The organism is Parasedimentitalea nitratireducens (assembly GCF_057444295.1).
In genome coordinates this window covers 626,886-683,480 of sequence record NZ_JBYAXC010000002.1, presented here as the reverse complement: position 1 = coordinate 683,480, position 56,595 = coordinate 626,886, and the positions used below count along the sequence as shown (strand labels likewise).

The 56,595-nt window shown below is 55.2% G+C and carries 58 protein-coding genes and 1 pseudogene (1 of these 59 cut by a window edge); 31 read left to right on the top strand and 28 right to left on the bottom strand.

The window, feature by feature from the left end; genetic code table 11:
- A protein-coding gene (locus AC2T28_RS09010; protein WP_486748640.1) for an ATP-binding protein crosses the window boundary here: on the top strand, positions 1-509 show its end. Its footprint begins 2,170 nt before the window's first position; only the last 509 of its 2,679 coding nucleotides appear in the window; the start codon falls outside the window, past its left edge; the stop codon is at positions 507-509.
- An 82-nt stretch (positions 510-591) separates the two neighbouring features.
- Positions 592-1,881, top strand: a complete 1,290-nt coding sequence (locus AC2T28_RS09005) for a FliM/FliN family flagellar motor switch protein (protein WP_486748639.1) — start codon at positions 592-594, stop codon at positions 1,879-1,881.
- Positions 1,882-1,961: 80 nt separating this feature from the next.
- Here the strand turns inward: AC2T28_RS09005 and AC2T28_RS09000 are convergent, their stop codons facing one another.
- The 5 genes from AC2T28_RS09000 to AC2T28_RS08980 all read right to left on the bottom strand — a co-directional run bounded on the left by AC2T28_RS09000 (position 1,962) and on the right by AC2T28_RS08980 (position 4,594).
- A complete protein-coding gene (locus AC2T28_RS09000; protein WP_486748638.1) occupies positions 1,962-2,387 on the bottom strand; it encodes a protein tyrosine phosphatase family protein in 426 nt (141 codons plus the stop codon).
- A 9-nt stretch (positions 2,388-2,396) separates the two neighbouring features.
- Positions 2,397-2,828, bottom strand: coding sequence for a DUF6691 family protein (locus tag AC2T28_RS08995; RefSeq protein ID WP_486748637.1), 432 nt, complete (start codon positions 2,826-2,828; stop codon positions 2,397-2,399).
- Positions 2,828-3,256 (bottom strand): YeeE/YedE family protein, encoded by a 429-nt coding sequence (locus AC2T28_RS08990; RefSeq protein ID WP_486748636.1) that lies wholly within the window; start codon positions 3,254-3,256, stop codon positions 2,828-2,830. Before AC2T28_RS08990 ends, AC2T28_RS08995 begins: the two co-directional genes overlap by 1 nt.
- Before the next feature lie 58 nt (positions 3,257-3,314).
- Positions 3,315-4,178 carry an MBL fold metallo-hydrolase gene (locus tag AC2T28_RS08985; protein WP_486748635.1) on the bottom strand — a complete coding sequence of 288 codons (864 nt, stop codon included), beginning with the start codon at positions 4,176-4,178 and terminating at the stop codon, positions 3,315-3,317.
- Between the two features lie 197 nt (positions 4,179-4,375).
- Complete coding sequence (locus tag AC2T28_RS08980; protein ID WP_486748634.1) at positions 4,376-4,594, bottom strand: hypothetical protein; 219 nt, start codon at positions 4,592-4,594, stop codon at positions 4,376-4,378.
- Between the two features lie 144 nt (positions 4,595-4,738).
- Here AC2T28_RS08980 and AC2T28_RS08975 point away from each other — a divergent pair, with 144 nt between their 5' ends.
- From AC2T28_RS08975 to preA, 5 genes are all read left to right on the top strand, one after another.
- Positions 4,739-5,002: a DUF2312 domain-containing protein gene (locus AC2T28_RS08975; RefSeq protein WP_486748633.1), complete on the top strand. Its 264-nt coding sequence runs from the start codon at positions 4,739-4,741 to the stop codon at positions 5,000-5,002.
- 169 nt (positions 5,003-5,171) lie between these two features.
- Complete coding sequence (locus AC2T28_RS08970) at positions 5,172-5,570, top strand: RidA family protein (protein ID WP_486748632.1); 399 nt, start codon at positions 5,172-5,174, stop codon at positions 5,568-5,570.
- A gap of 74 nt (positions 5,571-5,644) precedes the next feature.
- Entirely contained in the window at positions 5,645-6,289 is a 645-nt protein-coding gene (locus tag AC2T28_RS08965; protein ID WP_486748631.1) for a cupin domain-containing protein, read from the top strand.
- A 148-nt stretch (positions 6,290-6,437) separates the two neighbouring features.
- Complete coding sequence (locus AC2T28_RS08960) at positions 6,438-7,772, top strand: NAD(P)-dependent oxidoreductase (protein WP_486748630.1); 1,335 nt, start codon at positions 6,438-6,440, stop codon at positions 7,770-7,772.
- Between the two features lie 55 nt (positions 7,773-7,827).
- Complete coding sequence (preA, locus tag AC2T28_RS08955; protein ID WP_486748629.1) at positions 7,828-9,132, top strand: NAD-dependent dihydropyrimidine dehydrogenase subunit PreA; 1,305 nt, start codon at positions 7,828-7,830, stop codon at positions 9,130-9,132.
- Positions 9,133-9,225: 93 nt separating this feature from the next.
- Here preA and AC2T28_RS08950 read toward each other — a convergent pair whose 3' ends face one another.
- Positions 9,226-9,840, bottom strand: a complete 615-nt coding sequence (locus tag AC2T28_RS08950; RefSeq protein WP_486748628.1) for a TetR family transcriptional regulator C-terminal domain-containing protein — start codon at positions 9,838-9,840, stop codon at positions 9,226-9,228.
- A gap of 229 nt (positions 9,841-10,069) precedes the next feature.
- On the opposite strand from AC2T28_RS08950, the gene AC2T28_RS08945 reads away from it, so the two are divergent.
- From AC2T28_RS08945 to AC2T28_RS08900, 10 genes are all read left to right on the top strand, one after another.
- On the top strand, positions 10,070-11,320 hold the full coding sequence (locus AC2T28_RS08945) for a Zn-dependent hydrolase (protein ID WP_486748627.1): 1,251 nt from the start codon (positions 10,070-10,072) through the stop codon (positions 11,318-11,320).
- On the top strand, positions 11,317-11,943 hold the full coding sequence (locus tag AC2T28_RS08940; RefSeq protein WP_486748626.1) for a contact-dependent growth inhibition system immunity protein: 627 nt from the start codon (positions 11,317-11,319) through the stop codon (positions 11,941-11,943). The genes AC2T28_RS08945 and AC2T28_RS08940 overlap by 4 nt, the downstream gene beginning before the upstream one ends.
- Before the next feature lie 49 nt (positions 11,944-11,992).
- Entirely contained in the window at positions 11,993-12,238 is a 246-nt protein-coding gene (locus AC2T28_RS08935) for a hypothetical protein (protein ID WP_486748625.1), read from the top strand.
- 45 nt (positions 12,239-12,283) lie between these two features.
- Positions 12,284-13,738 carry a dihydropyrimidinase gene (hydA, locus tag AC2T28_RS08930; RefSeq protein ID WP_486748624.1) on the top strand — a complete coding sequence of 485 codons (1,455 nt, stop codon included), beginning with the start codon at positions 12,284-12,286 and terminating at the stop codon, positions 13,736-13,738.
- Between the two features lie 57 nt (positions 13,739-13,795).
- Positions 13,796-14,605: an ABC transporter ATP-binding protein gene (locus AC2T28_RS08925; RefSeq protein WP_486748623.1), complete on the top strand. Its 810-nt coding sequence runs from the start codon at positions 13,796-13,798 to the stop codon at positions 14,603-14,605.
- Positions 14,598-15,056, top strand: a complete 459-nt coding sequence (locus AC2T28_RS08920) for a GNAT family N-acetyltransferase (RefSeq protein WP_486748622.1) — start codon at positions 14,598-14,600, stop codon at positions 15,054-15,056. Before AC2T28_RS08925 ends, AC2T28_RS08920 begins: the two co-directional genes overlap by 8 nt.
- Positions 15,053-15,982 (top strand): ABC transporter permease, encoded by a 930-nt coding sequence (locus AC2T28_RS08915; protein WP_486748621.1) that lies wholly within the window; start codon positions 15,053-15,055, stop codon positions 15,980-15,982. Before AC2T28_RS08920 ends, AC2T28_RS08915 begins: the two co-directional genes overlap by 4 nt.
- On the top strand, positions 15,979-16,824 hold the full coding sequence (locus tag AC2T28_RS08910) for an ABC transporter permease (RefSeq protein WP_486748620.1): 846 nt from the start codon (positions 15,979-15,981) through the stop codon (positions 16,822-16,824). Before AC2T28_RS08915 ends, AC2T28_RS08910 begins: the two co-directional genes overlap by 4 nt.
- Before the next feature lie 192 nt (positions 16,825-17,016).
- Positions 17,017-18,000 (top strand): ABC transporter substrate-binding protein, encoded by a 984-nt coding sequence (locus AC2T28_RS08905; protein WP_486748619.1) that lies wholly within the window; start codon positions 17,017-17,019, stop codon positions 17,998-18,000.
- 325 nt (positions 18,001-18,325) lie between these two features.
- On the top strand, positions 18,326-19,171 hold the full coding sequence (locus AC2T28_RS08900; RefSeq protein WP_486748618.1) for a 4Fe-4S dicluster domain-containing protein: 846 nt from the start codon (positions 18,326-18,328) through the stop codon (positions 19,169-19,171).
- Between the two features lie 43 nt (positions 19,172-19,214).
- Here AC2T28_RS08900 and AC2T28_RS08895 read toward each other — a convergent pair whose 3' ends face one another.
- The 3 genes from AC2T28_RS08895 to acs form a co-directional block, all read right to left on the bottom strand.
- Positions 19,215-19,715 carry a flavin reductase family protein gene (locus tag AC2T28_RS08895; protein WP_486748617.1) on the bottom strand — a complete coding sequence of 167 codons (501 nt, stop codon included), beginning with the start codon at positions 19,713-19,715 and terminating at the stop codon, positions 19,215-19,217.
- 111 nt (positions 19,716-19,826) lie between these two features.
- Positions 19,827-20,510, bottom strand: coding sequence for an adenylate kinase (locus AC2T28_RS08890; protein WP_486748616.1), 684 nt, complete (start codon positions 20,508-20,510; stop codon positions 19,827-19,829).
- Positions 20,511-20,520: 10 nt separating this feature from the next.
- Positions 20,521-22,479 carry an acetate--CoA ligase gene (gene acs / locus AC2T28_RS08885; RefSeq protein ID WP_486748615.1) on the bottom strand — a complete coding sequence of 653 codons (1,959 nt, stop codon included), beginning with the start codon at positions 22,477-22,479 and terminating at the stop codon, positions 20,521-20,523.
- Positions 22,480-22,987: 508 nt separating this feature from the next.
- Here acs and AC2T28_RS08880 point away from each other — a divergent pair.
- From AC2T28_RS08880 to AC2T28_RS08855, 6 genes are all read left to right on the top strand, one after another.
- On the top strand, positions 22,988-23,998 hold the full coding sequence (locus AC2T28_RS08880; RefSeq protein ID WP_486748614.1) for a C4-dicarboxylate TRAP transporter substrate-binding protein: 1,011 nt from the start codon (positions 22,988-22,990) through the stop codon (positions 23,996-23,998).
- A 197-nt stretch (positions 23,999-24,195) separates the two neighbouring features.
- On the top strand, positions 24,196-24,846 hold the full coding sequence (locus AC2T28_RS08875; RefSeq protein WP_486748613.1) for a TRAP transporter small permease subunit: 651 nt from the start codon (positions 24,196-24,198) through the stop codon (positions 24,844-24,846).
- A gap of 11 nt (positions 24,847-24,857) precedes the next feature.
- Entirely contained in the window at positions 24,858-26,258 is a 1,401-nt protein-coding gene (locus AC2T28_RS08870) for a TRAP transporter large permease (RefSeq protein ID WP_486748612.1), read from the top strand.
- Positions 26,259-26,394: 136 nt separating this feature from the next.
- Entirely contained in the window at positions 26,395-26,739 is a 345-nt protein-coding gene (locus tag AC2T28_RS08865; RefSeq protein ID WP_486748611.1) for an ATP-binding cassette domain-containing protein, read from the top strand.
- A 130-nt stretch (positions 26,740-26,869) separates the two neighbouring features.
- Positions 26,870-27,325, top strand: coding sequence for a DrrA family ABC transporter ATP-binding protein (locus AC2T28_RS08860; protein WP_486748610.1), 456 nt, complete (start codon positions 26,870-26,872; stop codon positions 27,323-27,325).
- Entirely contained in the window at positions 27,285-28,295 is a 1,011-nt protein-coding gene (locus AC2T28_RS08855; protein WP_486748609.1) for a hypothetical protein, read from the top strand. Before AC2T28_RS08860 ends, AC2T28_RS08855 begins: the two co-directional genes overlap by 41 nt.
- Before the next feature lie 121 nt (positions 28,296-28,416).
- Here the strand turns inward: AC2T28_RS08855 and AC2T28_RS08850 are convergent, their stop codons facing one another.
- From AC2T28_RS08850 to AC2T28_RS08810, 9 genes and pseudogenes are all read right to left on the bottom strand, one after another.
- Complete coding sequence (locus tag AC2T28_RS08850) at positions 28,417-28,764, bottom strand: RidA family protein (RefSeq protein ID WP_486748608.1); 348 nt, start codon at positions 28,762-28,764, stop codon at positions 28,417-28,419.
- Between the two features lie 17 nt (positions 28,765-28,781).
- Positions 28,782-29,216 carry an ABC transporter permease subunit gene (locus AC2T28_RS08845; protein ID WP_486748607.1) on the bottom strand — a complete coding sequence of 145 codons (435 nt, stop codon included), beginning with the start codon at positions 29,214-29,216 and terminating at the stop codon, positions 28,782-28,784.
- Positions 29,194-29,538: an ABC transporter permease subunit gene (locus tag AC2T28_RS08840; RefSeq protein ID WP_486748606.1), complete on the bottom strand. Its 345-nt coding sequence runs from the start codon at positions 29,536-29,538 to the stop codon at positions 29,194-29,196. Before AC2T28_RS08840 ends, AC2T28_RS08845 begins: the two co-directional genes overlap by 23 nt.
- A gap of 3 nt (positions 29,539-29,541) precedes the next feature.
- The gene (locus tag AC2T28_RS08835) at positions 29,542-30,231 is read right to left on the bottom strand and encodes an ABC transporter permease (RefSeq protein ID WP_486748605.1); all 690 of its coding nucleotides are present in this window, start codon (positions 30,229-30,231) and stop codon (positions 29,542-29,544) included.
- 53 nt (positions 30,232-30,284) lie between these two features.
- Positions 30,285-31,079: an ABC transporter substrate-binding protein gene (locus tag AC2T28_RS08830; RefSeq protein ID WP_486748604.1), complete on the bottom strand. Its 795-nt coding sequence runs from the start codon at positions 31,077-31,079 to the stop codon at positions 30,285-30,287.
- A gap of 39 nt (positions 31,080-31,118) precedes the next feature.
- Positions 31,119-31,889: pseudogene (locus AC2T28_RS08825) on the bottom strand (ABC transporter ATP-binding protein).
- Positions 31,886-33,271, bottom strand: coding sequence for an FAD/NAD(P)-dependent oxidoreductase (locus tag AC2T28_RS08820; protein ID WP_486748603.1), 1,386 nt, complete (start codon positions 33,269-33,271; stop codon positions 31,886-31,888). Before AC2T28_RS08820 ends, AC2T28_RS08825 begins: the two are co-directional and overlap by 4 nt.
- A complete protein-coding gene (locus AC2T28_RS08815; protein WP_486748602.1) occupies positions 33,258-33,584 on the bottom strand; it encodes a (2Fe-2S)-binding protein in 327 nt (108 codons plus the stop codon). The genes AC2T28_RS08820 and AC2T28_RS08815 overlap by 14 nt, the downstream gene beginning before the upstream one ends.
- Positions 33,550-34,674: an NAD(P)/FAD-dependent oxidoreductase gene (locus AC2T28_RS08810; RefSeq protein WP_486748601.1), complete on the bottom strand. Its 1,125-nt coding sequence runs from the start codon at positions 34,672-34,674 to the stop codon at positions 33,550-33,552. The genes AC2T28_RS08815 and AC2T28_RS08810 overlap by 35 nt, the downstream gene beginning before the upstream one ends.
- A gap of 93 nt (positions 34,675-34,767) precedes the next feature.
- Here AC2T28_RS08810 and AC2T28_RS08805 point away from each other — a divergent pair, with 93 nt between their 5' ends.
- Positions 34,768-35,676 carry a LysR substrate-binding domain-containing protein gene (locus tag AC2T28_RS08805; protein ID WP_486748600.1) on the top strand — a complete coding sequence of 303 codons (909 nt, stop codon included), beginning with the start codon at positions 34,768-34,770 and terminating at the stop codon, positions 35,674-35,676.
- Between the two features lie 97 nt (positions 35,677-35,773).
- Here the strand turns inward: AC2T28_RS08805 and AC2T28_RS08800 are convergent, their stop codons facing one another.
- From AC2T28_RS08800 to AC2T28_RS08765, 8 genes are all read right to left on the bottom strand, one after another.
- Positions 35,774-37,483 carry an ABC transporter ATP-binding protein gene (locus AC2T28_RS08800; RefSeq protein WP_486748599.1) on the bottom strand — a complete coding sequence of 570 codons (1,710 nt, stop codon included), beginning with the start codon at positions 37,481-37,483 and terminating at the stop codon, positions 35,774-35,776.
- 5 nt (positions 37,484-37,488) lie between these two features.
- Positions 37,489-38,439 carry an ABC transporter permease gene (locus AC2T28_RS08795; protein WP_486748598.1) on the bottom strand — a complete coding sequence of 317 codons (951 nt, stop codon included), beginning with the start codon at positions 38,437-38,439 and terminating at the stop codon, positions 37,489-37,491.
- Positions 38,436-39,413: an ABC transporter permease gene (locus AC2T28_RS08790; RefSeq protein ID WP_486748597.1), complete on the bottom strand. Its 978-nt coding sequence runs from the start codon at positions 39,411-39,413 to the stop codon at positions 38,436-38,438. Before AC2T28_RS08790 ends, AC2T28_RS08795 begins: the two co-directional genes overlap by 4 nt.
- A 102-nt stretch (positions 39,414-39,515) precedes the next feature.
- The gene (locus AC2T28_RS08785; RefSeq protein WP_486748596.1) at positions 39,516-41,081 is read right to left on the bottom strand and encodes an ABC transporter substrate-binding protein; all 1,566 of its coding nucleotides are present in this window, start codon (positions 41,079-41,081) and stop codon (positions 39,516-39,518) included.
- Between the two features lie 219 nt (positions 41,082-41,300).
- Positions 41,301-42,881 carry an ABC transporter substrate-binding protein gene (locus AC2T28_RS08780; protein WP_486748595.1) on the bottom strand — a complete coding sequence of 527 codons (1,581 nt, stop codon included), beginning with the start codon at positions 42,879-42,881 and terminating at the stop codon, positions 41,301-41,303.
- Between the two features lie 154 nt (positions 42,882-43,035).
- Positions 43,036-44,412, bottom strand: coding sequence for a hypothetical protein (locus tag AC2T28_RS08775; RefSeq protein ID WP_486748594.1), 1,377 nt, complete (start codon positions 44,410-44,412; stop codon positions 43,036-43,038).
- Between the two features lie 32 nt (positions 44,413-44,444).
- Positions 44,445-44,840, bottom strand: coding sequence for a hypothetical protein (locus AC2T28_RS08770; protein WP_486748593.1), 396 nt, complete (start codon positions 44,838-44,840; stop codon positions 44,445-44,447).
- Positions 44,841-44,902: 62 nt separating this feature from the next.
- The gene (locus tag AC2T28_RS08765; protein WP_486748592.1) at positions 44,903-46,075 is read right to left on the bottom strand and encodes a YncE family protein; all 1,173 of its coding nucleotides are present in this window, start codon (positions 46,073-46,075) and stop codon (positions 44,903-44,905) included.
- Between the two features lie 437 nt (positions 46,076-46,512).
- Here AC2T28_RS08765 and AC2T28_RS08760 point away from each other — a divergent pair, with 437 nt between their 5' ends.
- Positions 46,513-48,726 carry a vWA domain-containing protein gene (locus AC2T28_RS08760; protein ID WP_486748591.1) on the top strand — a complete coding sequence of 738 codons (2,214 nt, stop codon included), beginning with the start codon at positions 46,513-46,515 and terminating at the stop codon, positions 48,724-48,726.
- Positions 48,727-49,161: 435 nt separating this feature from the next.
- On the opposite strand, the gene AC2T28_RS08755 is transcribed toward AC2T28_RS08760, so the two are convergent.
- On the bottom strand, positions 49,162-49,890 hold the full coding sequence (locus tag AC2T28_RS08755; RefSeq protein WP_486748590.1) for a helix-turn-helix transcriptional regulator: 729 nt from the start codon (positions 49,888-49,890) through the stop codon (positions 49,162-49,164).
- A gap of 190 nt (positions 49,891-50,080) precedes the next feature.
- Here AC2T28_RS08755 and AC2T28_RS08750 point away from each other — a divergent pair, with 190 nt between their 5' ends.
- From AC2T28_RS08750 to AC2T28_RS08725, 6 genes are read left to right on the top strand one after another with little or no spacing between them, the layout of a single operon-like run.
- Positions 50,081-51,202, top strand: a complete 1,122-nt coding sequence (locus tag AC2T28_RS08750) for an ABC transporter ATP-binding protein (RefSeq protein WP_486748589.1) — start codon at positions 50,081-50,083, stop codon at positions 51,200-51,202.
- A 31-nt stretch (positions 51,203-51,233) separates the two neighbouring features.
- Complete coding sequence (locus AC2T28_RS08745) at positions 51,234-52,391, top strand: ABC transporter substrate-binding protein (RefSeq protein ID WP_486748588.1); 1,158 nt, start codon at positions 51,234-51,236, stop codon at positions 52,389-52,391.
- A gap of 21 nt (positions 52,392-52,412) precedes the next feature.
- On the top strand, positions 52,413-53,264 hold the full coding sequence (locus AC2T28_RS08740) for an ABC transporter permease (protein ID WP_486748587.1): 852 nt from the start codon (positions 52,413-52,415) through the stop codon (positions 53,262-53,264).
- 9 nt (positions 53,265-53,273) lie between these two features.
- Complete coding sequence (locus AC2T28_RS08735) at positions 53,274-54,092, top strand: ABC transporter permease (protein ID WP_486748586.1); 819 nt, start codon at positions 53,274-53,276, stop codon at positions 54,090-54,092.
- Positions 54,089-54,886, top strand: a complete 798-nt coding sequence (locus AC2T28_RS08730; protein WP_486748585.1) for an SDR family NAD(P)-dependent oxidoreductase — start codon at positions 54,089-54,091, stop codon at positions 54,884-54,886. The genes AC2T28_RS08735 and AC2T28_RS08730 overlap by 4 nt, the downstream gene beginning before the upstream one ends.
- A gap of 22 nt (positions 54,887-54,908) precedes the next feature.
- Entirely contained in the window at positions 54,909-55,700 is a 792-nt protein-coding gene (locus tag AC2T28_RS08725) for an SDR family NAD(P)-dependent oxidoreductase (protein WP_486748584.1), read from the top strand.
- A gap of 59 nt (positions 55,701-55,759) precedes the next feature.
- Here the strand turns inward: AC2T28_RS08725 and betI are convergent, their stop codons facing one another.
- Positions 55,760-56,392, bottom strand: coding sequence for a transcriptional regulator BetI (gene betI / locus AC2T28_RS08720; RefSeq protein WP_486748583.1), 633 nt, complete (start codon positions 56,390-56,392; stop codon positions 55,760-55,762).
- Between the last annotated feature and the right edge of the window lie 203 nt (positions 56,393-56,595).

The window sequence follows — 56,595 nt, the reverse complement described above, 5'->3', positions numbered from 1 at the left end:
ATTTGCTAGATTTGAGTGTTTTGGAAAGCGGCCAGGTGAGCCTGAACATGACAGTTGGAAGCCTGGGGGAAGTTCTGGATCATGCGGTGTCGACGGCGTTGGCGGGATCGGGGCAATCGCTGCGAGTCCATCGTCAGCTGCAGGGAGAGGATATAAGAATTTCGTCAGATCTGGATCGGTTGGCGCAGGTTTTTATCAACTTGATCGCCAATGCGCAAAAGTATTGTGATGCGGAAGACCCCGAGATCAGCATCGAAGTATCCAAAGAGCATGGGCGTTTGCACATTGATTTTATCGATAATGGCAGCGGTATACCGGCCGCAGCACAACAGCTTATTTTTGAGAAATTTTCGCGGGTTAGTCCGGAAAAGGCTGGTGGAGCCGGGCTGGGTTTGGCGATTTGTCGCGAGATCATGCTGCGCCTGAGCGGCGATGTGCGGTGCATGGCTGGACGGTCTGGCGGTGCTTTCCGGGTTTCTTTGCCATTAACGACTAAAATCGCGGCCTGAATGTAGCTTTATAAAGACTATGGTAACCAACAACGGTCTAAAAGATACCTAATGGGGCGCAGAAGGTGCAAATTGGGAATCTATGGCTGAGACGACTACATCAGATGCGGTGGATAGCGGTACGGGTGTTCTTGCCCGTAAACTCGCTGTTGCGCGTGAGGGTACCAGTGGGCTGACCAGCTCGGTGACCCTAAAGGCGTTGCGTCGATCGCTTGCGCGGGCGGCCGCTGATCTGTGTGAACTTCCCGTTGCAGTTATTGCTGCGCGACAACTAAATTGCGTTCCCGAAGATCTGACGCGGTATCTATCTGACGAGAAACTGCTTGTTGTGCTGGACGGGCCAAACGGTCGCATCGGTGCTGCTACGCTTGACGCGCCGACGGTGACAGCGCTGATCCAGCAGCAAACAATGGGCCAGGTCGTAGGTAAGGCCCCGACCGAGCGGAACTACACATCGACCGATGCTGCGATGACTGCTGAGTTCATTGACCGTGCCTTTGCCAAGGTTGTTTTGATGCTTGAGGGGCAGGGCGATCTGATCCTGTTCGATGGTTTCCGGTTTGGCGCACGAATCGAAGATGTACGCAGCCTTATGTTAGGGTTGGAAGCCGATGACTATCGGGTCATCGAAATGTCTTTGGATCTGTCCTGTGGCGCGATGATGGGGAATATGACCCTGATTTTGCCTGAGCCGACAGCTGCAGAGCTAGGGGAAGATAGCCAGGCTGGATCGCTGGACTTTGGGCCATCGCTTGGTAGCAACATGGGATCAATGCGGGTCGAGCTGGATGCCGTGCTGTGTAAGATGAAGGTGCCAGTACACGAATTTTCCAATTTGCAGATTGGGGATGTGCTGGCCCTGGATCAGGCCTTCCTCTATGAAACTGACATGATCGCGGTGAACGGCCAGCATGTTACCAGCGGCAAGCTGGGGCAAATTAATGGTGCGCGCGCCATTCGATTGAGTGAAAGCCACTCAAATGATGCTGGCGGAGAGGTCGACGGTTTGGCCTTCAATTCTGTCGGCAGCCCTGAAGAACCCATGGGTTTGCTGGAGCAAGCACCGGCGATGGATCTTGGGATCGCTGCTGAGGGGCTGCAAGACCCAGTTGGCGGTCTGGATGCAGCACCTATGGGAGATTTGCCAATGGGAGATCTGCCAATGGGCGACTTGCCAATGGGTGACCTGCCTATGCCTGGTATGGGCGATATGGCGGCAGACGGCGCAATGATGGGCGATGCCGGTGGCGAATTGCCAGAGTTGCTAGGGGCCAGCCCGATGGGCGAGCTGGGCGAGTTTAACCCTGATGATGCGATGGCGGAAATTTCAGAGCTGGCAGGGCTAGGGGATGGTCTGCCGAACGCTGGTTGAGCCGCAAGTCTGCAGTCTTAAGACCATCTAAGCTCCGGTTATTACTCGGAGCTTTTTTGTTTAGCACCTGCTGTTGGTGACTATGCGCTGGCCAGATGTTCTAGCGTCGGTCGCAAATTGTCCAACTGATACCCTGCTGTTGCAGCTTTTTGCAAAATTTCGTCTGCCGACAGTTCTCCGGCCTGGCCAATGGCCCAAACGACACAACAACGAGTGCCTGATGCGCAATACGCCAATACAGGCCCGACACAGTCTTCCGCCAGTTCGCGCTGTTTGGCTGCGACGTCAACGGTCATGGTCTGATGGGTCAACGGCAGTTCTTCAAAGCGTACCCCTGCGGCCTCGCATGCGGCGCGAATTGCGTCTGATTGCAGGTTCGGGGGCACCTCGGCGTTGGGGCGGTTGCAAATGACAGCCTTGAAGCCGGCCTCTACCAAAGCTGGCAGATCCTCGGCTGAGATTTGTGGCGAGACGAAATAGCGGGGGGTGATGCAACGTGGGTCCATTGGGGTTCCTTACGCTTTTAAGGCCAGTCGGTCCAGTTGTGTCCCGAATTTTGGAGCTATAAACATACCTGCCAACATGGCTCCCATGAACAAAACACCTGCCCAGCCATTATATGTGATGGAGGCAATTGCAGGGCCAGGGCACAGGCCAACAAGCCCCCAACCCATGCCAAACATCATAGCGCCAATAATCAGTCGATGATCCAGATTTGAACCGGGTTGGCTTGGGAAGCTGCCGCCGACCATGGGGGCACGGCCTTCGGTAAAGCGCCAGGCGATGAACATGGGGATGATGGCACCGCCCATGACAAAAGCCAGAGTTGGATCCCAACTGCCAAACACATCGAGCCAGCCCTGCACCTTGGCGGTGTCGGTCATGCCCGAGATGTACAGGCCGCCGCCGAACAAGCCACCGGCCAGCAGTGAAAATACGTTGCGCATCAGATCAGCCCCCAGACATGGCGAAACAGCGACAAGGTCACCGCCCCGGCCAGGATGTAGAATATCGTTGCTACGATGCCGCGTATCGACAGACGAGAGATGCCGCAGACCCCGTGCCCCGAGGTGCATCCGCTGCCAATGCGCGTGCCGATGCCGACCAGCAGACCAGCGATGATGATTACCGCGACATTGCTTGTCATGTGGGTGTCAGGAGCAGCAGGCGCCATGAGCGACAGGAGTAGAGGAACCAATACTACCCCAGCCAGAAAAAGCAGGCGTTCACTGGCGGTTGAGCGTTGCGAGCCATCTACCAATCCACCCAAGATGCCACTTGCGCCCATGATACGGCCGTTGCCCAGCAGATAGACTGCGCCGCCCAATCCGATCAGGCCGCCGCCGGCTAGCCCCCATAACCAATCCGTTTCCATGATTACACTCCTTGTCAGTTTAGCCCCGGCAAGGGCGGCCCCCTATGAAAGGAGGAGGCTAGATCTTGTTGATTGGCAGTTTCAGGAACACGTCGCCCTGTTCATCGGGTTCGGGCATCTGCCCAGCCCGCATATTGACCTGCAGCGAGGGCAGGATCAGCTTGGGCATGCCCAGCGTTGCATCGCGGGCGTCGCGGATGCCGGTGAACTCTTCTATGCTGCGACCCTGGCCGATATGCACGTTCAGCGCCTTTTGCTCGCCCACGGTGGTTTCCCAGGCAAACTCATCCCGGCCCGGTGCCTTGTAATCGTGACCAACAAAAATGCGGGTGTCATCCGGCAAGGACAGGATTTTCTGGATGGAATTAAAAAGGTCGGTGGAGGAACCGCCCGGGAAGTCACAGCGCGCTGTGCCAAAATCTGGCATGAACAGCGTGTCGCCCACAAAGGCCGCATCGCCAACCACATAGGTCAGGCAGGCTGGGGTGTGTCCGGGGGTTTGCATCACTTCGGCGCGCATTTGGCCGATGTGGAAACTGTCGCCTTCGGTAAACAGGGCGTCAAACTGGCTGCCGTCACGCTGAAACTCGGTACCTTCGTTGAATACCTTACCAAAGGTATCCTGGATAACTGTGATATTTGCACCGATGCCGATTTTGCCGCCAAGCTGTTCCTGCAAGTAAGGGGCTGCTGACAGGTGATCGGCGTGTACATGGCTTTCCAGGATCCAGTCCACCGATAGACCCTGATCCTTGATCCAGCTGATAACAGTGTCGGCGGAGGCTGTATTGGTACGCCCCGAGGCGTGATCAAAATCCAGCACCGAGTCGACAATGGCGCAGGCTGTGCCCTGTGGGTCCTGCACAACGTATGAAATGGTATTTGTTGCGTTGTCAAAAAAGGCTTTGATGATCGGTGTCATGATCGGCTCTCCATGCGTTGCTTATATCGTATATCATTTATGGAATGTGTTTCAAGGATGATGATGAGGCAGATGATGAAAAGCATTGCAAGTCTGGTTGGCCACCGGTTCAATGACTTTGGTGGTTCTGATCTGAACAAAGAACATTGTTTTGAAATCGGATTGGTCCAAGTGCAGCAAAAGAGGCACGTTGGATGTTACCCTAAAATGACACCAACGATCACCAGCATGAGCCCAAGCATGGAAAACAGAAGTGCGCCAAGGTTATAGGGGAGCACGGATTGCACTACAGCGCGCAGAGCCTCGTCATCGAGTTGTTGTTTGCGCGCGCGCATGACGTGCAAGATGCACCATACTAGGCCACATAGTCCTGCAACGGACATTGCGGCTCCGATCCAGACAAGAATTTCAAACATGGCTGGGCTCCTGTGAGATTGTCCGCATAGGCGCCTAATGGATTGGCGCCGCCCACGCAAGGGAAAGCGGTGTAATCACAACTTGCGAAGTTTTTGGATGGGCTGTATCCCAGCCTCTAAAATCCTACAGCGACGGAGCCAAAGATGGACGTGACTGAACAAGAACAAAGCGACAGCTACCGTGTGACTGCAGGCGAATTGCGCCAGTTTGTCGAGCGGCTGGAACGGCTGGACGCTGAGAAGAAAGACCTTGCGGAGCAAATGAAAGAAGTCATGGGCGAAGCCAAGGGGCGCGGTTACGACACCAAGGTGATCCGCAAACTGGTGGCACTGCGCAAGCGTGATAAAGACGACATTGCCGAAGAAGAAGCGGTGCTGGAAATGTACAAGGAAGCCTTGGGTATGTAAGGCATCTGCTGGAGCGGGGCAGTGTCCCTAATCTCGGCGTTTTAACAAAGAAACGGGGTGGGCCGCAGGGCGCGCCCTTTTTGTTGTCTGGATTGGATATGTTTTAAGCTTGAAACATGTTGGTGAATGCGAGACTATTGCACCGACGCATCAACAGAGAGGCCACGCAATGCCGACGATTTCAGTACATCCTGAAGGGTGGAAGCCTGCCAAGGGTTATGCAAACGGTATGATCGGCGAAGGTCGCATTCTGTTTGTGGGCGGGCAAATCGGCTGGACGGCTGCGCAGGTGTTTGAAACGCAGGACTTCATCGGCCAGATGAGTCAAGCACTGCGCAACATTCTGGACGTTGTGGAAACAGCAGGTGGGGCGGTCACGGATATCACCCGTCTGACTTGGTATGTCACCGACAAGGCCGAATACCTAGCGCACCAAAGCAAGGTGGGTGAGGCCTATCGCGACGTGATGGGGTACCATTTTCCAGCCATGACCATGGTGGTGGTTGCGGGGCTGGTCGAGGACGAAGCCAAAATTGAGATCGAAGCGACGGCAATGCTGCCGCTCTGACCACTTTATTGTGATCCTGCTTTTGTTGGCTGGTATCCGCGCCTAGGTCTTTTGGAGATCAAAAGGAGAGTGTGATGCGGATCAATGCGGATTTTGAAAAGCGCGTGGTGGTGCGGTTTGCAGATACACCTTGGGTGCCAAGCCCGGCACCTGGGGTCGAGCGCAAGATGCTTGACCGTATCGGTGAAGAAGTTGCGCGGGCTACCACAATTGTGCGTTTTGCCCCTGGATCCGCTTTTGATGCTCACACCCATGATGGTGGTGAGGAGTATCTAGTTCTGGATGGGGTCTTTCAGGATGAGCTTGGCGATTTCCCTGTAGGGACCTATGTACGCAACCCGCCAACATCGCGGCATACTCCGGCCGCTGCTGATGGCGCGACTATTCTGGTGAAGCTGCACCAGTTCGATCCAGCAGACCGGGTTCAGGTTGGAATAGACACCACCAAAAATAGCACCTCGACGCTGCAGTTGTTTGACGCCGAGAAAGAGACTGTGTGCATCGAGGTGTGGACACCCGGAACCCATGTCAGCCGACAGAATCCCGACGGCTTAGAGGTTTTTGTACTAGAGGGGGAGTACAGTGAAAGCGGGGATGAGTTTGGCAAGTGGGACTGGTTGAGACTGCCGCCGGGGAGTAATTTTTCTGCAAAAGTTGGACCTAATGGAGCCAGAGTGTGGATCAAGTCTAAACATCTTGCCCAAATGCTCAGCGGCTAAGCAGCGAGCTATGTCGCAAAAACAACAGGTTGCCGCGTACTGCTGAGGTCGATAAAGATTTTTTCGCCCAGTTAAAATTTTACCAGTTGATAAAAAATTGAAATGTGGCACTCTGGATGTAACAAGAACGCATCCAGGGAGACACCCAATGGCACTTGGCCATCAGGCATCCGGTATTCAGGCAGGGCGTTTGCCCGATCAGGATATTGCTGACAATTTCCAAGACCTGCACCCAGCCTATGACACGCATGAAGCGGCTGTTGCAGCAGATCGATGTTACTTTTGCTACGACGCGCCTTGCATGACGGCATGTCCGACTAGCATCGATATCCCGCAATTCATTCGCGAGATTCAGACGGGCACTCCCGAGGCGGCAGCGCGTACCATTCTGACCCAGAACATTCTGGGTGGTATGTGCGCACGGGTCTGCCCGACCGAGACCCTGTGCGAAGAGGTCTGTGTGCGGGAAACAGCTGAAGGTAAGCCGGTTGAGATTGGCCGTCTTCAGCGCTATGCGACTGATACCTTGATGGCGAAAGAGGGGCATCCCTTTAGTCGTGCGGCCAGCACTGGCAAACGTGTGGCCGTGGTTGGCGCAGGTCCGGCTGGACTGTCAGCTGCACATCGGTTGGCCATGCTGGGCCATGATGTGGTGATCCACGAGCGCAAGGGTAAGTCGGGCGGTCTCAACGAATTTGGCATTGCTGCCTATAAGAGCACCGAGAATTTTGCTGCCCGCGAGGTCGACTGGCTGATGCAGATCGGTGGTATTAGCGTTTCACACGGTCAGGGACTGGGCGAAGGACTGACACTGGACAGCCTGAAAGGCGACTATGACGCGGTGTTCCTTTCGATTGGTCTGGCTGGGGTGAACGCTTTGCGTGCTCCGGGTGAGGACAAAGACGGCACATCGGACGCAGTAGATTTCATTGCCGAGCTGCGCCAGTCTGGTGACTTGTCGACCCTGTCGGTTGGCCGCAATGTGGTGGTGATCGGAGGTGGTATGACCGCCGTGGATGCCGCGGTGCAGTCGAAACTGCTGGGTGCCGAGAACGTCACCATTGCCTATCGTCGTGGTCAGGATGCCATGGGCGCCAGCCGGTTTGAACAGGATCTGGCCACCTCGAAAGGGGTCAAGCTGATGTTTAACGTGATGCCGGTTGCAGTGCATGGTGATGATGCCACCAATGAGATCGAACTGGAGTATACTGCGGTAGAGAACGGCAAAGTCTCCGGCACCGGCGAGACCGTTCGTCTAGCGGCCGATCAGGTGTTCAAGGCGATTGGTCAAACGCTGGAAGGTCAGCCCGAGGGATTGGAGCTGGAAGGGCGTAAGATCAAGGTCAATGACGCTGGCCAAACGTCAGTTGCCGGTGTTTGGGCCGGGGGCGACTGTGCTTCGGGCGGTGAAGACCTGACCGTGACAGCCGTGGCCGAAGGCCGCGATGCCGCAATCGACATTCACGCAAGCCTGATGGGCTAAGCCAGTGGTGGGGCCGCTGCAGTTGCCCCAAGCTAGCAATTCAAGGAGCAGACAAATGGCTGATCTGACAACAGAATTTTTGGGTATTAAATCCCCGAACCCGTTTTGGCTGGCCTCGGCGCCACCAACGGACAAGGAATACAACGTCCGCCGTGCATTTGAGGCGGGGTGGGGCGGCGTGGTCTGGAAGACGCTCGGTTCCGAAGGCCCGCCAGTGGTCAACGTCAATGGCCCACGCTATGGCGCGATCTGGGGGGCTGACCGGCGTTTGCTGGGTTTGAACAACATCGAGTTGATCACCGATCGCCCGCTTGAGGTGAATCTGGAAGAGATCACGCGGGTCAAGAAGGATTATCCAGACCGAGCGATCATTGTCTCGCTGATGGTGCCCTGTGAAGAGCAGGCCTGGAAAGACATCCTGCCCAAGGTTGAAGCCACTGGTGCTGATGGCATTGAGCTGAACTTTGGTTGCCCACATGGGATGGCTGAACGCGGTATGGGGTCCGCCGTTGGCCAGGTTCCTGAATATATTCAGATGGTTACCGAGTGGTGCAAGAAGTACTACTCCAAACCAGTGATCGTGAAGTTGACGCCGAACATTACCGATATCCGTCATCCGGCCCGGGCAGCCAAGAAGGGTGGTGCCGATGCGGTGAGCCTGATCAATACCATCAACTCGATTGTCTCGGTTGATCTGGATGTGATGGCGCCAAATCCAACCATTGGTGACAAGGGCACGCACGGCGGCTATTGCGGTCCGGCGGTGAAACCGATTGCCTTGAACATGACAGCTGAGATTGCCCGGGATCCTGAAACCCACGGGCTGCCAATTTCTGCCATTGGTGGCGTCACCACTTGGCGTGATGCGGCTGAGTTCATCTCATTGGGGGCTGGCAACGTACAGGTTTGTACCGCAGCTATGACCTATGGCTTCAAAGTTGTCGAAGAGATGATCTCGGGCCTGTCCCAGTGGATGGATGAAAAGGGCCATAAATCGATTGCCGATTTCATGGGGCAGGCGGTGCCGAATGTCACCGATTGGCAGTACCTGAACCTGAACTATGTCTCCAAAGCGGTGATCAATCAGGACGACTGCATTAGCTGTGGTCGTTGTTATGCCGCCTGCGAAGATACCTCGCACCAGGCAATTGCCATGTCCGAAGATCGCGTGTTTACGGTCAAGGATGACGAGTGTGTGGCCTGTAACCTTTGCGTGAATGTCTGCCCTGTTGAGGGCTGTATCACTATGGAACAGGTGATGCCCGGCCAGGTGGATGAGCGTACTGGGGAAGTGGTGCCTGAGGAATATGGCAACTGGACCACGCACCCGAACAATCCATCAGCAACTGCGGCGGAATAAAACGGCGCCCATGGGCACCTGCCTACGGCGTGAATATTTTCAGAAAAAAGAAACAAAGGCGGCGCGAATGTGCCGCCTTTGTTGTGTTTGCTGTCAGCTGTGTGGTGTCAACATCCGACGGTACAGAGTTTCCAGATAGTCGGCTGCGGCATCATATGGGTCTTCATCCCCCATCAAGGTGCGAACCTGAAATTCGAAATCGGCATAGTGCTGGGTCAGCGACCAAATGGAAAACAGCAGATGTTTGGGGTGGGCGCGGTTGATGCGGCCTGCCTCCATCCAGCTTTCCAGCAAAGCGGCCTTTTCCTCGACCAGCGCGTTCAGATCCGTGGCGATTGTCTCACCTAAGCGCGGTGCGCCCTGGACAATTTCATTGGCATAAAGGCGGCTTTCACGCGGAAAATCGCGGCTCATCTGCAGCTTGCGCTGCACGTAGGCCAGGATTTCCTGCAACGGTTCACCATTTGGATCAAGGGCGCGCAATGGGTCCAGCCAAGTATCCAGCAGAGCCTCCATCAGCTCAGTGAAGATCGCCTCTTTTGATGAAAAATAGTAGAGCAGGTTCGGTTTGCTGAGCCCCGCTTGGGTGGCAATCTGATCCACGGTGGTGCCGCGAAACCCGTGGGCGGAAAACATCTCGAGCGCAGCTTCGAGAATGGCCGCGCGATTCTTTTTCTGTATACGTGTCGGGGCGCGATCGTTGGCCATGGCTTGGTCTCTGTATTTTGGCTGGGCTGACGTTTCTGAAAGCCTGAATTTTGATCATTTCCCCAATGTTTATCTTGGGTTTTTTGCTTTGAAGTGCGGCTATTTCTTGACTGGTGTTTAACCCGTGATAGCGTGAGTTTGACCAGTTGGTCAAATCAAAGCCACCTGACGGCACAACTAATAATACAAAACGCCAAAAGGGCGGGTAAGACCAGGGAAGGAAGCTAGGATGTCTGCGCTTGGACAAAACCTGACAATCAACAGCGAGCGGCTGTGGGACAGCCTGATGGAGATGGCGAAGATTGGTCCGGGGGTCGCCGGAGGCAACAACCGCCAGACGTTGACGGATGAAGATGGCGAAGGGCGCGCCCTGTTCCAAAGCTGGTGCGAGGCTGCGGGCTGTACCATGGGGCTGGATCAGATGGGCAATATGTTTGCTCGCCGCGAAGGCTCTGACCCGGAGGCGCTGCCGGTCTATGTGGGCTCGCATCTGGATACCCAGCCAACCGGTGGTAAGTATGATGGCGTATTGGGTGTGCTTGGCGGTTTAGAGATCCTTCGTTCTCTTAACGATATGAATATCAAGACAAAACATCCCATCGTGGTAACAAATTTCACCAACGAGGAAGGCACGCGGTACGCACCGGCGATGCTGTCGTCTGGGGTCTTTGCCGGCATCCACACGCAGGATTGGGCCTATGACCGTGAGGACGCCGAGGGCAAGAAATTTGGCGATGAGCTGAGCCGCATCGGTTGGCGAGGTGACGAGGAAGTTGGCGCGCGCAAGATGCATGCCTTCTTTGAACTGCATATCGAACAGGGGCCAATTCTGGAGGCTGATGAAAAAGACATTGGTGTGGTCACCCATGGTCAGGGCCTTAGCTGGACCCAAGTGACGGTGACCGGCAAGGATGCACACACCGGGTCCACCCCGATGCCGATGCGCCGCAATGCGGGGCTTGCCATGGCGCGTATGCTGGAAGCGGTGGATGAAATTGCTTGGCGGAATGCCCCCCATGCGGTGGGCGCAGCTGGTCACATCGACGTATATCCCAACTCGCGTAATGTGATCCCCGGCAAGGTGGTCTTTACCGTCGATTTCCGCAGCCCCGAGCTGGAGGTGATTGAGGACATGGAGTTGAACTTCCGCGAACAGGCTCAGGACATTGCTGACGCCATGGGCGTAACTGTAGAGTTTGAAAAGGTTGGCGGATTTGACCCGGTTCAGTTCGACGAGGGATGTGTAACAGCAGTGCGCAATGCGGCGGATCGGCTGGGTTATTCGCATATCGATCTGATTTCTGGAGCAGGGCATGATGCCTGCTGGATCAACCGCGTGGCCCCAACCGCAATGGTGATGTGCCCTTGTGTGGATGGACTGAGCCACAATGAGGCGGAAGAGATCAGCCCGGATTGGGCAGCCGCTGGAACCAATGTGCTGTTCCACGCGGTTGTCGAAACGGCGGAGATTGTGGAGTGACGGCTTCGCCGCCAGATATCAATCCAAACAAAACTGTGAGTATCGATCTTACGGTTTCTGACGCTTTGGTCCTGAGCGCGGTTCTCGATGAACTAGCGGATCAAATGGAGGATGGGGGGCGAAACGCGGAGAAGCAGGCGCTGTGGAATTTGTCCTGTGCGATAGAAAAGTCAGACGAAATGACCTTTCGCGATGACTGGATTGAGTGCGTGCATGCGGCGAAAATGCTGGGGCCGAGAAATGTACTCTCAATCAACACGCTGATGGGATGGGAAGATGATCCTGGCCCCTATCAAACTGGTTTGATTGAATGCTGCGCTCGTGCTTGCATCAAGCCCCTCTCTCTGGTCACCGCTTCCGAAGCTGTAGCTTTGATAGTAAATGATGAGGCGTTGGAACATGTGGTCCCACATGCTCTTAAGTTGCTGAAAAGGAACCCAACAATCTTTGGTCGAAACCTCGATGGAGACCTATTTAAGGCGGTTCTAGAGGTGCCTAAAAGCTATTGGGAGAACCATGAAGAAGACTGGGGGTTGGCTTATGCGCTTCTTGGAGAAATGGAAGGCGCAGTCGAGGAAATCTGGCCTGTAAAGGATGCCTTTCTTGCAGATTTTCATGAATGATCGGGCACCAACAATGCCCAGAAGGCAGACGAATGAAGGGATGTAGAAGATGACGTTTAGATCCTGCAACTTGATTGGTCCGGTTTTCGCTTCGGTGGCCTTATCGCTTGGTGCCTGCACGCCAAACTTGAATGACCAAACTGTCATCTCGGAAGCGGCGCGAGCGGCGCTACCCAAAGGGGTCAGTACCAGCGATGCCTTGCGCGATCCGGACGGATGCTATTCCTACTTTGACCGCCGCGACCAATGGGTACGCACGCTGGTCGATAGCGAGGGAAAACAGATTTGCGACTAGCGCCGAGGAGGGCGCTAATTGCCGAAAAAACAGGGAGTTATTACAATGAGTAAAGTCATCAAGAACGGTACAATCGTCACGGCTGACCTCACCTACAAAGCGGATGTTCTGGTTGAAAATGGGGTGATTACCCAGATCGGTCCGAACCTGAAAGGTGATGAGGAGCTTGACGCAACCGGTTGTTACGTGATGCCCGGTGGGATTGACCCGCACACCCATCTTGAGATGCCATTTATGGGCACCTACAGCTCGGATGATTTTGAAAGCGGCACGCGGGCCGGATTGGCGGGTGGCACCACTATGGTGGTCGATTTTGCGCTGCCAAATCCTGGTGAAAGCCTGCTGGATGCGCTGAAACGCTGGGACAACAAATCGACCCGCGCAAACTGTGATTATTCCTTTCACATGGCGGTGACCTGGTGGGGCGAGCAGGTGTTTGACGACATCAAAACCGTCATCCAGGAACGCGGCATCAACACCTTCAAACACTTCATGGCCTACAAGGGCGCGTTGATGGTGAACGATGACGAGTTGTATTCGTCATTCCAACGTCTTGCCGAGCTGGGCGGCATTGCCATGGTGCATGCCGAGAACGGCGATGTGGTGGCAGAACTGTCCGCTAAGCTGTTGGCAGCAGGCAATAATGGCCCCGAGGCGCATGCCTATTCCCGCCCGCCCCAGGTCGAAGGTGAAGCCACCAACCGCGCGATCATGATTGCCGATATGGCTGGCGTGCCGCTCTATGTGGTGCATACTTCATGCGAGGATAGCCACGAGGCCATTCGCCGTGCCCGGATGCAGGGCAAGCGGGTTTGGGGTGAGCCGCTGATCCAGCACCTGACGCTGGATGAGAGCGAGTATTTCAACCCTGATTGGGACCACGCGGCGCGCCGGGTGATGTCACCTCCATTCCGCAACAAGCAACATCAGGACAGCCTGTGGAATGGCTTGCAGTCCGGGTCATTGTCGGTGGTGGCAACTGACCACTGTGCCTTTACCACCGATCAAAAACGCAGCGGTGTGGGCGACTTTACCAAGATTCCCAATGGCACTGGTGGGCTAGAGGACCGGATGCCGATGCTGTGGACCCATGGTGTGGGCACCGGACGTTTGACGCCCAATGAGTTTGTCGCCGTGACCTCGACCAATATCGCCAAGATCCTGAACTGCTATCCCAAGAAGGGCGCGGTTCTGGTTGGGGCGGATGCCGATCTGGTGGTCTGGGATCCTGAGAAAAGTAAGACTATTCAGGCCTCTACCCAGCAAAGCTCCATCGACTACAATGTCTTCGAGGGGCATGAGGTCAAAGGCCTGCCGCGCTTTACATTAACCCGGGGCCATGTGGCAGTGCACGACGGCGAGATCCGTTGCCAAGAGGGGCACGGCAAGTTTGTGTCGCGCGAGGCAAATACGACGGTCAACAAGGCGCTGAGTTCCTGGAAAGAGCTGACAGCACCACGACCAGTGGAGCGTTCGGGTATACCGGACACCGGCGTTTAATCAGCAGAGGGTCGCTGGCAATGGCGGCCCAATACCCTGTGTTATCAAGGCAATAGAATGAATATTGAAACGACTACCCAGGCTGATGTGACCAAGGCCGTCGTCGAAGCTCGGAACCTGGATCTGGTGTTTCCCACCAATGACGGGCCGGTTCAGGCGCTGAAAGATGTGAACCTGACCATCAATAAGGGCGACTTTGTCAGCTTTATCGGGCCTTCGGGCTGCGGCAAGACCACATTCCTGCGGGTGATGGCGGCACTGGAGCAGCCAACCGGTGGCGAGATTACCGTGAATGGCATGACCCCGGACGAGGCGCGGCGTCAGCGCGCCTATGGCTATGTGTTCCAGGCGTCGGGACTGTACCCTTGGCGTAACATTGCGCGCAACATCAAGCTGCCGCTTGAGATCATGGGGTATTCCAAGGCGGAGCAGGAAAAGCGCGTTAACGAAGTGTTAGAACTTGTTGAATTGTCAGGCTTTGGTGGCAAATACCCGTGGCAGTTGTCCGGTGGCATGCAGCAGCGGGCCAGCATCGCTCGAGCGCTGGCTTTTGACGCGGACATCCTGCTGATGGACGAACCGTTCGGCGCGCTCGATGAAATCGTGAGGGACCACCTGAACGAGCAGTTGCTGAAGCTCTGGGCGCGCACCAACAAGACCATTGGCTTTGTCACCCACTCGATCCCCGAGGCGGTGTATCTGTCGACCAAGATCGTGGTGATGAGCCCGCGACCGGGGCGGATCACTGATGTCATCGAAAGCCCGCTGCCAAAAGAGCGGCCGCTGGATATTCGTGACAGTCCCGAGTTCATCGAGGTCGCACACCGGGTGCGCGAAGGCCTGCGTGCGGGGCATGCAGATGACTGAGGTACGACAGGCCGAACAACGCGATGTGCCAGACATGGCGCGTATCGTGAACAGTTGGATAGATGATACCCAGTGGATGCAGCGCGATCTTCCGGCGGAAGATATTGAGAGCATGCTGAGTGTGGGGCTGTCCCATCGTGAAATCTGGGTGGCTGGTGATCCGGTCCAGGGGTATCTGTCGCTGGAGCGTGAGATCGCCCATATTTGGGGTTTTTACTGCGCGCAGCCTGGCAGCGGCATTGGCAAGGCCCTGTTGGACCGCGCCAAAGAGGGGCGCGATTTTCTATCGCTCAACACCCATGTACCAAACACACGCGCACAGCAGTTTTACATGCGTGAAGGGTTCACTCCTGTAGCTGAATTGGAGGAAGGGCAACCAAGTACCCTTGTACCGCTAGAAGAGCGCGAGAAAACCGGCATTCGTGAGCTGAGAATGGAGTGGCGGGCATGAAGACCATGATCGCCGTTTTGACCGTTCTTACCACCATCATTGCCTTATGGTACGCGGCCTGTTTGCCTATGAATATCAAAGGGGTACTGACAGAAGCTGAACGCGCAGGGGCCGAGGTGACACCCGCTGGTGCTAAAGATCGGCGTGACATGGGAGAGATAGGTCTGGTGCTGGATAACAGCTTTGCCATACCGGCTACTTGGGCACAGGATCGACCACGTCTGCCAGCGCCACATCAGGTGGCGCAAGAGTTGTGGAAGACCACAGGGGCCATGGTGCTGAAAGGCAAGATAATGTCCAAGCGCAGCCTGTTCTTTCATGGCTGGGTGACGCTGAGCGCGACTTTGTTGGGTTTCGCCATTGGCACTGGATTGGGTATTTTGCTTGCTGTTGGCATTGTGCATTCCAAGGTGATGGAAATGTCGGTGATGCCCTGGGCCATTGTTAGCCAGACCATTCCAATTATCGCACTGGCACCGATGATCATTGTGGTGCTCTATTCGATTGGCGTTCAAGGCATCCTGCCCAAGGCGGTAATCTCGGCCTATCTGAGCTTCTTCCCGGTTGTGGTGGGCATGGTCAAAGGCTTGCGTAGCCCGGATGGGATGCAGCTGGATCTGCTGCGCACCTATAACGCCAGCACCAATCAGGGCTTCTGGAAGCTGCGGCTGCCAGCGTCGATGCCCTATCTGTTTGCCTCGCTGAAAATTGGTATAGCTGCTTCGCTGGTTGGGGCCATCGTGGGTGAGCTGCCAACGGGTGCCGTGGCCGGACTGGGCGCACGCTTGTTGGGCGGTAGCTACTACGGCCAGACCGTGCAGATCTGGTCGGCGCTGTTTGCTGCGGCCATTCTGGCGGCCTGTTTGGTGGCACTGTTGGGATTGATTGAGCGATCCGTTTTGAAACGGATGGGGATGGGCGCATGATTATGGTTATCCTGGCTGTTCTCGTCTGGTGCGGCGGCTGGTGGCTGAATAGCCGCTTGGCTAATGGGCCACGCTCGGCAACACGCGAAGTTCAATTACTGGTGCCGCTAATTTTTGGGGTGACGCTGTTGCTGGTCTGGCAATTTCTGGTGCGGGGACTTGAAGTTCCGCTCGTGATCCTGCCGGCGCCGACAGATATCGGTGCTGCCTTTGGTGCCAATCTGTCCAAACTGTGGGAAGACTTCCTGCAGACTTTTGTGAAGGGAGCCTTGAGTGGCTATGTGATTGGTTGCTCGGCGGCATTCCTGATGGCGATTGTGATGGACCGTAGTGATTTTCTGCGCCGTGGTTTGCTTCCGGTTGGAAACTTTGTCGCCGCGCTGCCGATTGTGGGTACGGCACCCATTCTGGTGATGTGGTTTGGTTTTGACTGGCACTCCAAGGCCGCTGTTGTTGTGGTCATGGTGTTCTTTCCGGTTCTGGTGAACACGGTGGCAGGCTTGCGGGAAACCAGCGCTATGCAGCGGGATCTGATGCAGACCTATGCGGCCAGCTATTGGCAGAGCTTTTTCAAGCTGCGCCTGCCAGCGGCGCTGCCGTTTATCTTTAACGGCCTGAAGATCTCAACCACGCTTGCCTTGGTTGGCGCCATTGTGGCGGAATTCTTTGGCTCCCCAACCGTAGGTATGGGGTTCAGGATATCCACTAGCGTGGGGCAACTGGCGCTGGACATGGTCTGGGCTGAGATCGTTGTGGCGGCGCTGGCAGGGTCGATGTTCTACGGTGCGGTTGCGCTGGTCGAGAAGTCGCTAACATTCTGGCACCCGTCGCAGCGGCGTTGAGATTTGAGATACTGCAGCGCCTCGGAGGAGGGGCGCTGTAGAACCGGTTGGGCACTCCGGAGCCGTTTTACGGCTATTGGTGCTCAAAATTCGGGCAAGGCATTAAGCGCTTTGTCAAAGGGATAAGATAAACTTTGAACGGATGGTCAAATTCTTGCAAGCTTTGACCACAACCACAGGGAGTACATACCAATGAAACACATTTTGACAGCTGCTGCTGTAGCACTGGGTGCTGCGGGAACTGCGCAGGCCGCCGACGAGGTACGCCTGCAGCTGCAATGGGTGACACAGGCACAATTCGCTGGCTACTACGTGGCGCTCGACAAGGGGTTCTATAGCGAAGAGGATTTGGACGTGACCATCCTGCCTGGTGGTCCGGACATTGCTCCACCGCAGGTTCTGGCCGGTGGCGGCGCTGACGTAATGCTGAACTGGATGCCGTCGGCCTTGGCGGCACGTGAAAAAGGCCTGCCGGTGGTCAATATCGCCCAGCCTTTCAAAACTTCGGGTCTGATGCTGACCTGCTGGAAAGACACCGGCATAACCAGCCCTGCAGATTTCAAAGGCAAGACCATTGGCGTTTGGTTCTATGGTAATGAATACCCATTCCTGAGCTGGATGAGCAAAGAGGGCATCAGCACCGATGGTGGTGACGATGGTGTGACCGTGCTGAAGCAGGGCTTTAACGTTGACCCACTGCTGCAGCGTCAGGCGGACTGTATTTCGACCATGACCTATAATGAATATGGTCAGGTTCTAGATGCGGGTGTGTCCGAGGACGAGTTGGTGACGTTTAAGTACGAAGACCAGGGCGTTGCGACACTGGAAGATGGCATTTATGCGCTAGAGGCTAATCTTGAAGATCCAGCGTTCCAGGACAAGATGGTTCGCTTTGTGCGTGCATCAATGAAAGGCTGGAAATACGCCGAGGCCAACCCAAGCGAAGCTGCTGACATCGTATTGGATAATGATGCGTCTGGCGCACAGACCGAGGCTCATCAGCAGCGCATGATGGCTGAAATCGCCAAATTGACCGCTGGCAGCAACGGCAGCCTGGATCCAGCAGATTTTGAACGTACCGTATCGACATTGTTGGGTGGCGGATCAGACCCAGTGATTACCAAGATGCCAGAAGGGGCCTGGACACATGCAATTACCGATGCTGCGTTGAAGTAAGCTTTGGCGACTAGAAAATCTAAGCCCGACTAAAGTTAGCCCGCCGTGTCCTGCACGGCGGGCTGATTTATTAAAGTACAAGAAAAGCGCAGCTTGACGTTGAATTCTATCTTGAGTTGCGCGCATGGCGAACTATTAATCAACAAGTAGAATGTATGTTTTGTGTTCTGAGTTCGTTAGCTCTGGCAGCCCAGAAGGGGTGACAATGCCTGATTGGAAACAAACTGATATGTGTTTGTGCCATTTTCCAAATGTGGCAAGCGCAGGACATTGTTTTCGCCACAATAAACTACAGTGGACCAAGAGCGTAACGCTTCAGAGCCCGATGGGTAGGCAGTCAGATTTGCCACTACTGGATATCTGCAACGCTGCATTTTCACGCCATAGGAAAAAACGGCAAACTCAGGTTTTGTTGCTGTACGATGCCGCTGCACGCGGTGATGTTTGTGATGTCCAGAATCTCGGCGTTTCAGCCTGGGTGCATGCGGTTGAAGTGTGCAGTTTAGATCATATCGGCCATGCTGATATCCTGCAGGCATTGGCGTTTGGGTTTGACAGGGTTGTGTTGCAGCAGTTGTCTCTACCAACGTCGAGAGCAGTGCAGCAGCAAGAGGTCGATTTGACAGTTGCCTTGGGTGGCAAAGGCCGTGTTGAGCTTTTTGGGCCGCAGCAAAGTCTTGTTGATGTGATGGTTGCGTTGCCAAAGGTTTCAGGTCGCTGGCGCGCGGATCGGCCTGCTAGCACCACGCGGCGCCGGGCCAGTGTGCAGGCCTGTGCCACTGCTTTGTTGCCTGCAAGCAGATCTCCCGTACCGCTGCCACCAGATGCGCCTTATGGAACGATCTCTCTTGATTTCACGGCCTGTACCGGGTGTCAAAGTTGTGTTTGGGTGTGTCCTACCGATGCCTTGTCCATCGATGAAAGTACTGGCGATCTGACTATGGTAGAACGCCAGTGTATCCAGTGCGGCATGTGTTGTTCTATCTGTCCCTCTGATGCCCTGAGACTGGATCCACGGATGAACCCGCTTGCCGAGGCTGAGGGTGGGCGGCCGCTAAAGCAGGCTGAACCTGCTTCGGACGTTTTGGAAGAGCAACCAATAGAAATCAAATCGGCGATGGATCGGTTGGCCAAGCTGATATGGGGAAAGCAGACCTCGGCCGAGGTGTAGCATCTGATGCTGCACCGTTGTGTTTAAGCCTATAAGGGCTCTGTCAGCCCTGTTCCAAGAAGCCACCATACAGGCCCTGCTTGAATAGCAAGCCTTTACCGGGGCGGGTGGTGACTGTCTGAACTTCGCCAATCAGGATCGAATGATCACCGCCAGGGTGGCAGGCAAAATGGCGACAGTCAAAATGGGCAATGCAGCCGGGGAGAGTGGGAGTGCCTGCTGCGTTTGGTTCCCACTGTGTTGCGTCAAAATCTTCACCGTTGAGGGCAAAGTGCTTGGCCAGATCCAACTGATCTTCGGCCATGATGTGAATGGTGAAATGCTCGGCCTTAACAAAGGCATCATGACGCAGTGATTTCTTGGCAGGACACCAAAGCAGCAATGGTGGGTCCATTGAAACCGATGTGAAGCTGTTCGCTGTAATTGCCAGCGGGCCACGGGCTGTCATGGTGGTCACAACAGTTACACCAGTGCCAAAACAGCTCAGGGCCTTGCGATAGGCAAGGCCGTGGTCTGGTCCAGGTATAAATGTGCTCTCGGACATGTCGCGCGCTCTTAATTGGTCACCGACGTTGACCTGACACGCGTGTGATATTTTGTCCACCTTATTACGTGTTTGAATGTTCGGCCCCGGGGATGCCGGGGCTGAACTGGTTTAGCGAACGGCCTTGTTGACCAGTGTTGCCATGGACGCAGCAATTGCCGAGATTTCGCCCATTGCATCAATTGTCTGCAACGCGCCTTTGTCGCCATAATAGGCAATCAAGGGGGCAGTTAGGGCGTGGTAAGCTTCTAGCCGTGAGCTCACGGTTTCTGCGTTGTCATCGGCCCGACGCTTCATGTCACTGGCGCCGCATTTGTCGCAGATATCCTGTTTGGCAGGTGGTTTGAAACTGTCGTGATAGCCCTCGCCACACATGCCACAGGTAAAGCGGCCCGAAATCCGGGTGACCATAGCCGCATCGTCGACCTCAAGACTGATGGCCGCGTTGATCTTTTGGCCGGTCTCGGTCAGCAGATCATCCAGGGCCTGGGCCTGAACAGTGGTGCGGGGGAACCCATCCAGGATCACACCCTTGGCGCAGTCAGGTTCGCCCAATCGGTCGCGCAGGATGTCGATGACGATCTGATCACTGACCAGATCGCCGGCTTCCATTACAGCTTTGGCAGCCTTGCCTGCTTCGGTGCCAGCGGCTACTGCTGCGCGCAGCAAATCGCCAGTTGACAATTGAACCAGCCCAAACTGCTCTTCCAGCATGCGCGCTTGGGTTCCCTTCCCGGCGCCCGGAGGGCCGAGAAGTATGAGAACGGCGGGGGTTGTGGAGACAGTCGCGTCCATATTGGTCCCCTTATTTGCTAGCGCGATTGGCGATCAGGTCATCCACCACCGATGGATCCGCTAATGTCGAGGTGTCGCCAAGGCTGCCAAAGTCGTTCTCGGCAATCTTGCGCAGGATACGACGCATGATTTTGCCAGACCGGGTCTTGGGCAGGCCAGGGGCCCACTGGATCACATCGGGGCTGGCAATTGGGCCAATCTCGGTGCGTACCCAGGTGCGCAGCTCTTTCAGCAACTCATCACTGGGTTCGGCGTCGTTCATCAGAGTGACATAGCAATAGATACCCTGGCCTTTGATGTCATGCGGATAGCCAACCACGGCAGCCTCGGCGACGGCAACATGGGCCACCAGCGCACTTTCGACTTCGGCGGTACCCATGCGGTGACCGGATACGTTGATCACGTCATCCACGCGTCCGGTAATCCAGTAGTCGCCATCTGCATCGCGTTTGCAGCCGTCTCCGGTGAAATAGTAGCCTTTGTAATCGGCGAAGTAGGTTTTCTGGAAACGCTTGTGATCGCCCCAGACTGTGCGCATCTGGCCGGGCCAGCTGTCTTTGATGCACAATACACCATCGACATCATTACCTTTGATCTCGACGCCTGAAGTGGGGTCCAGAACAACCGGTTCGATACCAAAGAAGGGCTTCATCGCCGAGCCGGGCTTCATGGCGTGGGCGCCAGGCAGGGGGGTCATCAGATGACCGCCAGTTTCGGTCTGCCACCAAGTGTCAACGATTGGGCAGCGGCCGCCACCAACAATGTCGTTGTACCAGGTCCAGGCCTCGGGGTTGATGGGCTCACCCACGGTACCAAGAGTGCGCAGGCTGGACAGGTCGCATTTTTCAACCCACTCGTTGCCTTGGCCCATCAAGGCGCGCAACGCGGTTGGGGCGGTGTAGAACTGGTTCACCTTGTGTTTTTCGCAAACCTGCCAGAACCGGCTGGCGTCAGGATAGGTGGGCACGCCTTCGAACATCAGTGTGGTGGCACCATTGGCAAGCGGGCCATAGACAATATAGCTGTGTCCGGTGACCCAGCCCACATCAGCGGTACACCAGTAGATGTCGCCATCGTGGTAATCAAAGGTGATCTCGTGGGTCATTGCCGCATAGACCAGATAGCCACCAGTGGTGTGAACCACACCCTTGGGCTGACCGGTCGAGCCTGATGTGTAGAGGATGAACAGCGGGTCTTCGGCGTTCATCACAGCGGGTTCAAAGCTGTCCGAGGCCTCGGCAGCCATGGCGTTATAGTCGTAGTCGCGACCTTCAACCCAGTTGATGTCGCCACCGGTGCGCTTGACCACCAAGCATTTGACATCATCTCCGCAGTTTTCCAGCGCGGTGTCGGCATTGGCCTTGAGTGGGGTCTGGCGACCACCGCGAGGTGCATAATCGGCGGTGATGATAGCCTTGGCCTCGCAGCCGTTTACACGAGCGGCCAGCGCATCAGGGCTGAAACCGGCGAACACGATTGAATGGATCGCACCAATACGGGCACAGGCCAGCATGGCATAAGCCGCTTCGGGGATCATCGGCATATAGATGATTACACGGTCACCTTTACTGACCCCCATCGAGGCCAGGACGTTAGCCATACGACACACCGAGCCATGCAGCTGGGAATAGCTGATATGTTGGGCTTCTTCTTCCGGGTTGTCCGGCTCAAAGATGATCGCGGTCTGGTCACCACGAGTTTCAAGATGACGGTCGATGCAATTTGCGCTGACGTTCAGAGCGCCATCGGCATACCAGTTGATCGAGACCTCGCCAAAATTGTAATTGACGTCCTTGACTTGAGTAAAGGGTTTGATCCAATCAACACGTTTTCCTTGCTCGCCCCAGAACGCGTCTGGGTCGGCAATAGATGCTGCATACATCTGTTCGTATTTTCCAGCGTCGACATGCGCGTGCGCAACGGTTTCGGCTGACGGCGGATAAACGGCACTCTCGTGTTGCGTGGTCATCCAGGGTCCCTCCCTAATATTTTTTGCAGTTTGCCACGCGACCGCCCAAGGGGCAGGGCAGGCAAACTGTTTCCATCCTCGGCGACGATCATAGAGTAGGTTGAAAATATGTGAATAAGCGACGGGAAAATAACGATTTGCTTGTAAACGATTTTCCGAATCTTTTTTGACTTTGTAAAGTTGCTGATGCCTGTTTTGGGTTAGTGGTTAAAATACAAACGCTTAGCAGTTAAGGTGTCGGTGCAAAGTTGTTTTCTACACAAGGCCATAAAAACAGCGCGGGATCACAAAAAATGTACTGTACACCTGTGACGTGTTGGGTGGGCTTATAAGGTCATAAGAAACAAGGATGATCGCGCGCGTAAACGGTGCGAGTCACCTTGATTGGGCTGAAATAGGCGGTTTGAAAGGAAACATGGTTTGGTTGCAGGGTCTTGGCAGCGCTGCGGCTAATCGTTAGCTTACGATCAAGCGCCCCGCGACAAGGGCGCAAATTGGGAGATTTATTATGACTAAGATGTTGACTGCGGCTGTTATGGCCACTGCTGGTTTTGGCCTCGTATCCGAAGCGGCCGCGACCGAATGGAACGTTTCTGTTTGGGGCAAGCGCCGCGCCTTTACCGAACATGTTGAGAAATTGGCTGAGCTTGTTAGCGAAAAGACCAACGGCGAGTTCACTCTGAACATTTCTTATGGTGGCCTTTCTAAAAACAAAGAAAACCTGGATGGGATTTCCATCGGTGCATTTGAAATGGCGCAGTTCTGTGCTGGTTATCACCGCGATAAGAACCCAACCATCACCGTGCTGGAACTTCCATTCCTGGGCGTGAACACGCTGGAAGAAGAGGTTGCTGTGAGCCACGCTGTTTACGCGCACCCTGCGGTTCAGGCCGATCTGGCACGCTGGAACGCCAAACTGCTGATGACCTCGCCGATGCCGCAGTACAACATCGTTGGCACTGGTGAGCCTCGTGATGAGCTGGCAGAGTTCAAAGACATGCGTGTTCGCGCCACCGGTGGTATCGGCAAAGCGTTCTCATCCGTGGGGGCGGTGCCAACATCGGTAACAGCAACCGAAGCCTATAACGCAATGGAATCCGGTGTTGTAGACACCGTTGCCTTTGCCCAGCACGCACACCTGGCCTTTGGCACCATCAACCGCGCCGAATGGTGGACCGCCAACCTGAACCCCGGCACCGTAAACTGCCCGGTTGTTGTGAATACTGATGCCTATGAGATGCTGAGCGATGCAGAGCGTGAAGCGCTGGATAGCTCGGTTGATGAAGCGATCGAACATTACCTGGCAAACTATGGCGCATTGCTGTCCAAGTGGGACGATGTTCTGGTGGAAAAAGGCGTTACCAAGGTCGAGATTTCCGAGGCTGAGCTGGCTGAGTTCCGCAAGGTTGCCGCTGATCCGATCCGTGAAGCCTGGATTGCTGACATGACTGCACAGGGCATTCCAGCCCAAGAACTGTATGATCTAGTCATGGACACACTGGCAGATCAGCGCAAGTAAGCGGGTCAAATCTGATTTGGGCCGGGCGTCAATGCTCGGCCCTTTTTTGCACTGAAAACTTGACTGTTCCCACCCGGTCTGATCGGCAACGCACCAAGAAAATTCAAATTTTCTTGTCCGGAATTTTCGAAAATTCCGGCGATTGATGCACCGAGATTTTGCGGGTTTAGGGGCAGCACGTATTGGGGTTCTGATCCATGGCAACAGGCGCAGCGGTTCTGGAAGACGGGAGTTTGATTAGTCGGTTAGATGGCCAATTGTTACGGCTTGAACAATTCTTGGCCCTTGTCAGTGGTCTCGCGGTTTTTTCGCTGATGATACTGGCGGTGGTCTCGGTTGGTGGGCGCAATGCGTTTAACGCGCCTTTGCCCGGGTATGTGGACTGGATTGAACAAGCCATGCCGCTGATTGCGTTTATGGGCATTGCCTATGTGCAACGTGACGGCGCCCATATTCGTATGGATATTCTGATCGGATCGTTGCGCGGGCGTGCCATGTGGCTGTTCGAGCTGATCTCCGTCCTGCTGATCCTGCTGCTGATGATGGCATTGGTCTGGGGCAGCTGGTCCCATTTTGACCGATCCTTTGATTTTGCCGCACCGCTGTGGAGCCGCGACAGTTCGATTGACATCAGCCTGCCGATCTGGCCTGCCAAACTAATGGTGCCGGTTGCATTTTCGGTGTTGTGCTTACGGCTGACGCTGCAGGCCTGGGGCTATGGTCGTGCGCTGGTTCTGGGGCTGGAAACACCAGTTGCGGTGCCATTGATCCAAAGCGCAGCCGCGCAAGCTGCGGCTGAAGCAGAACAACTGAGCGGAGCCGACAATGGCTCGGCCAGCAAAGACTAAGGGGCAGGGACATGGAACCGATTGATATTGGCCTCTGGGTCACTGGCTTTATGCTGGTCATGGTGGTGGCCGGAATGCGGGTGGCCTTTGCCGCTGCTTCCGCGGGTCTGGTGGGCTTGATCTGGATTTTCTGGGCCAAGTTTGGCTATGCGCCTGACAAGTTCACCAAGGCGCTGACTGTCTCGATCAAGGTGGCGGGGCAGGTGCCGCACTCCAAGGTCTCGTCTCAGGCGCTTAGCTTGATCCCGACGTTTATCCTGATTGGCTATCTGGCCTATTACGCAGGGTTGACCAAGGCGCTGTTCGAGGCCGCAAAACGCTGGATCGCCTGGTTGCCCGGTGGGTTGGCTGTGTCGACAGTGTTTGCCACGGCGGGCTTTGCTGCGGTGTCGGGGGCGTCAGTCGCAACCTCGGCTGTGTTTGCCCGCATCGCCATCCCTGAAATGCTGGCGATTGGCTATAATAAACAGTTTGCAGCAGGCGTGGTTGCGGCTGCAGGCACCTTGGCCTCACTTATCCCGCCCTCGGCCATTCTGGTGATCTATGCGATTATCGTAGAACAGGACGTGGGCAAACTGCTGCTGGCTGGGTTTATTCCAGGCGCGTTCAGCGCGGTGGTCTATGTGACGTTGATTGTTGGCATCGCGCTCATTTTCAAAAACGTGGGCCCACCCGTCACTGGCTTTACCTGGCGCCAACGCTTTGAATCTCTGCCCGCAGCTATGCCGATCATCTTTGTCGTCGTGATCATCATTTGTTTTGTCTACAACCCTTTTGGGGACGAGGCTTGGGGAACCCCCACCGAAGGCGGCGCGCTTGGTGCCTTTGTGGTGTTCTGTATGGCCATCTACAACGGCATGAAGTGGCAGCAGTTGAAATCTGCATTGTTGGAAACCGCTAAGCTGACGGTGATGATCTTTACCATCATCTGGGGCGTGCTGATCTATGTGCGGTTCCTCGGCTTCGCCGATCTGCCGGGCGCGTTTTCCGACTGGATCACCTCGCTAGACATGTCGCCGATGCTGATCCTGATCTGCATCCTGCTGGCCTATGCGGTGCTGGGGATGTTCATGGATGCCATTGGAATGTTGCTGTTGACCCTGCCGGTGGTTTACCCGGCGGTGATGGCTTTGAATGGCGGCGAAAGCGTTGCTGCCGTCGACAGTGCCTTTGGTATGAATGGCACCATGTGTGCGATCTGGTTTGGTATTCTGGTGGTGAAAATGGCTGAATTTTGCCTGATCACACCGCCCATTGGCCTCAACTGCTTTGTGGTGGCCGGCGTGCGCGATGACCTGACCGTACAAGACGTGTTCCGTGGCGTGATGCCGTTCTTCATCGCGGATGCAATTACCATCGCCTTGCTTGTCGCGTTCCCGGCGATTGTTTTGTACCTGCCGTCGTTGGCTTGATCGTGGATAAAATCAGCATTCGATGCGCCACCTGGCGCATCGATTTGCTTGTTCGGCGGCGCCTGCAATACACCCCAAGAGTATTTTCGATTTAGAAAAAAACATTTTTGAGGTGATGGATTGAGCGACTTCAACAGTGTTTCTGTATCTGGTGTCACCAAAAACGTTCAGGACCAAGGCGCGGACCAAGCAGGCCGTGCGTGATGTGAGTTTTGATGTTGCCCCGGGCGAAGTGTTTGGCATTTTGGTCGCCAATGGGGCCGGGAAGACGACGATTATCAAGATGATGTCGACCCAACTGGCTCCGGATAGTGGTTCAATCTCGGTTGCCGGTTTTGACACCCTAAAAGACCAAGTCGAGATCCGCAGCCTGATCAATGTGGTCGAGGGCGGCGAAAAAGGTTTGTACCTTTTGCGGACCGCCTATAAAAACAGCTCAAGCTGTTTGCACCGCTTTATCGCGTTCCCAAGTCCGAATTGAAGGATCGCATTGCATCGGTTTTGCGCCGGGTCGATCTGGCAGAGGACGCCTGGCATGCACCCACCATGACATTCTCCAAGGGCGTGAAACAACGGACCTTGCTGGTCAGGGGCTGATCAACAATCCAAAGGTGCTGTTTCTGGATGAGCCCACAGTGGGGTTGGACATTGAGGCGGTGCAGACCACCCGCAGGATCATTGCCGATCTGGCCCAGGCCGGCACAACGGTCATTCTGACCTCGCATAATGCCTCGGATATCGACAGCACCTGCAAACGAGTGGCCTTGATTGTAGATGGGGCATTGCAGGGCATCTACCCGATCGAAGAGCTGCGCGCCCAGTACAGGTCCCGCGTGAGTTTTTGTGCCTCCGACCGGTCAGCTGTGCCGATTTTTACGGCCCATGATCCTCACCATCAGGTCGAAGCCACGCCGGTGGGCCAAAAGCTGACAATGAACTTGGACCGGGCGGGGATCGCACAGATCTATCGCTTGTTTGCGGATCACTCCGAAACGGTGTCGGATATCTCGGTCGAGGGGGCGTCGCTTGAGGAATTTTTCGGCACCTTCATCCGAAGACAGGGATGATGGACAAAACGGCTTCCTTGGTCTGGATCTATACGCGGCTGAATATCCGCCGAAAAATGATGGTATTTGTTGGGGGATCCAGCCGTTCTTCACGGTCTGGCTGTACTATCTGAACACGCCTGCAGGGTTTGACGATGCTCAGGCATTTTGGTTCATCCTGATCAATGCCAGCCTGGTGAACGGCTGGAGCATCTTGGTGTTTTCAACCCTGTCCGAGATCGACCGCGATCGTTGGACCGGTTTGCTTGGGCAATACCTGGTGATGCCAACGCCAATGCTTGAAATTCTAGCGGTGCGAACCCTAGCGAACCTCTGTTTTGTGTTGCTGTCGCTGGTTGTGACCTGTGTGATAGCCTTTGCATTGCTCCGTCCCGAGCTGTCATCGCTTTTTTCGTCAGTCTGGGGTTGGCTGCTGGCGGCGCATGTGGCGGTCTTCTTTCTGGCAACGATCTTTGCTCGCCTGCGAAACTGGGGCGTTCTCCGCTATGTCTTGGTGTCGCAAACCGGGATTTTTGGATTTGGCCTGGTGCAAGTCACCTGGGCGGCTGGTTTTACGGCTTTGACAGTGCTGATCGTGGCTGTTCCGACGTTGCTGTTTGTTGGCAGCGGCCCCATTGTTTTGCTCAACTTCACCATCGTGACTCTAATCATCTGCCTGTCCCTAAGTGCGGTAGGCCTGCTTTGTGCGATGTTCATCATTTCGATGAAGGACTATCTGATTTTCACCAATACTCTGTTCTTTGTGATCATCCTGACTTCGGGGGCGGTGGACAATATACAGTGTCGCCTGGATCTGCTGTTGATGATCAACCCGCTGCGGCCGCTGGTCAGCAGGGTGCAAGACACGGGCGCCGCAACACTCGCAGACTGGCGCATCGCGCTGGCTTGTAGGCTTGGGCTGGCCTATGTGTTTGCAGCCTGGATTGTCGCCAGGATCCAATCCAGGCGGATTGAGATCCATGATATTTGAGGCTTCGTGGGCGCGTTGACTATGAGACGGTCCGTCAAACAGATGGGGGAGTGCTTGGTTCCAGTGAGGCAGCACTCCCGGCTTTTCTGTTATCTCAGCAAATGATGAGGCGGGGCGGGTATCAGCCTTCCTTTACAGCCGCCGTCACAATCACCTCAACCAGCAAGTCCGATCCGGCCAGCCGCGCTTCGCAGCAGGCGCGGGCCGGGGCGTGGCCTTGGGGCACCCAGGCATCCCAGACCTCATTCATGGCGTCAAAGTCGCTCATATGGGCCAGCCAGACCACGGCTTGCAGGATATGTTCGCGCGAGGATCCGGCCTCTTCCAGCAGCGCGTCGACGCGGGACAGGCAATCACGGGTTTGGGTGGCCACATCCGGTCCGGTGCCAACCTGGCCACAGAGGTAGACGGAACCGTTGTGTTTGACGATCCGGCTCATCCGGGTGTTGGTGTGCAGGCGTTCGATCATGGGGTTTCCTTTTGCGATTAGGCTGGTGTTGGGGCTGGTGTGTCGGCTGCAACGGTCTCACGGCGTGTAAGATGCCCAAGATAGCGGCGTTCGAGCCAACGGAATACAGTGGTGATGACCAGCACGATCAGGAAATAGAGCAGTGCTGCGGTGATGAAACCTTCGTAGGCCAGGTAGAACCGCCCGTTCAGCCAGCGCCCGACACCGAGAATGTCCTGCAGTGTGATGGTGCTGGCGACAACCGATCCGTGCAGCAAGAAGATCACCTCGTTTGAGTAGGCGGGAATGGCGCGGCGAAAGGCGCTGGGAAGGATGATGCGCCGCATTCGACCCCAGGGCGAGTGACCGGTGGCGATGGCGGCCTCCACATCACTTGTGGGGGTGTCCACGATGGCGCCGCGCAGCAGTTCGGCGGTGTAAGCCGAAGTGTTAAGCGTAAATGCGATCAGCACACACCACCAGGCGCTGGACAGGATCGGGTCCCACAGCCGAACTGCTGCGCGGCGCTTCAAATTGGCCGAGGCCATAGTAGATCAGATAGGTCTGAACCAGCAGCGGTGTGCCGCGCAGCACATAGGTATAGGACCAAACCAATGGGTTGAGAATGCGGTGGCGCGAGGCCCGGGCAATCGCCAATGGGATCGCCAATAGTCCGCCGAGCACAAGGGCGAGAAATGTGAGCTCTAGCGTCACCCAGGTGCCGTAGAGAAAACGGTCGAAATTCTGGACGATCAGCGTGATGTCGAGCGGGATGTAGGAGAGGAAGGTTTCCATCGGTCAGGCCCTCACAATGCCGCGGCTATAGCGGCGACCAAGTGCGCGCAGGGCCAGATCGGACACCCCGGTGAGCAACAGGTAAATGACAAAAGCGGCGGCCATGAATGTGAACAGCTGCCCGGTAGAGCGCCCGGCGGTGAAGGCGTTGTAGACCAGATCCTGCAGCCCGATGACCGAAACAAGCGCGGTGGTTTTCAGCTGCACCAGCCAGTTGTTGGTGAACCCGGGTAGGGCATAGCGCACCATCTGTGGCCAGATGACGTGGCGAAACACCAGCGAGCGGCGCATTCCGATGCTGAGACCGGCCTCGATCCGACCGCGGGGGATGGCCATGATTGCCCCACGAAAAGTCTCGGTAAAGTAGGCGCCAAAAATCACACCGATGGTTCCCGCGCCTGCCACAAATTGGCTGACTTCGACATAGTCCCATAGGCCGGTGGCATAGCCCACATAGTTCAGCGAGATTTGCCCGCCAAAGAAGACCAGCAGGATCAGAACCAGATCCGGCACGCTGCGCACCACCGTGGTGTAGGCCCCGGCCAGCCGTTGCGCCAGCCGGTTGGAGGAGAGCTTTGCCCAGGCACCAAGCAGGCCGAACACAAGCGAGATGACCAGCGAGAACAGGGCCAACTTGATCGTCATGACTGTGCCGACGATCAGCTGGGGTTGGTATTCGAGGATCAGGTCCATGGGAAAACTCCAGTATGGCAAGGGCCGCGTATACACGGCCCCGCCGTTGCCGATCAGTTCGTGGGGACGGTATCGGTGCCGTAGATGTCTACGGCGAAATACTTGTCGTTGATTTCGGCATAGGTGCCGTTGGCGCGGATGGCCTTGATGGCGGCTCCAAAGGCGTCGCGCAGCTCTTGGTCACCTTTGCGCACTGCAATGCCAACGCCTTCGCCGTAGCAGTCCAGATCGGTGTGATCGCCGCCAAGGAAGGCATAGTTTGCGCCTTCGTCCTTGTTCAGGAATGCCTCATAGGCGATCAGACTGTCCGACAGTTGGGCGTCGATCCGGCCAAGCGTAAGGTCGCGGAACACCTCTTCTTGGGTGCCGTAAAGAACGATCTCGGCGCCAGGGAACATTTTTTCGGCATAGCACTGGTGTGTCGCGCCACGCTGTACGCCGATACGCTTGCCGCTCAAACCGTCAGCGGTGCCTTCAAAGCCAGCATCTTTGGTGGCAACCAGACGGGCCGGGGTTTGGTAGTATTTCTCGGAAAAGTCGATCTGGCGCTTGCGCTCTTCGGTGATCGACATCGAGGCGACGATAGCATCGAATTTGCGGGCCTTTAGCGCCGGGATCATGCCGTCCCACTCCTGTTCAACCAGGGAGCACTCGCGCTTGAGTTCAGCGCAAATGGCATTGGTGATCTCGATGTCGAAGCCAGCCAAAGAGCCGTCTGCTTTTTTGTAGGAAAACGGAGGGTAAGCGCCCTCGACGCCGATGCGCAGCGGCTCGGCAGCGGAGCTTAAGGGTGCAAGAGTTGTGATGGTCGCAGCAAGAGCTGCGCCAAGCAGGGATCGTCTGATCATGGAAAGTACCCTTAGGGGTTGTTGTAGATCTGGAAAGTGTCAGTTCATCCGGGACAGGAAGGACTGGAAGTGTTCGGTCTCAGGCGCAGAAAAGAGCTTGGCGGGGTCGCCTTGTTCGCAGATTCGCCCCTGATGCAGGAACACGGCTTTTGTGGAGACATCGCGGGCAAACCCCATCTCGTGGGTGACGACCAGCATGGTGCGGCCGTCCTTGGCCAGATCGCGCATCACCTTGAGCACATCGCCCACCAGTTCAGGGTCAAGCGCCGAGGTAGGCTCGTCAAACAGCATCACATCCGGGTCCATCGCCAGAGCACGGGCAATGGCAACGCGCTGCTGCTGGCCACCCGACAGATGCGCGGGGAAGTAGTCGGCGCAATCGTGGAGCCCGACCTTGGCCAGCAGCTCCTTGGCGCGCTCTATAGCCTGACGTTTCGGCTTGCCCTGAACGTGGACTGGGCCTTCGATCACGTTTTCCAGAACTGTCATGTGGGACCACAGGTTGAAGCCTTGGAACACCATCGCCAAACGGGCGCGCATCGTCTCGACCTGTCGTGCATCGCGCGCCACGGTTTCGCCGTGGCGGTTTTGCTTCATGCGGATATTTTCGCCGTTCAGGAACACGTCGCCTGAATTCGGGGTCTCCAGCAGGTTGATGCAGCGCAAAAACGTGCTTTTGCCTGATCCAGAGGCGCCGAGGATGGCGATCACGTCGCCTTTTTACGCCTCCAGCGAGACCCCTTTGATGACCTCATGCCAACCAAAGGATTTGTGCAGGTCATCGATCTTGAGCGCGGGCGTGGTGGTCATGGTTTGGTCTCCGGTTCGGGGGCGAGGGCAGCAAGCTCGCCCAGTGGGATCGGTTTGATTGGATTGCGGGCGCGCGGGGGCGTGGATGGCGCGGATGTGTTGCAGGCCGACAGGATGCCGCGCACGGTCAAATCACACATGCGCCCTTGGCAGGGGCCCATGCCCGCGCGGGTGGCCGTCTTGATCTGACGGTGCCCAGCTGCGCCTTCCTCTGCGGCGGCACGCACCTCCTGGGCGGTGATTTCCTCACAGCGGCAGACGATGGTTTCATCAGGGGGCGAAAGAACCTCGGGTGGGGGCGCATAAGTGGCGTCAAGAAAAGGACGGATCGCACGCGCGCGCCAGAGTGCGCCGCGATCCGCCGACGCATTCTGGTTGCGTGTATCGGCGTTGATCCGGCCCATCTGGTGCAGGATATCCTGCGCGGCCAACCAGCCCGCCACCGCTGCCGCCTCGGCCCCGGCAATGCCTGCGCTGTCTCCTGCCACATAAACTCCGGGGATTTCTGTGCGTCCCCAGTGGTCGGTTTGCGGATGAAAGCACCCTTGGGCTGTGTTCCAGCTGTGTGTGATCCCGGCTGCCCGCGTCATATGTGTTGATGGCACGACGCCTTGATGGGTCAGGAGCAATCCACATTCCAGTTGTTGGGGCTTGCCGCCAGACACAAAGCTGAAGTGGAGGGTTCCATTGCTTCCAGCTTTTGCCTGGAAAGACGATGCACCTTTGTACCGGCGGATCCGGTGTTTGCGGATCTTGTTCAGCAGCCCCAAGCCCTTGAGCAAGACTGGCATAGCAAGAGCCGCACGCGGTAGACGCCAGGCACCGCGCAGCGCCATTGCTTTGGTCTGGGTTTCCACCAGCGCCTTGGGAGGTGTTCCTGCGTCGATCATTTGCGATGCGACCAGATAAAGCAGCGGACCGGACCCCGCCAGCACAGCGTCTCGCGGCAGGAGGGACGAGGTTTTCATCAGGATCTGCGCAGCCCCTGCAGGCATCACTCCGGGTAGCGTCCAGCCGGGGAACGGTACGGGGCGTTCCTGGGCACCGGTGGCCAACAATAGATAGGGGGCTGGGGTTTGATGACTTTGCTCATTTTGCGACCAACAAACTGAAGGCCCCTGATCTATGCGCCAGACCGTTGCGCCATGTTCACAGCGGATATTCGGGTGGTCGAGGCCCTCAATCAGCGCCGCTCCGGCGGCATAGTCCTTGCCAAGCCAGCGTCGCTTGTCGCGGTTTTCTCCAACATTGCGAAATATCTGCCCGCCGGGGCGGGGTTGCTCATCCAGCAGCAGCACCCGTGCGCCACCCTGGGCCGCGATGGCGGCGGCGGCCATTCCAGCTGGGCCAGCGCCGACGACGATAAGATCAGGATTGTTCACCAGAGCCTCCCAATCGTGGCAAACCCGTTTGTCGACGTACAACCATGCCGTGGCGAACCTGGGTCATACAGGCCTGAACGTTGGGACGCCCATCAAGCTCGACCAAGCAGTCGAAACAGACCCCCATCATGCAATAAGCGGTGCGGGGTCTTCCCAGCTGTGCGGTGTGGCGCGACGCTTCTGCAGAATGGGCCAAGAGCGCAGCGGCAAGGCTATCACCTGCGCGTGCGGTTACCGGTACACCATCCACCTTTAGCGTCACTGTTTTGGTTTCAGCGTCAGGCAGTCTGTGAAATCTTGAAACGACGGTCATCGAAAGCCTCCAGGTTCGGGGCGCTGCTGGCGCCATCAATCCATTTTGCAAGCGAACCTGCATGATTTGGTGCGAGTGTTATGCCGCTGTGGCAGGTCACAAGGTATGCACTGGGGTGATCTGGTGATTGCGCGTAAACGGGGTAGCCATCGGGGGTCATGATCCGTAGCGCGCCCCAACTGCGCAGAACCCGAACCTCCGCCAACGCTGGCAACACGTCAACGGCGTGCTGGGCCAGCCAGGCGGTCTTGTCCAATGTGTCATTGTCGTCCAACCCAACCTCGGCCTTGGTGCCGCCGATCTGGATCCCACCCTCGTTTACCTGGCGGATGGTGCTGGACAAAAAGGGCAGGGGAGTGCCCAGCTTTTCGGTGATCAGCAACTCACCGCGCTGCGGGCGCACCCTCGTGCTGAACCCCAGTTGCGGGGCCAATGCCATCGCACCCAGACCAGCACAGAGAATAAGCCTGTCAGTGCCGTGTTTCTGGCCCAGTTGGTCTTGCAAGGTGAAGCCGCCACCGGGGGTGGGCGCGATGTGTTCGATTGTTGTGTTGTTGATTACGTTACCGCCTAGGCGCGACACTGCGATCCTGAGGGCGCGCAACAGCAGCAGCGGATTCACATGACCATCACGGGCGCAGTAGGTTGCACCAATAACCTTTGGGCCGATGGCAGGGAAGTGTCGGCGCAGTTCGTCGCCAGATAGTGTTTCTATGGGCAAGTTTAGCCCAAGCGTTTGTTTCTGATTGTTCAGATCCGCCTCAAAAGCATTGAATTCGGCGAGGTTTGTGAAAAACTCGTAGCCGCCGGGTTGCGCCAACTGGACATCCAGGCCGGTGATATCGGCAAGCTGTTCGGCAAATGCAGGCCAGGCAGACGCTGCGGCAGAGGTCCAGTGCGCATAGGCCGGGTAATCGGCCCCTTTTCCCTGAAGCCAAACCAGCCCAAAATTGCCCTGACTGGCGCGCTGATCGCTGTCTGAACCATCCAGCACGGTCACCTTGTGGCCAGCTTGCAGCAGACCCAGCGCAACGGACAGGCCAACAATGCCTCCGCCAATAATCGTGGTCTCTGCGCCCTGAATCTGCATTCGAATCCTCCTAAATCTGTTTTGTCACATGCCTAAAGATTGTAAAAGTTGAGAATTTTGACCTGCTTATGCGGTTAGGCTATGTATCGCCGCATGATAACACGACTAACACATAGACAACTCGAAGCCTTTCGCGCGGTGATGACCAAAGGCAAGGTGACACTTGCGGCAGAAGTGTTGAACGCAACACAGCCCACCGTCAGCCGGTTGATCTCGGATCTGGAAGCCACTGTTGGCTTTGATCTTTTTGAACGACGCGGGCGCAGTGTCATTCCTACACCCGAGGCGCAATCGCTGTATGAAGAGGTTGAAAGATCCTTTGTTGGATTATCCGAGATCAGCCGGGTGATTGATGACATCCGCGACTATCGTCGCGGCAACCTGTTGATCGCCGGAATGCCGGCGCTGGCGCTGAGGTTTCTTCCCCAAGTGATCGCTGAATTCATTGCCGATGAACCGGGGGTGCGGATTTCCCTGCGCGCACGCAGTTCGCAGTCGGTGTTCCGGAATGTGAGCTCACAGCAGTTCGATCTGGGGTTTGCCGAGATCGATGCGGAGCATCCAGCGGTCGATAGGCGAGTGCTGGCGAAGGGAACCATGAAAGCGGTGCTGCCTGTTGATCATCCCCTATGCGCCAAGCCGGTCCTTCGGGCCGAGGATTTCAACGACCAACCCTTCATCGCACTGGGTGAGGAGGTGTCGACCAGAACAGAAACCGATGTCTTTTTAGCTGCCAGTGGTGCGCGGCCCAAGGTTGTTGCAGAAGCGCAGCTTTCGGCATCGATCTGTGAAATGGTGGCCTGTGGATCCGGCGTGTCGATTGTCGAGCCGGTGACAGCGGCGCAAGCGGCAGAAAGCGGGTGGGTTGCTGTCAGGGATTTGGAGCCTAAGCTGACATTTTCGTATGATGTGTTGTTGCCAGCGCTTAGAAAACCGTCTCGCGTGGCGTCACGGTTTTTGGAGCTGGTCGAGACGCGGCTTGAAAACCTGCTTGGCAAATAGCAGCATCGGTTTTGTAGGAGCATGTGACACTGACGCAGGCAGGTATTTTGCGGCCAATGTTATGACCGCAAAACACTTTGCTGGAATCTCGGTGCGATTACTCTGCGGCGTTCAATCCTTCGGTCGACAGATCATCCAGCTTTGGCATCAGGTCCAGAAGTTCCTGTGCGTAGCTGGTTTGTGGATTGGCGAACAAATCATCCGTATTCTGAAGTTCAACAACCTTGCCGGCTTTCATAACTGCAACCCTGTCGCACATCTGGCGTACCACCGGCAGGTCATGGCTGATGAACAGCATGGTCAAGCCCAAATGCTCTTGCAGGTCCTTTAGAATGTTCAGGATCTGCGCCTGGATCGACACATCCAGCGCACTGGTTGGTTCGTCGCAGATCAGGAAACGTGGCTGGGTGGCCAGTGCCCGGGCAATTGAGATCCGCTGCCTTTGACCGCCGGAAAACTCATGTGGGTACTTTTGCCCAGCCCCGGATCCCAGCCCGACTTGATCAAGCAATTCATCCACGCGCTTGGTGATCGCCTTGCCTTCCATCAGCCGGTGGTGGCGGATGGGTTCGGCGACAATCTCGTTGACCCGCATACGAGGGTTCAGCGACGAGAAGGGGTCCTGGAAAATCATCTGGATGTCTTGGCGATAGGCGTTCAACGCAGCTTTGTCGCTTAGGTCACTGACGAGTTTTCCATCAAAAGTAACCGTACCTTCATCAACCGGATGAAGACCGGCGATCATCCGAGCCACCGTGGATTTACCTGAGCCACTCTCGCCGACAATGCCAAAGACTTCTCCGGCACGAACGTCAAAGCTCACATCGTCGACGGCTGTGAAATAGTCACGGTCCCAAGGCAGCAAACCCCGGCGTTGCAGGAAGCGTTTGGTGAGGTTTCGGATCTCGAACAGCGGCTTGTCTGGATCGTTTTCTACCTTGGGCCAATGGCTGGCCAGGTCTTCAATGGCAAACCGCGTCTCGCGCCCGCCATAGCTGATCTGCGGAAAGCGGTGTAGCTTGATGGTAGGGCGTGGCACAGCAGCGATCAGGGACTTGGTGTAGGTATGTTGTGGGTTGCCCATTACCTGTTCGGTAGGACCGCTTTCGACTACTTTGCCCGCATACATTACGGTCACGCGGTCTGTTGTGTCGTCGATCACCCCCATGTCATGGGTAATCAGGATCACGCCGACCTGCCGTTCGCGGGCCAGCTCTTTGATCAAATCCAGGATCTGCGCCTGTACCGAGACATCCAGTGCCGTTGTTGGTTCATCTGCGATGATCACATCTGGTTCGGTACACAGAGCCAAGGCGATAACAACGCGCTGGCGCATCCCGCCGGAAAACTGGTGCGGGTACTGGTCCATCCGGGTGTCAGGATCAGGGATACCAACGCGGTCAATCAAGTCACGCGCACGCTGTTTGGCCTCACTGGGCGTTAGGTCCAGATGCGCCAAAATTGTTTCGGTTAGCTGCTCACGCACGGTAAACAGCGGATTGAGCGAGGTAAGAGGATCCTGAAAGATCATCGAGATCTTTTTGCCGCGGAGCCCGCGCATGGCCTCCGCATCCAATCCGCTGATCTGCTCGCCCTTGAGCATGATTTCCCCGCTGGCAATCCTGCCGGGGCGCTCGAGCAGCCCCATAACGGCCGCGCCGATGGTGGATTTACCTGCACCAGATTCGCCAACCAAGCCATGGATTTCGCCGGGTTCAACGGACAGGTCCGCCTTGTCCACCGCAGTAAACAGCTGGCGGCGTGTGGGGAATTCAACCGAGAGGTTCTGAATGGTAAGAAGACTCATGAGTGTCACCGCAATTTCGGGTTCAAGGCGTCACGCAGCCAGTCGCCCAACAGATTAACCGATAGGGCAAGACCCAGAAGCGTGCAGGCTGGGAAGAAGAGGATCCACCATTCGCCGGAGAATAGGAAACCCTGTCCAACACGGATCAGTGTGCCAAGGGATGGCTGTGTCGGTGGGGCGCCAACGCCTAGGAAACTGAGCGTCGCCTCGGCAATAATGGCCAGAGCGAGAGAAATGGTAGCGATCACCAAAACCGGGCTCAGCACATTAGGTAGGATGTGACGGAACATGATGGGAATTGAGCCCCTGCCAATGAGCCGTGCGGCTTGAACATACTCTTTGTTTTTCTCGACCAGAGCCGCTCCACGCACCACCCGTGCGAATTGTACCCAATCTGAGAGCGCGATGGCTATGATCAGGACCCAGATGGCCATTTCATCGCGGTATTCTGGCGGAGTAAAGCCTTTGGCGACACCAAAGATCAGCATCGCAACCAAGATTGCGGGAAAGGTCAATTGCACGTCGGCAATGCGCATAATGATGGTCTCGACCCAACCGCCAAAGTAGGCGGCTACAAGTCCCAAAACCACACCAATAATCATGGCAATAAATACCGCCGAAGCGCCAACAAATAGCGAGATGCGCATTCCATATAGAATGGTCGAAAACACGTCGCGCCCTTGATCATCCGTCCCCAACAGGAACGTTTCCTGAGTAAAGGCGTTTGGTGTCCCCGGTGCGGTGAACCCGTTCATCAGGTTCAAGGTGGCAGGGTCAAACGGATTATGCGGTGCGATCAGTGGCGCAAAGACAGCTGCCAGAACAAGGACCAAAACCACCAGCGCGGCGATGATGGCCACGGGAGAGTGCCGAAATGCCCAAGCAAAGTCACTGTCCCAGAACTTGGCAAAGCGAGATTTGGGCGCGGTGGCGGGGATGTCTGTAGTCTGGGTCATGTTGTTTTCCCCTCAGTGCGCAGTCGCGGATCAATGGCGTAGTAGAGTAGGTCCACGATCAGGTTGATCGAGACAAACATGACCGAAATCAGCATCAGGTAAGCGGCCATTACAGGTATGTCGACAAACTGGATCGCGTTGATGAACAGCAAACCAACTCCCGGCCACTGGAAGACAGTTTCGGTAATGATGGCAAACGCGATGATCGACCCCAGTTGCAGACCGGTGATTGTGATCACTGGTACCAGTGTGTTCTTCAATGCATGGCGGAAATTGATTACGCGGTCGTTCAATCCGCGCGCGCGGGCAAACCGAATATAGTCGGCGCGCAAAACCTCGAGCATCTCTGAGCGAACGAGGCGCATGATCAGAGTCATCTGATACAGTCCTAGGGTAATTGCTGGAAGGATGAGAGCCTTGAGCCCAGAAGCTGTCAAGAAGCCAGTAGACCACCCGCCGATCATCACTGTTTCTCCGCGCCCAAAGCTTGGCAGCAGATTTAGTTCAACCGAGAAGATATAGATCAACAATATCCCAATGAGAAACGTCGGTAACGAGACACCGACCAAGCTTATGGTCATGATAGCATTGGCTGCAAAGCCTCGCCGTCGAATGGCGGTAAAAACACCTAGTCCAATACCTACCGTAATCGCAAGAACACCGGACACCAATGCCAATTCCAGCGTTGCAGGGGCACGCTCTTTAATAATTGTGGAAACCGGTCGTCCCTGTCGATAGGACACACCGAAGTTGCCTTGGGCAGCGCCCTGCAGGAACTTGAAGTATTGCACGGGGAAGGGCAGATCGAGACCCAGTTCGCCACGCAGCCGTTCAATATCGGCTTGGGTTCGTTCTTGGCCCAGCATGTTGTCGATCGGATCACCGACAAATCTGAACATCGAAAATGCAACCAGTCCCACGACCAGAAGCACGACGAAGGACTGAAAAGCCCTTCGGATAATATATGCAAACATAAAGTTTCCCCGTTGGTTCCACAGTCTTGGCAACCCAAACCCATATGGTCAAGGGGTTGCGGACATGGTTGCCGCCAATCTAGCGGCAACCTTCCAACCGGGTCAGTTCACGGTGACCCAGCGCAAGATGAAGAAGTTATCCGGGCGTTGCGTCAGTTCGACGTTGCTGCGGGCCCCCCAAACCAAAGGCTGGACATAAAGCGGCACGTAGACTTGTTCATCCTGAACAATCTGAGTGGTTTCATCGATCATCATTTGCCGTTTCCCGGGATCAATCTCGGATTGGATCATCGGCAACAGCTCATCGACACGGGAGTTTGAGAACCCACCGAAATTCCAGCTGCCCAGTTTCTTCTCAGCATTCGGTGTCGTAACCAGGAAACGGAGCGGATGTTCGGCATCAAAAGTACCCGGGCTCCAGCCAAGCAGATACATGTCGTAGTTATCTTCCCGTAGCTCAGGCCAGTAATTGCGAACCGGCATCGCATCCAGTTCGGCAGTGATACCGACCTGGGCCAACATACCTACGACAGCCTGACAGACAGCTTCATCGTTCAGGTAGCGGTCATTGGGGCATTTCAGGCCAAAGGAAAATCCATCGCCATACCCGGCCTCGGTCAACAGCGACTTGGCTTTCTCGGCATCATATGCCGGGCGGGCGGCGTTTGAAGCAGAATACCCACTCATCGCCGGGCTCACCAATTGCGAGGCTTCCTCGGCGTTACCGCGCATAATAGTTGCCAGTATTGCAGGCACGTTGATTGCACTTGCAACGGCTTGGCGCACTCGAACATCTCGGAATGGGTTCGGTTTACCAGCGTCAGCTGCATATTTCAGCGTTTCTGCCTCGTGACCAAAACCAAGCATAATAACCCGTGCTTCGATGCCTTGGATAACCTCAACACCATCACTGCTTATCAACCGCGCCGCATCTTGGATTGGGACCGGATTGATCAGATCGACGTCACCCGACATAAGGGCTGCAACTGCGGTGGCCGGGTTTTGAATCGGAGTGAATTCGGCACGTTCGATGTTGTGCTCAACTTCGTCCCACCAGCCACCAAAGGGTTCAAGCACGGTACGCAGCCCTGGCTCGCGGGCTGTCACCTGAAAGGCGCCGGTGCCATTGGCGTTGATGGTGGCGAAATTGCCTGCTTCCTTATCTGGCAGGGCGGCGTTGTTGGCTTCGGCCCAGCCCTGGTCCATGATCATCCAGTTGGCGATGGACGATGGAAACAGCGGGTTGGGCGCACTTGTCATGAAGTCGACGGTATAATCGTCAACCACTTTCACATCGCTCACCGGTGCAAACCAACTGCGGGTATCGGAAACTTCGTTCGATGCCCGCTGGTAGGAGAACAGTACGTCTTGTGCGTCAAAACTGCTGCCATCGTGGAAGGTCACCCCTTTGCGCAGCTTGAATCTCCAGCCTTCACCATTGCCGATTGGCTCCCAACTGACGGCTAAAGCAGGTTCAACACTCATATCCTTGCCACGTCGGACAAGGCCTTCGTAGACATTATTCAAGAATCCAAGCACCGGGGCAGAATTCACTGCATGTGGGTCCATGGTTTGCGGATCGGTGGTTGATGCCCATTTGAATTCCGCGGCCTGTGCGGTGCCTGCTAGCAATAGGGCCAGCCCTACGGCGCTGCTTCGTAGTTTCATTGCGTTTCTCCCCGTGTTTCCGTGATCTTATCGCCAGTCTTGTTGGTTTTCATCCAGCCGTAAAGGCAGGTTGGGCTCGTCCTCACGGGACCGTGACTAGCAGCAAGCCTCATAGGGGGACGCCTGGCTGCTGCTAGGAATAAAATTTGGGGAAAGCGTTCGCTGAGCGCGATAAAATGGGCATGGGGCGCAGCATAGTTGCCGCGCCCCGCCAGTTGATTAGTTCAAGGTGAAGTACTTGAACTTCGCGGTGTCATCCGGAGCAACGCCAGTGCCAACATTCGAGGCCATGCCCCAGTTCAGCACCTGGTGGTGGATCGGAATATACAGCTGTTCATCCTGAACGACCTGCCAGATCTCACCGATCTTGGCATCGCGTGCAGCCAGATCTGTTTCCGAGGCCAGACCTTCGATCTTGGCATCCAACTCGCCGTTGCCGAAACGCGTGCCGTTCCACGATCCGTACTTTTCACCCTTGGAGTGAACCAGGAAGTTGAAGATGTATTCCGAGTCATATGTCGGAACACCCCAACCCAGCATGTAGAAGTCGGTTTCCAGGTTGTTGATCAGCGGGAAGTGCTGCGCCTTGGGCTTGGCATCCAAGTTCACTTTAACGCCAATCTGGGCCAACATGCCAACTGACGCCTGACAGATCGCTTCATCATTGATGTAACGGTCATTCGGGCAGTTCAGCGTGATCGAGAAACCGTCACCATAGCCAGCTTCGGTCATCAGCGCCTTGGCGGCCTCGACGTCTGTAGCGGACGAGCCGTCCATTGCCTTGTCCCAGCCGTTCACAAACGGTGGCGAGATCATGCCAGCCGGAGCGGATTGACCACGCATAACCACCTGTTTGATGGCATCGCGGTTGATCGCCATCGACATGGCCTGACGGACACGTACGTCGGCAAGAGGGTTCTTGCCGTCAATGTTGTCGGATTTCAGGTCAGCATCACCCTGGTTCATACCAAAGAAGATCACCCGGTTCTGTGGTGCGGTACGAACATCCAAACCATCCGTGCTGGACACGCGGTTCAAATCCTGCACTGGCACGTCTTGGATAAAGTCCACTTCACCAGACAGGAGCGCAGCCACGCGGGTCGACGCATTCTGAATAGGGGTGTAGACAATCTCGGTCACTTCCATTGGGAACTCACCTTTGCCCCAATAGCTGTCATTGGCTGCCAGAACCGTTTTTACGTCGGGCTCGCGGCTAACCAGCTTGTAAGGGCCGGTGCCGTTTGCGTTCTTGGCAGCATAGGTGTCTTCGCCACCTTCATAGTCCTGCACCTTGACCGCATTGTTCGCCTCGGCCCAATCTTGGTCCATCATGAACATGTTGGTCAGGTTGTTTGGCATGATTGGGTTCGGACCGTCAGTTTCGATCTCGACTGTATACTTGCCAGTTGCCCGAACTTCTTTGACCGAAGCCAGAAGTTCTTTGTAGTCAGAGTCCTTGGTCATTGCGCGGTTCAGCGAGAAGACTACGTCGGCGCTGTCGAACTCAGCACCGTCGTGGAATGTCACACCTTCGCGCAGCTTGAAGGTCCAGACATTTGGGTTGTCAGCCGATGGCCCCCATTCAGTCGCCAGTGCAGGCACCATGGCACCGGTCATGTCACGCATCACCAGCGGTTCCATGATCTGGTGCGCCAGCGCTGAAGTTGGCCCTTCGTTTTGAGCGTGCGGATCCAGCGTCAGTGCATCACCTGCGCGGGCCCAGCGGATTGTGTCGGCCGATGCGCCTGCAGCCAACATGGCCGTAGCGCTTGCCGCCAGCATAAGTTTGCTCAAATTCATTTTGTTCTCCCTTAATGTTCGTATTGGCACCGTATCGTGCGTGGTTGGTTTGCCAACCTTAGAGGGCCCATCATCCAAATGATTGGGAAATAATCAATATTAGAATCCACTTTTGCGTTAGAACGGCTCAGTCAGTCGCCGCAATCGCGAATGACTATTCCACCACAGGCTGTGCTAGCACCCAGAGGCTGAAGGAGGTCAGCTCGACCATGAACACCATCATCGGCAGTTGGCTTAGAACGGCCTGACGGTGTGTTCTGAACAGGCGGCGGGCTTCGATATGGGCCAGAAGAACCGACAGGGCATGGCCCGTCACCAAGGCGATCACGGCTATCCACCACACGTCTTCTGCCGTCATCACACCAACGTCGATCATTCCGTTTGTGTCACCCAGCAGCGCCCAGCCAAGGTCAAACGGGTCGCTTAGCGCAGGGATAATCAATTGCCCGGCCAGCATGAGAAAAAACACATAATGGGCTAGGTGATATGCAACGGCTATGGGTAACAATGACGTTGCAAAGCCTGTAAATACCTTACCAAATTTAATGCTGCGACCCGCTGCCAGCCATACAGCGAGTGAAAGGACGGTATAGAGCATCCAGGCGACTAGGATTGTGATGAACAGCCCAATGCTAAGGATGAGTTTCAGCAGATCCACGCCATAGTCGCGAAACGTTAGCAGCCAGGGCCGCAGCGTTGGCGACTCTGTCACCCATTGGAGAGTTGACGACCAGATTGGTGTTTCAGAAATCCCGTCAAACAGGACGATTGCAATAAGAGCTACGACAAATGCCGACTGCGATACAGTCATGGATTGCCCGATCAGTCCCGATGTTGGGAGACGGAATTCCAACCGGTTGCGTTGAATGCCAATTGGGGCAAGTCGCCCAAGCAAGCCAAACAGAAGCGTCAGTGGATCAGCTGACTGACACCAGGTTGATCGCCCCAGCCACAAAGAGCCAAGGAAAAGTCCAAGGGTATAGAGCAGGACGATGAGAGCCATGGCTTTGGGGCTTTCTGACCAATCCGACACAAGTTCAATCCAGGACAGAAAGATCAATCCAAATACAGCAAGCCAACCAACCCAAGCGGAGGGGCGAGCACGGCGTTTGCGGGGCTCAAACCGGAGCAGAGCGACATCAATGATTGTTGCAAAGGGGTTCAGGCTCGACCACAGATCAACGACCAATGCGCTTAACAAAACAAAGCCAACCCACCAGATGACCCATATAAAGATCGTTGCAAGGTTCTGAGTAGGGGACGCGGGCCCGAATAGTGCGACAATGAGGATCAGAACCAGCGCAAGCACTGCCAACATGCGAAACAAAGGGGCCGCAAACCGGGTGACTTGGTATGGAACAGGGATGCCAACAGCTGAGCGCATGTGCTTCTCGACACGCAGGAAAAGTGCTGATCCCAGAAATGTAAGGGCCACCGTCAACCCGGCGCCTGCAAGATAAAAGCCAAGTGGCAATGGCAGATCATACCGTTGCCCAAACGCATGCGCCCAGCTTGTTTCTGGTACAGCCACACAGAGGAGGGCGACTGCGTGAAGACACCTGTTCATGGCTTGCGGATCTCAAGATAGACAACGGCTTTCTCTGTCCGGCCCAACAGGTCCTCAACCCCGTGTACGACAATTGCAAAGCGTCCGGAATGAACGGCCTGGAATTCAAAAACCGCCGGGTTATCTGCATTATCAACGCTGATGATGTCATAGCCGTGCAGGTGCAACTCATGTCCGTTAGCCGCGTTTACCGTTAGGTGAACATTGCTACCTTTTGGAATTTGAACCACCGGGGCAGGGGCCGTTTGGTCGACCGTGACCGTCAACTCTAACACAGGTCCTTCAACAGTTGACCCATGTGCATCTTCTAGCGGTGTTTCGTGAGCCTCGGTCTGACCAGTGGTCATGAGAAAGGCAAAGACGGTAATTGCCTTAACAAAAATGGATTTCATGGGGTGCTGCTCCAACTGGAGCTGCGCCAGTTGTTTGGCACAGCTCTCTGTTTGAACCGGCATCAATGCCCGGCGAGTTCATTCCACTCAGGTAGAAGAACAATGACATTTGGGTTCAGCCCTGCATCTTTCAGGGTATCCATCGAAGCTACGACCTCGGACGATTCCAAATCCACCACCGAGACCGAGCCATCCCGCATCTCGGGCAGGTTGATGAACGAGTTTTGGACAAAGCCGTATTTCATGTCCTTGGTAAAGGCGACATGGTGGGCGCCGTTGCCTGTTTCGACTGTATTCAACAGCTTGGGCCCCATAATCCCTGCGGAGACATCGAATGTATGCAGATGTCCTGGAGCAGCGGTGGTGACAAACATTTTGTCGCCTGCCGGGTTAAAGTACATCTCAAGTGGCACGCCAACTTTCAGCGGGGTGAAGTCGACTGCCATTTCAGCCGAAAACCTTTGATCGTCTGCATTCCAGGTCAGTGCCCATATGCTTCCGCCGAACATATTGGTGACAAGAAAAGTTGGTGGACCACCACCCGGTACGCGCAGCAGTTCAACGGGGGCCTCACCCGAGGGCGATGGCTTGGACGACACCTTGATTTCTTCAAGCAATTCCAAGGTGCTGGCCTGTACAATCGAAATGGTTTCACCCGGATCGGTAAGGTCACCCTTGATGGTGCTGGTGACAAGAATGCGATCTATGTTGGTATCAACCGCCAGCCCATGAGGGTTGGTTCCGGGCAGTTTGATCTCTCCGGTGACAGTGTCGTCAGATACCCGTCCTTGCCAGACATTGCCCGAGTTCATGCAGGTCAGATACCAATACTCGTTTGCGTCATCGATAATGATATCCTCACCCATAGAGCAGTTGGGAATGTCGATTGTCGTTAGGCGCGGCGGGAAGTCACTCATTTCCATAACCTGTAGGGCAGGTTGTCCCAAACTGGTCAGGTAGATTTTCGACATCGTGCGATCATAGAAAAGATGATGGGCTACGCCGGTTGCATCAAGCGGGATATCGGCGAGCCATTTACCAAAAGCGGGGCTTTGGGGGTCGACATCAATTATCGCAATCCCCTCACGCCGCTCCTCTGACCCAGAAAGCTTCAAGCTCTTTAGATCTTCCGCCGGTTTGCTTTCATAGCTCATCATTGCCAAGATCTCGGCTGATGCTCCACTGGTTGAGAGAGCCAACGCGCATGTCGCGATTAGCGTCATTCGTTTTTTCATGGGACCGATCCTTCAAACCTATTTTGTGGGCCAGCGCAGCAGGACATGTAGACTTCAAATTGTGTGTCGCAGGGTCACTGCAGGCGATAACCTTTTTGTGATTGTAGCGCGGTCAGGACAATTTTCCCGTTTCGCGTTGTTCAAGGCCTTCGAATGGGCATGGCGCTGCATTACGGCGAAGAATTCGAAATTCAGCACCGCTCAGATCCTGAGAAACTGGACTGGATTGAATTAGCAGAAAGGCCATCTATTTGATTGCAGATCAGAGCACGTGTCGCTGGTCATCAGTTTTTGGCGCCCCAACAATAAAGGCGGATCAGGGCGGAAGTTTGTGCTTTGCCAATTGAAGACGGCCCCAGTGTAAAAGCGAAATTACACAAAGCCTCAAAGAATCCGACTGAATTTACCCCGATTTGCTAGGCAAAGGGACCAAGGATATGATCAAGTCACTTCTTACCGTCTGCACAGCTTTATTCGTCATTCTGTCATCCGTCAGCTTCGCACAGGAGCAGTCACGGGCTATTTTAGTGCTTGATGGCTCCGGCTCCATGTGGGGGCAGATAGACGGCACTGCTAAGATTTCAATCGCACAGGAGGTCGTAGGCGATTTACTCCAGTCATTGCCCGAAAGCCAAGAACTGGGGCTGACGGTCTATGGTCACCGCCGCAAGGGGGATTGCAGCGATATCGAGACGATCATCACTCCAGAGGCTGGTCAGCATGGGTCGATTGTCGAGGCGGTGAACTCGATCAAACCCAAAGGGAAAACGCCGATGATCGACGCGGTGATCGCCGCCGCCGAAGCGCTGCGTTATACCGAAGAAAAGGCCACGGTTATCCTTGTCTCTGACGGGATTGAGACCTGCAACCCAGACCCATGTGCCGCCGCCCGCACGTTGGAAGAGACTGGCGTTGATTTCACCGCTCATGTTGTTGGGTTCAATATCGGAGACCCCGAAGCAATTGCCCAGATGCGCTGTATGGCCGAGGAAACGGGCGGCACATTTAGAACCGCTGATACTGCTGCCGAGCTAAGCAATGCGCTGGCGGTGATTGCTACGCCAGTGCCAGTCCCAGCCCCTGAACCAGAGCCCGATCCAGTCAGCCTGAGAGCCTATGCCATTGATGGGCGACATGGCCCGCGTATCACCGACGGTTTGATCTGGAACCTGACCTCGCTTGATGGCGTAATTCTCGAAAATCAGGCTGTTTCTGACATCAGGGTCGAAGTGGAGCGCGGTGAATATGTGATCTCGGTCCTTCGGATCGCCGACGAGAGTTTTGCCGAACAGCGGTTTGGCATCGGTTCAGTGGACAAGCAGGTTGTGCTGGAACTGCCTGAACTTCGCCCTCCGGCCACGATTGAAGGGCCTGAGACCGCGATCGCCGGATCTACGGTACAGGTGCGTTGGTCTGGACCAGACCAACAGGGAGATTTGATTTCCGTCGCCGACCCGGAAGGCTCCTCACCCTGGATCAACTACGCCTATACAAAACACGGCCTGCTTCTGGATCTGGTGATGCCTTCGGTCGAAGGGGAGTACGAGCTGCGGTATGTTTCAAGTGACCATCGCAAGGTGCTCGCTTCACAACCAATCACTGTCACCCCGGTTGAGGCCTCGGTTACACTGCCTGACGTCCTGCCTGCTGGTGCCACTGTTTTGGTCGACTGGGTTGGGCCAGATTATCAAAGCGATGTTATTGCTGTTACCGAACCGGGAACGGATCAACTGATCAACTACGTCTATACGAAGCATGGATCACCGGCAGACCTCATGCTGCCGCCCGATCCCGGAAACTATGACATCGTCTACCGAATGAGCCAGAAAAACCGAGTGCTGGCGCGCGTGCCGGTAACAGTTACTGGCCTGCAGTATTCAGTGAGTGGGCCAGCGTCTGCGCCAGCAGGCAGCGACGTACAGGTGGATTGGGTTGGACCGGACTATCGCAGTGATATCATCGCGGTGGCCGAAATCGGTGCCGACAATCGGAAATACCTCACCTATACCTATACCAAGGAAGGCAGCCCGCTTGATCTGACTCTCCCGCTGGAAACTGGACGCTATGAAATCCGATATATTCTCGGACAAGATCGCGTAGTGCAGGCGACAGCTGAGATCGAAGTGACTGCAATTACCGCCAACCTGACAGCGCCTCAGTCGGCCCCCGCAGGCAGCACCATAGAAATTGATTGGCAGGGCCCGGATTACAGAGGCGATATCATTGTCGTCAGTAAACCCAATGAAGCAGATCGCAGCTACCTGAACTACAGCTACACCAAGGGCGGCACACCGCTTGATCTTACGCTTCCTGCAATGCCGGGTGACTACGTTGTAAAGTATCTGGCCGGGGCTGCGGATAAATCACTCGCGACATTCAACATCACCGTCACCGAGGTATCAGCCACGTTGTCAGCACCGGCCAGCGCATCCGCCGGGAGCAAGATCGAAGTGACTTGGAGCGGCCCCGATTACCGAGGCGATATCATTGCAATTGGTGTGCCGGGTGAAAACTACCTGACTTACACTTACACAAAAAATGGCTCTCCATTGACGATCACTGCACCGGATAAACCGGGTGATTATGAAATACGATATCTTATGAACGCTGACAGAAGGATTATTGCTACGGCTCCGCTGACTGTCCAATAGTATCAAGGGGGCAAGCGATTTTTGAAGCCTTCGATTCCATCAAGTTGGCGATATTCTCGCCTGGGCTTCTTGCGGTATTTCTCTTCTTCCACCCCTTGGTGGTTACGATGAGCCAGAAACACTCTCCGATCTAATTCCGCTATTTGCCCCCATAAGTGCAGGCGTTAGACATCAATGAATGGAGTCGGACGGCAGCAATGTGCAGGATGCGGATTTTGCATAGTGGAGTTTTCGGCCCTAACCGGGCGTTCGTGGTGAAACTGTCTAACTATTGCTTCCAGCCCTTCAACGACATTTAATCGTGTAAGGTGACTGAAACCCGGACTTGGCAGTATGGGTGCAAAGCAGACATTTCCTAACCCAACTACTAATGTCTGTTCTCTAAGCAAAAAACGAAATGCGTTCTGGTGTTTTTTCAAGTATTCAAACCTTGCTCTACGAAGGGTTCCCACCCGATACCAGCGTTTCGATAAACTTTGAAAACAACTCGCCCTGTGATCTGATCTGAAGCTTGGAGTACACATTACGTCTGTGGATACGAACAGTGCCAGGTGAGATTTCAAGAATGCGACCAACCGCATCAGCTGAATGACCTTTGAGAGTGAATTCTACAACTTGTCGTTCTCTAGGGGTTAAAACGCCCTCACCAAAGTTTGTAAAAGCGAGCTCTACACTGTGATGTAAGCCACCATCTGATGTCGCACTGGCATCCGCCCCAAATTGCGCTGCCAGATCACTCCAGTGGCGCTGACAAGTAGCCCGCACAACCGGCCAAAACTCGCGTAGTTGTCGGAATTCCTTTGCTGAAAACGCTTTCTCAGCCCGCATGAGTGAGAGGACAACGATGGCTTTGCCGGGCATTTCAATAAAGTAACCGATTTCTTCTGCCAGACCTGTGCGCGCATAGTAGCTGCGGAAGTACTCGCCTTGAAAGAACCGGTCCGGTGCCAGATCTTTGATCCGATACAGACCTGGAGCGACCTGATTTCCACAGGCCAGATAAAAGGGATCCAGGAGATAAGGACCCTCTTGATAGTCCTCGACAAATATCTTCCGTTTGCCTCTGGGAAAATCGTCGAACAAATCTTGTGGCCTGGCTGCTCCGAGATACCCAAAAACAACCGTGTAATCGAAAGGTGCAATTCCTTTCAGAGTCTCAGACATGGTTTGCGCAAACCTCTCGGACCCAATTGAATCGATGAGGTTACCGGTCGCCGCTATCAGGGTCTGCATTTGCCAAGCCTCGCTACTACGATTGATATACTAAAAACGTGGTATATACATCGAATGAAGTTTTTCTTACAGTTTTTCCAAATTGGATAGTATCCATCAAATCGGGAAAAGATAGCGTTAAATGGAAACCAGGGGATATATCGGAGCCTTTACTCCAGCAGACAGCAAGACCATTGCTGAGCTTCGTGGCGTAACAAAGTGTTTTGGCGATGTGCTGGCTGCCAGCGATCTGAATCTGTCTATTCACGAAGGTGAATTCCTGTCCTTCCTTGGGCCGTCAGGCTGCGGGAAAACCACCGCTCTCAGAATGTTAGCAGGGTTTGAGACGCCAACCGAAGGCGACGTTCTGCTGGATGGTGAAGTGGTCAATGCGCTGGAAGCACACCACCGTCCGGTCAATATGGTTTTTCAGCAGTACGCGCTTTTCCCACATATGACGGTGGCGCAGAACATTGGCTATGGGTTGCGTCAACGTCGCCCGCGATTGCCCAAAACTCAGATCGCAGAAAAGGTCGGCAAGACCTTGGATATTGTCCAACTCAGCGGCTTTGAAGATCGAAAAATCTGGGAAATGTCCGGGGGACAGCAACAGCGTGTGGCTTTGGCGCGCGCAATCATCAACGAACCCAAGCTTCTGTTGCTGGATGAGCCGATGGCCGCGCTGGATCGCAAGCTGCGCAAAGAGATGCAGATCGAACTGCAGGACCTGCAGCGCCAGTTGGGTATCACATTTGTTCTTGTGACCCACGACCAGGAAGAAGCCCTGTCGATGAGCGATCGTATTTGCATCATGCGCGACGGTCGCATTGTCCAGGTTGGCAGTCCACAAGAGCTGTATGATCGCCCCAATTCCAAATATGTGGCTGATTTTGTTGGCACCTCAAATTTCTTTGACGGAAAGGTCACTGATCAATCCGGCGGGCTGACAGCGGTGCGCTTGAACAACGGGATGAGCGTGCGAGGAACTTCAGTCGGGGAATTGGTCAGCGGGGACAACGTATCCATAAGTGTGCGTCCTGAACAAATGACGCTGCACCGCCAGGGTGACGGTCTGACGGTGGAGGTGCGCAACCGGATCTTTCTGGGAGAGCACACCGAGTATTTGGTGAGCCATGAAACGCTTGGCGACTTTCTGGTGCTTTCACCACGGCAATCCGAACTGATCGAGGGAGCCTTTGCCGTCGGCGACAAGGCGATTGTGTCCTGGGAAGACAGAGCGGCACTCATTCTAGACAGGAACTAAAACAGACTGCAACCGTAGGGAGGAAACGGCAATGACAAGAGACAACGATTACATCTCCAAGCAGAAATTCATGCAAGAGTTGGAGAGCTACAGAAAAGGGTCGGTGACTCGGCGCCATTTTCTAAATGTGACTGGATTGGGCGCTGCCTCGGCCGTTTTGGGGGCAGCCGTTCCCGGTTTGCGTCCAAGTCCTGCATTTGCTGGTGACATTGGGGATCGGGTCATTGTGGCGACCTGGCCCAACTATCACGATCCATCAAACTTTGAGGCCTTTACCGAAGCAACTGGTGCGCATGTTCAGGTCAATGTTTTTGGTTCGAACGAAGAAATGCTAGCTAAATTGCAGGCCGGCGCGACCGGTTGGGACGTTTACGTGCCGACAAATTACACAATCTCGACCTATGTCGATGAAGGCTTGATCGAGCCTTTGGATACCTCGAAGCTACCAAATTATGATGGGTCTGCCTTTGACGCGCGTTATGCCGAAGCAGGATCCGTCGATGGCACGCTATATGCCGTGCCAAAGAACTGGGGTTCGACCGGAATGGCGGTCAATACCAAGCACAATGATGGTAAGCCAATCTCGTCCTGGAAAGAGTTCTTTGACATTGCGCGGGACAAATTCACTGGACGCGCAATGGTGCATGACTATCAGCTGACAACAATTGGCAGTGCGCTGAACTACTATGGATATTCGTTCAATTCGGTTGACGAGAATGAATTGGCCGATGCCGAAAAACTACTGATAGATGTGAAACCGCACCTCTTTGCGATCACTTCTGACTATCAGCCATCGATGCGCAATGGCGATGCCTGGCTGACGATCTGCTGGTCTGGCGATGGCAAACAGCTCAACACCGACATGCCGGAAATACACTATGTCCTGGGCCGCGAAGGTGGTGAAATCTGGAGTGATTACTACGCCATTCCAAAAGGTGCACCACATATGGACGCGGCCTATGCGCTGATCAACTTCCTGCTGGATCCCAACGTGAATGCCAAGGAAGTTTTGGCGCATGGCTACCCGACTGCTGATGCCCGAACCTTCGAACTGCTGCCCGAGGCCCTGAAAAATGATCCGATCCTCTTCCCAGCCCAAGAGCTACTGACGCCGCTCGAGTTTGGTGCAGCCGCTACGCTGACCGATCCGAACCGTGCAGAACTGATGGCGCGTTTCAAGTCAGCCTAATTAAGTAGAGGTGAAAACAACATGACGAGACGTACACGTAATTGGTTGCTATTGGCACCTGCCGGGGCTTGGTTCCTGGTGATGCTGATCATACCACTGACCGTTGTTTTCATTTTCAGTTTTGGAGAGCGGGCGCCCGCCGGTGGTGTTGTGCCCGCTTTCACCTTTGAACAATATGCCAATCTTCCGGCACGCTGGACAGCGTTCAAGAACACGATGACGTTAGCCCCTATTGGTACATTATCCGCGTTGCTGATTGCATATCCGCTGGCTTATTATCTGGCGGTCAAATGCGGCCCTAAGTGGAAAACAATCCTATTGGTGTTAGTCATTGTGCCGTTCTGGACTTCAATTCTGATCCGCAGCTACGCATGGATCTTTCTGCTGGGTGGTCGCGGAATTCCGGCCCTTTTGGAATTGGTGGGGATCGAAGGGGTCCGCCTGATCAATACGCCTTTTGCGGTGTTGGTTGGGATTATCTATGGGTACCTGCCGCTGATGGTTTTTCCGATCTTTGTCAGCCTCGACAAACTGGATAAACGCCTGCTCGAGGCCTCGTCCGATCTTGGTGCCAAACCTTGGCGCACCTTCCTTCAGATCACTCTGCCACTTTCAATTCCTGGCATCGCAACCGGATGTATGCTCGTCTTCATCCTGTTGATGGGGGAATACCTGATCCCGGCTTTGTTGGGCGGTGGCAAGGTGTTCTTCGTCGGCAACGCCCTGGTCGACCTGTTCCTGCAATCACGCAACTGGGCCTATGGTTCGGCGGTGGCGGTCACGCTGGTGGTTGTCATGCTGATCACGGTCACGGTCTACATGCGGCTTATCAATCGTCTTGGCGCTAGCCGCGAAGACGTGTCGATCATGTGAGGTGAACCAATGAGACTATATGCAGTTTGCGTTTACCTGTTCCTGTACATCCCGATCGGTGTGATCGCGCTGTTCAGCTTCAATGCCGGACGTCATGCAAGCCAGTTACAGGGATTTTCAACCAAGTGGTACGGCAAGGCACTGTCCAATCCCTTTGTCATGGACGCACTGGAAACCAGCCTGATGGTGGCTTTTATCTCCGCCCTCTGTGCCAGCGTTTTTGGCACCATGGCTGCGGTTGCGTTGCAGGGCATCAAGGGACCGGTGAGGACAGCGTTCGACCTGTTGATTTATGTCGCGGTTATGATCCCCGGCATCGTGATCGGGATTGCCACATTGATCGGGTTGGTTACGGTCTTTGACCAATTGAACCCACTGATCGCAGCTATCTGGCCAAACGGATTTACACCGCCAAAGCTCCATATGGGGATGGGGTCACTTATTGCAGCCCATACTATGTTCCTGATGGCGCTGGTGGTGATCATTGTGCGGGCCCGGCTTGCTGGCATGGACCGCGCTTTGACCGAAGCATCGTCGGACCTGTACGCTACGCCGATGGCGACCTTTCGCCAGGTAACCTTGCCGATGATTTTCCCGGCTATCTTGGCTGGATTTCTGCTCAGCTTCACCTTCAGCTTTGACGACTTCATCATCGCATTCTTTGTCGCCGGGTCCGAGACAACACTGCCGATCTATGTGTTCTCATCCATCCGCCGTGGCGTCACCCCAGAGATCAATGCGATTGGTACCATGGTGCTGGTTGTCTCCCTGCTGATGCTGATTACGGCCCAATTACTGCTGCAACGCGGAGGCAAGAAACCAAAATGACCCTCGCTGAAAATCCACGTTCTTCTCCTTATTTTCCTACACTTGATGGTAAAGTTGCTTTGGTGACTGGTGCAGGTTCCGGCATCGGACGGGCAGGGGCCATGGCAATGGCGCGGCATGGGGCAAAGGTGGTTGTGACTGACCTTGATGCCGACAAGGCCGCGTATGTGGCCGAGGAGTTGCACCTTGAAGGCACAAGCGTGTTTTCTGCCGGTCTTGACGTGACTGACGACGACGCTGTTTCCGCCGAAATCGACAAAACAGTCAAAGACTACGGTCGTATTGACGTACTGCACTCACATGCGGGTTATCAAACTGAGGGCAACCTGGAACAGGTTCCCATTGAGGGCATGGATATGTCCTGGCGGCTGAATGTCAGGTCCCATTTCATTGCCGCCCGCGCGACAGTTGGACACATGCGTGCCCAGGGTGGTGGCAGCATCATTGTCACCTCGTCAAATTCAGGTGTTCAATATGACCGCGAGATGATTGCCTATGCGACGACCAAGCACGCAGTCGTAGCGATGACCCGCCAAATGGCTGCCGATTATGCCAAAGACAACATCCGCTTCAATTCCCTGTGCCCAGGGTTCATCGACACGCCCTTTAATGCTGGTTTTGAGGCACAAATGGGCGGGCGGGACAAATTGGATCGCTACGTTGCACAAACCATTCCTATGGGGCGATGGGGAACAACCGATGAAATTGCCGATTCAATCCTGTTTCTCGCCTCTGACATGTCCACATTCATGACTGGCCACGCGCTGGTCATAGATGGCGGTGAATGCATTTGAATTTCTGTTTGGAGAGATCAATATGACCAACAGCGTGAAATCCCCGAATGGTCGTCTGGTCGGCAAAGTCGCCGTTATCACTGGCGGCGCTACGGGCATGGGGCGGGCCACAGCAACGGCCTTTGCTGAGGAAGGCGCCAAGGTCAGCATCTTCGATATTCAGGATGAAGAAGGGCGAAAGACCGTCAACATGATACGTGACACTGGCGGTGAAGCCGCGTTTTTCCACGCGGACGTCACCAAAGATGCAGAGATCAACCAAGCCTTTGACGATGCTTTGGAAACCTTTGGCCCTTATAATGTTCTGTTCAATCACGCGGGGACGATCATCGTAAAACCGCTACATGAAACCACTGAGGCCGAATACGACTGGCTGATGGACGTGAACGTGAAATCGGCATTTCTGACATGTCGTCGGGCGGTCAAAGACATGAGCGCCAATGGTGGCGGCTCAATCGTCATTACGTCTTCTATTGCAGCCGAGTTGGGCTATGCGCTTGAATCGGTTTATTGCATGTCCAAGGGCGCGGTTCTCCAATTGGCTCGAACAATATCGACCGAGTATCGAGATGCAGGTATCCGCTGCAATGCGGTATGTCCGGGATTTGTTGAAACAGCACATGGGCTGAAGGAAATCGCTGAGTTGGACGCCGCCGGTCAGGAATGGGAAGATTCCGGAATGGCCGCCACGCAAGGGCGCATTTGTTATCCAGAAGAAGTTGCCGCAGCGGTGGTGTTTCTGGCCTCAGACGAGGCCAGCTTTGTAAACGGCAACGCCACCTATGTTGACAACGGATGGTACGCCAAGGGCTAGCACGGCTCAGTGCAGCAAGAGTGTATCAGTGTAAGACGGCCGATCCTGCTGTTTTGCACTTACTGGTGAGGTGCAAAATGGCGCGGAAAATTGGAATGTAGGTATTGAAATATCTGAGCCTTTGCCATCCCACGTGGAAACTGGTCGGGATACATCAGAATATTCAGCCAGAAACCATCGAACAGACTTTCGAGAGTATGAGCAACCCCTTCAGGCTTCAGCGCACTACCGTCCTCTTTGATGATTTTCCCAAATAGATCAACCAGCACATCAAGCCGTTCAGTATCGATCGAAGTGGTGATGAGGCGGTAAGATTTGCGGTAAGCCGCCTCTCCGAAGAAGGCGAACCAGACAGCCAGTTTTTTCCGATTGAAGATGCTTGGATGAAACTGAGCTTCAATGATCGTATTGACCTGCTCTGTCGGGCTCAAATCGACATTCTCAAGGCGCGTCATCCAATGCGCTCGATGCTCCACTGCTAAGGTGCGCAGAGTTTCTTCCAGCAGTGCGTCTTTGCTTTTGAAGTGAAAGTTCGCAAGCCCTGTAGACAACCCGGCCAGTTTCGCGACCGAAGCCATGGTTGTGCCGGATATTCCATGATTGCTTATAGATGTGATCGTCGCATCAATGATCTGCTTTTTCCGAACTTCTGGTGAAGCTGTGCGGCTTTTTTTCTGTTTGGTTTCAGTCATAAACCTACATCCATTGAACAACCATTCAATCAATGACTTGATTTCTTTCAGCCGTCAATCCAATAATTTGATCAAAAGCCGAATCCCTTGGATTGGAGATGACCATGACGAAGCCTCTTCCCGCGCATGCACAGACCGTGATTATTGGCGGTGGCTCGATTGGCTGCAACACGGCCTATCACCTGGCCAAATTGGGCATGACT

Excerpts from the sequence above, each read along its gene's own strand:
- AC2T28_RS08990 (WP_486748636.1), bottom strand. The coding sequence starts at position 3,256 with ATGGAAACGGATTGGTTATGGGGGCTAGCCGGCGGCGGCCTGATCGGA.
- AC2T28_RS08945 (WP_486748627.1), top strand. The coding sequence starts at position 10,070 with ATGTCTGCGCTTGGACAAAACCTGACAATCAACAGCGAGCGGCTGTGG.
- AC2T28_RS08920 (WP_486748622.1), top strand. The coding sequence starts at position 14,598 with ATGACTGAGGTACGACAGGCCGAACAACGCGATGTGCCAGACATGGCG.
- AC2T28_RS08830 (WP_486748604.1), bottom strand. The coding sequence starts at position 31,079 with ATGATCAGACGATCCCTGCTTGGCGCAGCTCTTGCTGCGACCATCACA.
- AC2T28_RS08850 (WP_486748608.1), bottom strand. The coding sequence starts at position 28,764 with ATGATCGAACGCCTGCACACCAACACCCGGATGAGCCGGATCGTCAAA.
- AC2T28_RS09000 (WP_486748638.1), bottom strand. The coding sequence starts at position 2,387 with ATGGACCCACGTTGCATCACCCCCCGCTATTTCGTCTCGCCACAAATC.
- AC2T28_RS08815 (WP_486748602.1), bottom strand. The coding sequence starts at position 33,584 with ATGACCGTCGTTTCAAGATTTCACAGACTGCCTGACGCTGAAACCAAA.
- AC2T28_RS08905 (WP_486748619.1), top strand. The coding sequence starts at position 17,017 with ATGAAACACATTTTGACAGCTGCTGCTGTAGCACTGGGTGCTGCGGGA.
- AC2T28_RS08975 (WP_486748633.1), top strand. The coding sequence starts at position 4,739 with ATGGACGTGACTGAACAAGAACAAAGCGACAGCTACCGTGTGACTGCA.
- AC2T28_RS08935 (WP_486748625.1), top strand. The coding sequence starts at position 11,993 with ATGACGTTTAGATCCTGCAACTTGATTGGTCCGGTTTTCGCTTCGGTG.
- AC2T28_RS08755 (WP_486748590.1), bottom strand. The coding sequence starts at position 49,890 with ATGTCTGAGACTCTGAAAGGAATTGCACCTTTCGATTACACGGTTGTT.
- AC2T28_RS08780 (WP_486748595.1), bottom strand. The coding sequence starts at position 42,881 with ATGAATTTGAGCAAACTTATGCTGGCGGCAAGCGCTACGGCCATGTTG.
- hydA (WP_486748624.1), top strand. The coding sequence starts at position 12,284 with ATGAGTAAAGTCATCAAGAACGGTACAATCGTCACGGCTGACCTCACC.
- AC2T28_RS08795 (WP_486748598.1), bottom strand. The coding sequence starts at position 38,439 with ATGACCCAGACTACAGACATCCCCGCCACCGCGCCCAAATCTCGCTTT.
- AC2T28_RS08980 (WP_486748634.1), bottom strand. The coding sequence starts at position 4,594 with ATGTTTGAAATTCTTGTCTGGATCGGAGCCGCAATGTCCGTTGCAGGA.
- AC2T28_RS08895 (WP_486748617.1), bottom strand. The coding sequence starts at position 19,715 with ATGTCCGAGAGCACATTTATACCTGGACCAGACCACGGCCTTGCCTAT.
- AC2T28_RS08750 (WP_486748589.1), top strand. The coding sequence starts at position 50,081 with ATGGAAACCAGGGGATATATCGGAGCCTTTACTCCAGCAGACAGCAAG.
- preA (WP_486748629.1), top strand. The coding sequence starts at position 7,828 with ATGGCTGATCTGACAACAGAATTTTTGGGTATTAAATCCCCGAACCCG.
- AC2T28_RS08870 (WP_486748612.1), top strand. The coding sequence starts at position 24,858 with ATGGAACCGATTGATATTGGCCTCTGGGTCACTGGCTTTATGCTGGTC.
- AC2T28_RS08950 (WP_486748628.1), bottom strand. The coding sequence starts at position 9,840 with ATGGCCAACGATCGCGCCCCGACACGTATACAGAAAAAGAATCGCGCG.
- AC2T28_RS08730 (WP_486748585.1), top strand. The coding sequence starts at position 54,089 with ATGACCCTCGCTGAAAATCCACGTTCTTCTCCTTATTTTCCTACACTT.
- AC2T28_RS08910 (WP_486748620.1), top strand. The coding sequence starts at position 15,979 with ATGATTATGGTTATCCTGGCTGTTCTCGTCTGGTGCGGCGGCTGGTGG.
- AC2T28_RS08810 (WP_486748601.1), bottom strand. The coding sequence starts at position 34,674 with ATGCAGATTCAGGGCGCAGAGACCACGATTATTGGCGGAGGCATTGTT.
- AC2T28_RS09005 (WP_486748639.1), top strand. The coding sequence starts at position 592 with ATGGCTGAGACGACTACATCAGATGCGGTGGATAGCGGTACGGGTGTT.
- AC2T28_RS08960 (WP_486748630.1), top strand. The coding sequence starts at position 6,438 with ATGGCACTTGGCCATCAGGCATCCGGTATTCAGGCAGGGCGTTTGCCC.
- AC2T28_RS08925 (WP_486748623.1), top strand. The coding sequence starts at position 13,796 with ATGAATATTGAAACGACTACCCAGGCTGATGTGACCAAGGCCGTCGTC.
- AC2T28_RS08800 (WP_486748599.1), bottom strand. The coding sequence starts at position 37,483 with ATGAGTCTTCTTACCATTCAGAACCTCTCGGTTGAATTCCCCACACGC.
- AC2T28_RS08770 (WP_486748593.1), bottom strand. The coding sequence starts at position 44,840 with ATGAAATCCATTTTTGTTAAGGCAATTACCGTCTTTGCCTTTCTCATG.
- AC2T28_RS08840 (WP_486748606.1), bottom strand. The coding sequence starts at position 29,538 with ATGGAAACCTTCCTCTCCTACATCCCGCTCGACATCACGCTGATCGTC.
- AC2T28_RS08965 (WP_486748631.1), top strand. The coding sequence starts at position 5,645 with ATGCGGATCAATGCGGATTTTGAAAAGCGCGTGGTGGTGCGGTTTGCA.
- AC2T28_RS08760 (WP_486748591.1), top strand. The coding sequence starts at position 46,513 with ATGATCAAGTCACTTCTTACCGTCTGCACAGCTTTATTCGTCATTCTG.
- AC2T28_RS08880 (WP_486748614.1), top strand. The coding sequence starts at position 22,988 with ATGACTAAGATGTTGACTGCGGCTGTTATGGCCACTGCTGGTTTTGGC.
- AC2T28_RS08890 (WP_486748616.1), bottom strand. The coding sequence starts at position 20,510 with ATGGACGCGACTGTCTCCACAACCCCCGCCGTTCTCATACTTCTCGGC.
- AC2T28_RS08900 (WP_486748618.1), top strand. The coding sequence starts at position 18,326 with ATGGGTAGGCAGTCAGATTTGCCACTACTGGATATCTGCAACGCTGCA.
- AC2T28_RS08970 (WP_486748632.1), top strand. The coding sequence starts at position 5,172 with ATGCCGACGATTTCAGTACATCCTGAAGGGTGGAAGCCTGCCAAGGGT.
- AC2T28_RS08915 (WP_486748621.1), top strand. The coding sequence starts at position 15,053 with ATGAAGACCATGATCGCCGTTTTGACCGTTCTTACCACCATCATTGCC.
- betI (WP_486748583.1), bottom strand. The coding sequence starts at position 56,392 with ATGACTGAAACCAAACAGAAAAAAAGCCGCACAGCTTCACCAGAAGTT.
- AC2T28_RS08745 (WP_486748588.1), top strand. The coding sequence starts at position 51,234 with ATGACAAGAGACAACGATTACATCTCCAAGCAGAAATTCATGCAAGAG.
- AC2T28_RS08790 (WP_486748597.1), bottom strand. The coding sequence starts at position 39,413 with ATGTTTGCATATATTATCCGAAGGGCTTTTCAGTCCTTCGTCGTGCTT.
- AC2T28_RS08995 (WP_486748637.1), bottom strand. The coding sequence starts at position 2,828 with ATGCGCAACGTATTTTCACTGCTGGCCGGTGGCTTGTTCGGCGGCGGC.
- AC2T28_RS08785 (WP_486748596.1), bottom strand. The coding sequence starts at position 41,081 with ATGAAACTACGAAGCAGCGCCGTAGGGCTGGCCCTATTGCTAGCAGGC.
- AC2T28_RS08805 (WP_486748600.1), top strand. The coding sequence starts at position 34,768 with ATGATAACACGACTAACACATAGACAACTCGAAGCCTTTCGCGCGGTG.
- AC2T28_RS08875 (WP_486748613.1), top strand. The coding sequence starts at position 24,196 with ATGGCAACAGGCGCAGCGGTTCTGGAAGACGGGAGTTTGATTAGTCGG.
- AC2T28_RS08985 (WP_486748635.1), bottom strand. The coding sequence starts at position 4,178 with ATGACACCGATCATCAAAGCCTTTTTTGACAACGCAACAAATACCATT.
- acs (WP_486748615.1), bottom strand. The coding sequence starts at position 22,479 with ATGACCACGCAACACGAGAGTGCCGTTTATCCGCCGTCAGCCGAAACC.
- AC2T28_RS08765 (WP_486748592.1), bottom strand. The coding sequence starts at position 46,075 with ATGAAAAAACGAATGACGCTAATCGCGACATGCGCGTTGGCTCTCTCA.
- AC2T28_RS08735 (WP_486748586.1), top strand. The coding sequence starts at position 53,274 with ATGAGACTATATGCAGTTTGCGTTTACCTGTTCCTGTACATCCCGATC.
- AC2T28_RS08740 (WP_486748587.1), top strand. The coding sequence starts at position 52,413 with ATGACGAGACGTACACGTAATTGGTTGCTATTGGCACCTGCCGGGGCT.
- AC2T28_RS08835 (WP_486748605.1), bottom strand. The coding sequence starts at position 30,231 with ATGGACCTGATCCTCGAATACCAACCCCAGCTGATCGTCGGCACAGTC.
- AC2T28_RS08725 (WP_486748584.1), top strand. The coding sequence starts at position 54,909 with ATGACCAACAGCGTGAAATCCCCGAATGGTCGTCTGGTCGGCAAAGTC.